Origin of the sequence: Streptomyces shaanxiensis (genome assembly GCF_039537145.1) — a bacterium.
GTDB lineage: Bacteria > Actinomycetota > Actinomycetes > Streptomycetales > Streptomycetaceae > Streptomyces > Streptomyces shaanxiensis.
Map to the genome: position 1 here is coordinate 108,982 of NZ_BAAAZY010000028.1, position 56,928 is coordinate 165,909.

A 56,928-nucleotide genomic window follows, 5' to 3' on the forward strand; every position below is an offset into this window, starting at 1 on the left:
CCCGTGAGGGCCGTTTCGACCATCTGCTCATCGAGTCGTCCGGCATCTCCGAACCCATGCCGGTCGCGGCCACCTTCGCCTTCGCCCGCGACGACGGCGCCACGCTCGGCGACCTCGCCCTTCTGGACACCATGGTCACGGTCGTCGACGCCGCCAACTTCCTGTCCGAGCTGGACAGCGGCGAGGAACTCGTCGAGCGCGGCCTCGACCAGTACGAGGAAGACGAGCGCACCGTCAGCGATCTCCTCGTCGACCAGGTCGAGTTCGCGGACGTCATCGTGCTGAACAAGCTGGACCTGGTGGACGAGGCGACGGCGGACCGGCTGCGGGCGGCACTGCGCCGGCTCAACCCCTCCGCGCGGATCGTCGACACCGTACGCGGACAACTGCCGCTCCAAGAGGTCCTCGGCACGCGGCTGTTCGACCTGGAGCGCGCCCAGCAGGCCCCGGGCTGGGTACGTGAGCTCAACGGCGACCACGTGCCGGAGACCGAGGAATACGGGATCTCCTCCACGGTGTTCCGCTCCGCGGCGCCCTTCCACCCCGGGCGGTTGTGGACGTTCGTCACGGAGGAGCTCGACAGCGGCGCGTACGGCAAGGTGCTGCGCTCCAAGGGGTTCTTCACCCTCGCCAGCCGCCCGCGCGTGACGGGCCTGTGGTCGCAGGCCGGCTCCGTCGCCCGCTTCGAGCCCAGCGCCGCGCGGGACACCGACGCCCCGTACGCGCAGGAGCTGGTCTTCATCGGTACGCACCTGGACGCGGCGGCCCTGGAGGCCGCCCTGGCCGACTGCCTGATGGCGGACGGCGAGGACGTCCCGTCCGACGGCCCGCACTCCGACCCGTTCCCCGCCTGGGACACGTACGGCGTCGACGACACCTGCGAGCACGAGCACACGGCCGAGCTCCAGGGGGCCGCTCACTGACTCTCCCCCGGTCCCCGGCCGCTGCCTATCCTGGTGGGGGGCCGGTCCTGCTCGCAGAGCGCGAGAAGGGAGCCGCGGGTGACCGAGCGGACGATCGACAGGGCGACCGCGGACACCTTGCGGCGGGCCAGGGACGCCGCCGCCCGTGAGGCGTGGGCCGAGGCGTACGGGCTGCTGGGCGGCCTGGATCCCGGCTGGCTCACCCCCGACGACTGCGCCGCGTACGCCGACGCCGCATGGTGGACGAGCCGTGTCGATGAGTCGATCGTCCAGCGGATGCGGGCCTACTCCGGGTATGCGGCGCAGGGCGCGGCCCGACAGGCAGGGCACATGGCCTGGCTGCTCTGCTACGAGCACCAGCTCGCGGGACGCACCGCCCTGGCCGCCGGCTGGCTGCGCCGGGCGCGGCGGCATCTGCGGGGCGAGCCGGAGTGCGTCGAGCAGTGCTACCTCGCCTGGATGGATGCCGAGGACGCTCAGGCGCGCGGCGCGTTCGACGAGGCCATGGCCGCGGCCCGGCGCATGGCGGGGATCGCGCGGCGCTGTGGCAGCCCGGATCTGCTGGCCATGAGCGCGCAGGCGCAGGCGGGTGTCCTGGTGTCCCGAGGCCGGATCCGGGACGGACTCGATCTGCTGGATGACGCCATGTGCTCGGCCATGGCAGGTGAGCTCAGCTCCTTCTTCACCGGCTGGACCTACTGCCTGGGCCTCCAGCAGGCCATGGCGTGCGTCGATCTCGAACGCGCCGCCGAATGGACTGACGCGGCCATGCGGTGGTGCGCGTCCATGCCGGACGAGAACAACTACCGCGGACTGTGCCGGGTGCACCGGGTCGAGGTGCTGGAGCTGCGCGGCAACTGGACCGAGGCGCTCACCGAGGCCGAGCGGACCTGCGCGGAACTGCTGCCGTACGAGCGGCGGATGGCCGCCGAGGCGGTCTATCTGATCGGCCAGATCCTGCGGCGGCGCGGAGAGCTCGCCGCGGCGGAGGAGTCGTACGACCGCACCCACGAACTCGGCCGAGACCCGCAGCCCGGTCTCGCCCTGCTGAGGCTGTCCCAGGGCAAGGCCGACGCGTCTGCGACAGCCCTGCGGCTCGCCCTCGCGAGCGGGTCCGACGAGCCGCAGCGCGGCGGCCTGGAACGGTGCAGGCTGCTCGCGGCCCAGGTGGAGGTCTCGCTGGCGCTGGGCCGGACGGCCGAGGCCCGCGCGGCGGCCGAGGAGCTTCGGTCCCTGGCCGGTGACTGGCAGCGGCGGTGCGGTTCGGAGGCGACCCTGCTGCACGCGAGCGCCTCGGCGGCCTGCGGGGCGGTGGCCTTCGCCGCCCGGGACCTGGACCGCGCGCTGCTCCTGCTGCGCCGGGCGCTGACGCTCTGGCTGGAGCTTCGGGTGCCGTACGAGGCGGCCCAGGTGCGGATGACGCTGGCCGCGGCCGACCGGGCCGCCGGGGACGGCGAGGGGGCCCGGATGGAGCTGCGGGCCGCGGAGCAGGCCTTCCGGCAGCTCGGTGCCGTGCCCGACGCGCGCCGGGCCGCGGCCCTGCTCGCCGATGTGCGCCGGCGGCAGCCGAGCGGGCTCACCGAGCGGGAGATCCAGGTGCTGCGGCTGGTCGCGGCGGGCCGCACCAACCGGGCCGTCGCCGCCGAGCTGGTGATCAGCGAGCACACCGTCGCCCGGCACCTCAACAACATCTTCGCCAAGCTCGACGTGTCCTCGCGGGCGGCGGCGACGGCGTACGCGTACCGGCACGGACTGGTGTGACGCGCCCATGGGCCGTTCTGCCCATGCCCGGGCGGCCGGTATGGGCGATTCCGGCGATGAGCGCGCGCCCACTCCGCGCGTACACCGGAGGTGTCCCTTCCCGATCAGGAGTGGAGAGCAGGTGGTGGTGATGACCACCTACACGCCCACCTTCGACCACCAGCTGCTGGACCGGCTGCGCGGATCGTTGCGCGGTGAGACCGTCGAGCCCGGCGACCCCGACTACGACGAGGCCCGCAAGGTCTACAACGCGATGCACGACAGGCGGCCCGCGATCATCGTGCGGGCGGTCGACGCGGGCGATGTCATAGCCACGGTGGACTTCGCCCGCGAGCAGGGTCTGCCCCTCGCCGTGCGCGGCGGCAGCCACAGCGTCCCCGGCTATGGGACGTGCGACGGCGGTGCCGTCCTCGACCTCGGCCTGATGCGCGGCATCCGGGTCGACCCGCAGAGCCGTACGGCATGGGTGGAGGGCGGCTGCACCTGGGCGGACGTCAACCACGCCACGCACGCCTTCGGCCTGGCCACCACCGGAGGGATGGTCTCCACCACCGGCGTCGGTGGCCTCACCACGGGCGGCGGCATGGGGTACCTGGCCCGCCGCTGCGGTCTGGCCTGCGACAACCTGACCTCGGTGGACCTGGTGACGGCCGACGGGTCCTTCGTGACCTGCACCGACGAGCAGAACAGCGACCTGATGTGGGCGGTGCGCGGGGGCGGCGGGAACTTCGGGGTCGTCACGTCCTTCGCCTACCGGCTGCACCCCATCGCGGACATCCTCGGCGGCCCGACCTTCTTCCCGCTCGACGGCGACGTGATCCGCCGGTACCGGGAGTTGGTCGCCGAGGGCGACGAAAGGCTCGGCGCCACCTTCGTCGTAGGCCTCGGGCCGCCCGTGCCGTTCCTGCCCGAGCGCTGGCACGGGCGGCCGCTGTGCGGCCTGATCGCCTGCTGGACCGGGCCGCAGGACGAGGACGACCGGATCCGGGACCGGGTCGCCGCACTCGGCCCGGTCCTGGGCCGGCACCTGGAGCGCATGCCCTACCCGGTGATCAACACCCTGTTCGACGACCTGGTGCCGGCCGGGCTGTTCCACTACTGGAAGGGCGCCTTCACCCAGGGCCTGCCGGACGGCGCCGTCGACGCCTTCGTGAAGCACGGCGCCACCACGCCCTCGATCCAGAGCGTGACCGTCGTCTTCCCCATCGACGGGGCCTGCCATCGCGTCGGCCCGGAGGAGACCGCCTTCTCCTACCGGGACGCCGACTACTCGATCGCGCTCAGCCCGACCCTCGCCACCCGGGAGGACTGCGAGGCGCAGAAGGACTGGGTGCGTGCCTTCCACCGAGCGCTGGAACCGCACTCCATGGGAGGCGCCTACGTGAACTTCATGGACGGCGACGACCAGCATCGCGTACAGGCCAACTACCGCGGCAACCACACTCGTCTGACCGCCTTGAAGCGGCGCTACGACCCGGGCAACCTGTTCCGCCTCAACCACAACATCGCACCGTGAGGCAGGCGACGACGCCGTCGAGGAATCCTGCGGGCGCCGCGGTGTTGAACCCTGCATGAGCTCCGTCATCGCCCAGACCCGCTTCTCCGTCCTGGACCGCTCCCGCACCCGCGAGGGCCACTCGAACGCGGAGGCGCTGCGCGACACCGTACGGCTGGCGCGGGAGATCGAGGCGCTCGGCTACCACCGCCTCTGGGTCTCGGAGCACCACGGCGTACCCGGAGTCGCCGGTTCCGCCCCGACCGTGCTGGCCGCCGCCGTAGCGTCAGCGACCCGCACGATCCGCGTCGGGACCGGCGGGGTGATGCTGCCCAACCACCAACCGCTGGTCGTGGCCGAGCAGTTCGGGGTGCTGGAGTCCCTCTTCCCCGGCCGTATCGACATGGGGATCGGGCGCTCCGTCGGCTTCACGGACGGCGTGCGCAAGGCGCTCGGCCGGGACAAGGGGGACGCGCAGGACTTCGCGGCGCAGATCCAGGAGCTGCTCGGCTGGTTCCGGGGCACGTCGACGACGGGGGTGCACGCGCGGCCCGCCGAGGGCCTGACGGTGCCGCCGTTCGTGCTGGCCATGGGCGAGGGCGCGGACATCGCGGCCCGGGCGGGGCTGCCGATGGTCATCGGTGACCTCAGGAACCGGGAGAAGATGCAGCGCGGGATCGACCACTATCGCGAGCACTTCCGGCCCTCGCCCTGGGCGAGTGAGCCGTACGTCATGATCTCCGGCACGATCGCGGTGGCCGCCACGCCCGACCAGGCCCGGCGGCTGCTCGTGCCGGAAGCCTGGTCGATGGCCTACTCGCGCACGCACGGCACCTTCCCGCCGCTGCCGCCCGCCGAGCGCGTGGAGTCGCTCACGATGACCGACAAGGAGCGCGGCTTCTACGAGGGCGGCCTCACCGGACACATCGCGGGCACGGACGAGCAGGTCGCGCACGAGCTGGAGACCGTGCTGAAGGAGACGGGGGCGCAGGAGGTGCTGGTCACGACCAGTACGTACGACCGTGCGGCCCTGCTGGACTCCTACCGCAGGCTCGCCCGGATCATCGACGCGTGATCCGGGCGAGCGGCCGGACGGCGGGTCAGTCCGTGTCGCGCGGGTCGAACGACTTGGTGTCGATCGTCAGCGGCTTCGGGAACGCGCCGGCCACCGACTCCCAGCCCGTGAACTTGAAGTTGGTGCCCTCGCGGTCCCCGTCGGCGGGCGCGGCCTCGCCGTCGTGGGTGACCAGCAGCCCCTTGGGGAAGGACCGGCCCAGCGGGACGTTGACCACGGCCGTGCCGTCGGAGTGCTGCACCCCGTCGGTGGCGGCGCTGTCGGTGACGGCGAAGGAACCGAGGTAGGCGCCTCGGCCCTGGCGCTCGTACACGGCGAAGGTGTTGTCGCCCTGGCTGGAGGCGAGCAGATAGCCCTTGCCGTCGGCGGCGTGGTAGATCGCGGCGCCCTCGGCGTCGGCGCTCAGGTGCTCACCGCCGAAGCCGGGGTCGTGGGCGGTGTCGAGGACGCACTCCTCTTCCTCCGTGTCATACGTCCACGGAGTGCCGTACTCCCGCACCCGGTCGAACAGCCGGGGCCGGCCGAACTCCTCGTCGTCGAGGTCCACCCGCCACAGCCCGACGTCCTCCTGGGCCGCGTACAGGACGTGCTCCTCCTGGTCGACGACCATGCCCTCGACCTGCGCGTGGTCACCGGGGTCGGCGCACGGAGTCCAGCTGCTGTTGTTCGGCAGGGTGAAGGAGCCGGGCAGGTCGAGGGTGTCCTCGGTCCGGTAGCCGACACGGCCGTTCCGGTCCTGAAGCTGCAGGAGCCGTACGCGGGTCTCCGAGCGGCGCGAGACCACCGCGTACGCGTTGTCGTCGTCGCTGAAGGCGGCCAGGCCGTAGGCGGTGCGCTGGTCGTCGACCTCCGACTCGCTCGCGGAGAAGACCGGCGCGGCGTCGGACGCCGTCACGTCCTTCAGCGGGGGCCGGCCCGCCGCCACGGCGGCCGGGTCGATCGCGTAGGCCCGGACCCGGTCCCGGCCGCGGTCGCTGACCAGGGCCAAGTCGGTCTTCCTGCCGCCCAGTTCGAAGCCGTAGACGACGTCGACGTTGTTGAAGCGGCCCGGCGCGGCCTCCTCTCCCGGCGCGGCGGGCGCGGCTATGTGCTGGAGCCGCTTGCCGTCGAGGCCGTAGACGTCGAGGCCGGCCTCCTTGAGGGTCGCGATCACCAGGCTGCGGCCCGGGTCGCGCGGATCGACCCAGACGGCGGGGTCGTCGGCGTCGGCGTTGCCGCCCGCCTCGTCGTCGTACACGGCGGGCGTCTCCACGCGGGCGGAGACGGAGACCGGCTGCGGGGCGGAGGCGCCCGTGACCATCAGCAACGCGGCGGTGAGAGTGCTCAGAGCGGAAGCGCTCACGCATACTCCTCGGTAGGAAGAGAGACTGGCGAGACGCTATGGGCGAGCGGTGTGGGTGAACCGACGTCGTCGTGAACATCAGGTGGCTCCTACGGCCCGCGCGTCCCGTTCGCATAGAATCGCGGGGTTTGCCCACCACCCCGACGCGTACCTCCCGGAGCTCCTACCCCATGCACTCCCCGCACGACCCGTACGTCCGCGTCCGCGGCGCCCGCGAGCACAACCTCCAGGGCGTGGACGTCGACATCCCGCGCGACGTGCTCACCGTGTTCACGGGGGTGTCCGGGTCCGGGAAGTCGTCGCTCGCCTTCGGCACGATCTACGCCGAGGCGCAGCGCCGCTACTTCGAGTCGGTCGCGCCGTACGCGCGCAGGCTGATCCACCAGGTCGGCGCGCCGAAGGTCGGCGAGATCACCGGGCTCCCGCCCGCCGTGTCCCTCCAGCAGCGGCGCTCGGCGCCGACGTCCCGCTCCTCCGTCGGCACGGTCACCAACCTCTCCAACTCCCTGCGGATGCTGTACTCCCGCGCCGGCGACTACCCGCCCGGCGCCGAGCGGCTCGACTCGGACGCCTTCTCGCCGAACACGGCGGCCGGGGCCTGCCCGGAGTGCCACGGGCTCGGCCAGGTGCACCGTACGAGCGAGGAGTTGCTGGTCCCCGATCCCGCGCTGTCGATCCGGGAGGGCGCGATCGCGGCGTGGCCCGGAGCCTGGCAGGGCAAGAACCTGCGGGACATCCTCGACGCGCTCGGGTACGACGTCGACCGGCCCTGGCGTGACCTGCCGGCCGAGGAGCGGGAGTGGATCCTGTTCACCGATGAGCAGCCGGTCGTCACCGTCCACCCGGTGCGCGACGCCGCCCGCATCCAACGGCCGTACCAGGGCACGTACATGAGCGCCCATCGGTACGTCATGAAGACCTTCTCCGACTCCAAGAGCCCGACGCTGAGGGCCAAGGCGGAGCGGTTCCTCGCCTCCGCGCCCTGCCCGGCGTGCGGCGGCAGCAGGCTGCGCCCCGAGTCGCTGGCGGTGACCTTCGCCGGCCGGACGATCGCCGAGCTGGCCGCGCTGCCGCTCACGGAGCTGGCGGGCATGCTGGACGGCGAAGCCTCGTCGGAGACGGCCCGGGTGCTCACCGAGGACCTCCGGTCCCGTATCGCGCCCGTCGTCGAGCTCGGCCTCGGCTATCTCAGCCTCGACCGGGCCACCCCCACGCTCTCGGCGGGCGAACTGCAGCGCCTGCGGCTCGCGACCCAGCTCAGGTCCGGTCTGTTCGGTGTCGTGTACGTCCTCGACGAGCCGTCCGCGGGGCTGCACCCGGCGGACACCGAGGCGCTGCTGACGGTGCTGGCGCGGCTGAAGGCGGCCGGGAACACGGTCTTCGTCGTCGAGCACCATCTCGACGTCATGCGCGGCGCCGACTGGCTGGTGGACGTGGGACCGCGTGCGGGCGAGCACGGCGGGCGGGTGCTGCACAGCGGGCCGGTGGCGGAACTGGCCGCCGTCGCGGACTCGGCGACGGCCCGCTTCCTGTTCGACGACACGCCTGCCGTCGTACGACAAGTACGCGCCGCGCACGCCCAGTTGAAGGTCGGCCCGGTCACCCGCCACAACCTGCGCGGGGTCACCGCCGAGTTTCCCCTCGGCGTGTTCACCGCCGTCACCGGGGTCTCGGGGTCGGGCAAGTCCACGCTCATCGGCGAGATCACCGAGGAGCTGACGGGAGTGGGGCGCCTGGTCTCGGTCGACCAGAAACCGATCGGCCGCACCCCGCGCTCCAATCTCGCCACCTACACCGGCCTCTTCGACGTCGTGCGCAAGGTGTTCGCGGCCACCGACGAGGCGCGGGCGTGTGGTTACGGCGTCGGGCGGTTCTCCTTCAACGTCGCGGGCGGGCGGTGCGAGACCTGCCAGGGCGAGGGGTTCGTCAGCGTCGAGCTGCTGTTCCTGCCGAGCACGTACGCGCCGTGCCCGGACTGCGGCGGGGCGCGCTACAACCCTCAGACGCTGCGCGTGGCCCACCGGGGGCGGAACATCGCGCAGGTGCTGGACCTCACGGTGGAGGCGGCGGCGGAGTTCTTCGCGGACACTCCCTCCGTGGCCCGCAGTCTCGGCACGCTGCTCGACGTGGGCCTCGGCTATCTGCGGCTCGGGCAGCCCGCCACCGAGCTGTCCGGCGGTGAGGCCCAGCGCATCAAGCTGGCGAGCGAGTTGCAGCGCGCCCGTCGCGGCCACACGCTCTACCTCCTCGACGAGCCGACGACCGGACTCCACCCGGCCGACGTCGAGGTGCTGATGCGCCAACTGCACGGGCTCGTCGACGCCGGGCACACGGTCATCGTCGTCGAGCACGACATGTCCGTCGTCGCGGGCGCGGACTGGGTGATCGACCTGGGGCCGGGCGGCGGTGACGCGGGCGGGCGGATCGTGGCGGCGGGTCCTCCGGTGGAGGTGGCTCGGGCGGAGGGGAGCGCCACGGCGCGGTATCTGGCCCGCGCCCTGCCGTAACGGCCCTTGGAAGCAAGGCACTTGAGGGTCGTAGACTGATCCCGTGCGTTGATCCTCCGCGCGGCGGCGCGTGCCGTCGCGGCCATGTGGGCGCCCGGATCCTCCGTGGCCGCCCCGGCACGCCTACCCGTCGCCGACCCACCGGAGATCACGCATGACCGCGCAGCAGTCCCTCACCTACGACGCGTTCGTCGAGCTCGCCACGGCCGACCCCGCCGTCGTCGGCCTCGTCCTCAAGGGCTCGCGTGCCCACGACGGCATGGCCACCGAGCACTCCGACCACGACCTGTACGTCATCCTCGCGGACGGCGCGACGACGGATCTTCGTCGCTTCGCCGGTCACCGCTCATCGCGGCTCGATCTGGTGATCGTCTCCCTCGCCGAGTTCCGGGCCGCCGGAATGCCGGGGCACGAGCGCTACGCCCTCGCCCGGGCGCGGATCGTCCTGGACCGGCCGGGCGGAGGGATCGCGGAGATCCTCGCCGCCAAGGCGCGGCTCGGCGACGACGAGGCGTTCCGGGTCGCGGACGGATGGCTGGACGCGTACGCCAACTCCGTTTACCGCTCGGTGAAGAACGACCGTGACGGCGAGCCGCTCGCCGCCCGGCTCGACGCCACCGACAGCATGGGCCACCTCCTGGAGCTGCTCTTCGCCCTGGACCGGCGCCCTCGCCCGTACAACAAGTACCTACGCTGGGAGCTTGCCCGCCACCCGCTCCCCGGCTGGGACGGCGACGCCCTGCTGGGAGCCGTGGACCGCGTCTCCGCGAGCGGCGACGTGGCGGTCCAGCGGCGGCTGTTCGCCCGCGTGGAGGCCGCGGCCCGCCGGCAGGGTCACGGGGCGGTGCTGGACGCCTGGGGCGAGGATCTCCGGCTGATGCGCCCCCAGTAGGACGGACACCTCGGCCGCCCGGGCCAGGGAGCGGCGGTCGGGGCGGCTGTCCGGGGCGATCGGCTCGCACACCTCGGCCTCGGCGACCAGTTCGCGTGACCTCGTCACCCGCCACACCGAGGTGAGCAGCGAGTCGTCGCCGACGAAGGCGGCCGCCGTGCCGGGGGCGCCTGCGGCCGTGCGGTAGCGCAGACGCACCGGCTGCACGGGCACGTCCGCGTCGAGGGCGGCCTGGAACGCGGCCCGGCGGAAGCGGCCCTGGGCGCGTCCGCACCAGGTGCTGCCCTCGGGGAAGACGGCGACCGCCTCGCCGGCCCGCAGCGCCCCGGCGATCCGGGACACGGTGTCGGGCAGTGCGCGGATGCGGTCCCGGTCGATGAACAGGGCACCGCTGCGGGCGGTCAGCCGGCCCGCCACCGGCCAGTTGCGGATCTCCGACTTGGCGAGCATCCGGGCCGGGCGCACGGCGGCGAGCAGCGGGATGTCCAGCCAGGAGACATGGTTGGCGACGAGCAGCAGCCCGCCCTCGGGCGGGGCGGCGCCCTCGATCCTCACCCGGACGCCCGCGGCCCGCACCACCCAGCGGCTCCAGCGTCGTATCAGTCCCGCGGGTATCAGCCCGCCGAGCAACGTGGCGAGGACTCCGGCGACCAGCAGGAGCAGGACCGCCACGAGCCGCAGGGCGGCCAGGGGGACGGCTCTGGCCGGTCCCGTCACGTCCACGCACGTCCGTGGGGTGCAGGGTGCGCTGGGTCGCCAGAGCGACGCCACCTCGACGGCGTGGGCACGCGCCGGCGGTGCGCCGACCGGACCGGCGGTGGGAGCGGTCGCCGTGGGGACACCCACGGCACCGAGGGAGGAGGTGCTCATGGCCGCCCCGTCCGTCACGCCGGGACGAGGGAGAGGAAGTGCCGCAGATAGCGCGCGTTGATCCGGCGCATCGACAGCAGCACGTACATGTCGGCGACGCCGAACTCCGGGTCGTGCGCGGGCTCTCCGCACACCCAGGCACCGAGGCGGACGTAGCCGCGCAGCAGGGCGGGCAGCTCGACGCGTGTGGCGGGGACGGGGGCGGTCGGCTGCCAGGCGCGCAGCGGCCGTACCCGGTACTCCTCCGGGGCCAGGTGCTTGGCCTGCACCCGGTCCCAGGTCGCGGCCGCTAGCGTGCCGCCGTCGGCGAGCGGGATGGAGCAGCAGCCGGCCAGCCACTCGTGGCCGTGGTCGACCATGTAGCGGGCGATGCCGGCCCAGATGAGGCTGATGACGGCGCCGTCGCGGTGGTCGGGGTGGACGCAGGAGCGGCCGACCTCGACCAGGTTCGGGCGCAGCGAGTCGATGCGGGTGAGGTCGAACTCGCCCTCCGAGTACAGTCGGCCCGCGACCGCGGCCCGCTCCGGCGGGAGCAGCCGGTAGGTGCCGACGACCTGGCCGGAGACCTCCTCGCGGACGAGCAGGTGGTCGCAGTACGCGTCGAAGGCGTCGATGTCGTGACCCGGCTGCGGGGTGGTCAGCAGGGCTCCCATCTCGCCGGCGAAGACGTCGTGCCGCAGTCGCTGGGCGGCACGCACGTCCTCCTCGTTGCGGGCGAGGCCGACGGTGTAGCGGGTGGGTGCCGTGGGCTGCGGGGGACGGTCGACGGTCAGTACGCCGGTCATGGCTTACTCCTGGTCACGGGCCGGGGACGGCGAGCGGCGGGAAGTTGCGAGCGGTGCGTGGTGCCGCCCCTGTTCTTCCTATGCCGGTTGGCGTACGCGTGACCTGTGTCAGGAGAGCGGATGTGCGGATGTTGAACGGCGTGAACTCGTACTGGTCGTCCACATTCCGGTGCCCGACCGGTCAGCCGAGCGGTCCGGTGCTGTTCACCTGACGAGCGCCGAAACGCGAGACGGGGCCGGGGAGCACCACTCCCGGCCCCGTCCGTCCGCGCTGGTCGGCGAACGTCTGTTGTGCGGCTCGAACTACCGCTTCACCTTCCGAGTGGCCCGCAGCCACTCCTTGTTCATGCTGGTGATGGACATGAGCGGAATGCCCTTGGGGCATGCGGTGGCGCACTCCCCGGTGAGCGTGCACCCGCCGAAGCCCTCCTCGTCCATCTGCGCGACCATGTCCAGGACCCGCGTCTCGCGCTCGGGCGCCCCCTGCGGCAGCACGTTCAGGTGGTTGATCTTGGCGGAAGTGAACAGCATCGCCGCCCCGTTGGGACAGGCCGCCACGCACGCGCCGCAGCCGATGCACTCGGCGTGCTCGAAGGCGAAGTCGGCGTCCGGCTTCGGCACCGGCGTGGCATGCGCCTCGGGAGCCGCCCCCGTCGGCGCGGTGATGTACCCACCTGCCTGGATGATCCGGTCGAAGGCCGCCCGGTCCACGACCAGGTCCTTGATCACCGGGAACGCCGACGCCCGCCACGGCTCGATGTCGATCGTGTCGCCGTCCTCGAAGGACCGCATGTGCAACTGGCAGGTGGTCGTCCGCTCGGGCCCGTGGGCGTCGCCGTTGATCACGAGCGAGCACGCGCCGCAGATGCCCTCACGGCAGTCGTGGTCGAAGGCGACCGGGTCCTCGCCCTTGAGGATGAGCTCCTCGTTGAGGGTGTCGAGCATCTCCAGGAAGGACATGTCGGAGGAGATCCCGTCCACCTCGTACGTGGACATGGCGCCTTCGGCGTCGGCGTTCTTCTGCCGCCAGACGCGCAGGGTGAGCTTCATGCGTAGCTCCGCTGGGTGGGGTGGACGTACTCGAAGACCAGGTCTTCCTTGTGCAGGGTCGGAGCCTCGCCGGTGGCGGTGAACTCCCAGGCGGCCGCGTACGCGAACTCGTCGTCCTTGCGGGCCGCTTCACCGTCCGGCGTCTGCGACTCCTCGCGGAAGTGGCCGCCGCAGGACTCGTCGCGGTGCAGCGCGTCGAGGCACATGAGCTCGGCGAGCTCCAGGTAGTCGACGACGCGGTTGGCCTTCTCCAGGGACTGGTTGAACTCCTCGCCGGTGCCCGGGACCTTGATCCGCCGCCAGAACTCCGCGCGGATCTGCGGGATGCGCTCCAGGGCCTTGCGCAGCCCGGCGTCGGTGCGGGCCATGCCGCAGAACTCCCACATCAGCTCGCCGACCTCGCGGTGGAAGGAGTCCGGCGTTCGGTCGCCGTCCACGGCCAGCAGCAGGTTGAGCCGGTCCTGGGTCTCCGCCAGCACCTCCTGGACGACCGGGTGCTCGTCGGTGACCCGCTCGTGGTGCGGGTTGCGGGCGAGGTAGTCGTTGATGGTGGCCGGCAGCACGAAGTAGCCGTCGGCCAGGCCCTGCATCAGGGCCGAGGCACCGAGCCGGTTCGCCCCGTGGTCGGAGAAGTTGGCCTCGCCGATCGCGAACAGACCGGGGATGGTGGTCTGCAGGTCGTAGTCGACCCACAGGCCGCCCATCGTGTAGTGCACCGCCGGGTAGATCCGCATCGGCACCTCGTACGGATCCTCGTCGGTGATCCGCTGGTACATGTCGAAGAGGTTGCCGTACTTGGCCTCGACGGCCCCCCGGCCCATCCGCTTGATGGCGTCGGCGAAGTCCAGGTACACGCCCTGTCCGCCGGGGCCCACTCCCCTGCCCTCGTCGCAGACGTTCTTCGCGGCGCGGGAGGCGATGTCACGGGGCACGAGGTTGCCGAAGGACGGGTAGATGCGCTCCAGGTAGTAGTCGCGCTCGTCCTCGGGGATCTTGTTCGCCGGGCGATCGTCGCCCTTGGCCTTCGGCACCCAGATCCGGCCGTCGTTGCGCAGCGACTCACTCATCAGCGTCAGCTTGGACTGGTGGTCGCCGGTGCGCGGGATGCAGGTGGGGTGGATCTGCGTGAAGCAGGGGTTGGCGAAGTAGGCGCCGCGCCGGTGGGCCCGCCAGACGGCGGTGGCGTTGGAGTTCATGGCGTTCGTCGACAGGTAGAAGACGTTGCCGTAGCCGCCGCTGGCGAGTACGACGGCGTCCGCGAAGTACGTGTCGATCCGGCCGGTGATCAGGTCTCGGGCCACGATGCCGCGTGCCCGTCCGTCGACGACGATCAGGTCGAGCATCTCGGTACGCGGATGCATCTCGATGTTGCCCGCGGCGATCTGCCTGCTGAGGGCCTGATACGCGCCGAGCAGCAGCTGCTGGCCCGTCTGGCCGCGGGCGTAGAAGGTCCGCGACACCTGTACGCCACCGAAGGAGCGGGTGTCGAGCAGCCCGCCGTACTCACGGGCGAAGGGGACGCCCTGCGCCACGCACTGGTCGATGATCTCGACGGAGATCTGCGCGAGCCGGTGCACGTTGGACTCCCGTGCCCGGAAGTCGCCGCCCTTGACCGTGTCGTAGAACAGCCGGTGGATGGAGTCGCCGTCGTTGCGGTAGTTCTTCGCGGCGTTGATGCCGCCCTGCGCGGCGATCGAGTGGGCGCGGCGCGGGGAGTCCTGGTAGCAGAACTGGACGACGTGGTAGCCCTGTTCGGCGAGGGTGGCGCCCGCGGAGCCGCCGGCCAGTCCCGTGCCCACCACGATCACCGTGTGCTTGCGCCGGTTGGCGGGGTTGACCAGCTTGGCCTCGAAGCGGCGCTTGTCCCAGCGCTCGGCCACGGGGCCGGAGGGGGCCTTGGGGTCGACGACCGGTTCGCCGGTCGCGTAGTCGGTGTAGGTCATCTTCAGCTCACCACTCCGGTCATGACGCCCACGGGTACGGCGATGAAGCCGGCCGTGAGCAGCAGCGCGAGGACGTTGGCGCAGGTCTTCAGGGCGCGGTCGCGGGTGCGGCTGCCGGCGCCGAGGGTCTGGGCGGCGCTCCAGAAGCCGTGCCGGATGTGCAGGCCGAGCGCGAGCATCGCGACGATGTAGATGACGTTGCCGTACCAGGTGGAGAAGGTGTCCACGACGTTCTGGTACGGCCGGCCCTCCTGGAAGCCGCCGGAGTGCACGGTGCCGGTCGTCAGGTCGAGGATGTGCCAGACGATGAACAGGCCGAGGATGATCCCGCCCCAGCGCATGGTGCGCGTGGCGTAGGAGGCCCGCGGCTTCTTGTGCACGTACTTGCTGGGACGCGCCTTGATGTCGCGGCGGCTGAGCTGGTACGCCGAGGTGGCGTGGGCGACGACGGCGGCGACCAGTACGACGCGGACGAGCCAGAGCGTCCACTCGTAGTGCATGAACGGCTCGCCGACGGTGCGCAGCCAGTGCGCGTAGTGGTTGAACTCGCCCGCCCCGAAGAAGATCTTCAGGTTTCCGATCATGTGGACGACCAGGTACAGCAGCATGATCAGCCCGCTGACCGCCATCACGGTCTTCTTGCCGACGGTGGAGTCCCACACCGTGCGTGCCATGGACGGCCGTCGATCCGTCCGCGTTGCCAGAGCCATGGGACATGACGCTAGGGCCGAACGGCCCCATCGGTCCAAGACATGGTCCGGCTCGTTTCGATAGCCGGACCCTATGATGACTGGATGCAGTTCCAGCAGCTCCAGTACTTCGTGGCGGTCGCCGAGACCCGGCACTTCACCCGGGCCGCCGACCTGGTACATGTCGCGCAGCCCTCGCTGTCGCAGCAGATCAAGGCGCTGGAGCGGGAGTTGGGCGCGGACCTGTTCCTGCGGGCACGCGGCAACATCACGCTGACGGACGCCGGGGAGGCCCTGCTCCCGCTGGCCCGGCGCATCCTGGCCGACGCGGACACCGCGCGGCACGAGGTGCAGGAGCTGGTGCAGCTGCGCCGGGGCCGGGTCCGGCTGGGCGCGACGCCGAGCCTGTGCACGGGCCTGCTCCCGGATGTGCTGCGCGCCTTCCACGACCGCTATCCCGGCATCCAGCTGCTGATCGAGGAGGGCGGCTCGCACGACCTGGTGCGCGAGCTGGCGCGCGGCGCCCTCGATCTGGCCCTGGTCGTCCTGCCGCTACCGACCCCCTCCCCCGCCCTGACCACGGTGGAGCTGCTGCGCGAGGACCTGGTGGTCGTCTCCTCCCCGGAGGCGCCCCGGCCGGGCAACGGCCGGCGCACCGTGCGCGTCGCCGACCTGGAGGGCGAACGCCTGGTGATGTTCCGGCACGGCTACGACCTGCGCGAACTGACCGTCGCCGCGTGCCGCGCCGAGGGCTTCGAGCCGGACTTCGCGGTGGAGGGCGGGGAGATGGACGCGGTGCTGGGGTTCGTGCGGGCGGGGCTGGGCGTGGCCGTCGTACCGCGCATGGTGGCGGCGCGATCGGGTCGGGGGCTGCGGGTGACCCCGCTGGCCCGGCCCGGGCTGCACCGGACGATCGCGCTGGCCCACCGCAGCGACGTGGCTCCGCCGCGGGCCGCCCGGGAGTTGCAGCGGATGCTGCTGGAGCGCTGAGCGTCGGTCTACGGCGGGCGCGGTGAGCCTCAGCTCCGGGTACGGGGTGTGAGCAGATCCGGCATGCCGATGCGCTCGTAGAAGTCGGCGCGGACGCTGTCGGCGACGTCGCTCACCCGCTCCGAGCCGTCGTCGGCGGGGTCGATGGTGGTGCGGAAGGGGCGCTCGCCCTTCGGCGTGCCGACGATACGGACGATGGCGTCGGCGACCTCGCGGACGTCGGCGTCGGCCGGCGCCAGGGCGGCCAGAGCCTTGCCGACGTCGTCCATCAGTCCCGCGTAGAGGGTGTCGTACGCCTCCGCGGTGGCCGTGTCCTCCGGGTGCATCGCGTGGGCGAAGTGGTTGGTGCCCGAGGTGTAGGGACCGGGGACCACGAGGGCCGTGTCGATACCGAAGCGACTCAGCTCGACCGCGTAGCTCTTGGCCAGGTGGTCCATCGCGGCCTTGGCGCCGAAGTAGGGGCCGAGGTAGGGCGGGGTGCCGCCGAAGGTGCTGGACGAGCCCACCCACAGCAGCAGACCGTCGCGCCGCTCCCGCATCCGCGGCAGCACGGCCCGGTTGACCCGCTGTGTGGACAGCACGTTGGTGTCGTAGATCTCGGCGATCTGCTCGGGCGTGAACGCCTCGGTCGGACCGAGCACCATGTGCCCGGCGTTGTGCACGACGACGTCGATCCGCCCCGCCTCGGCCGTCACCGACGCGACCGCGGCATCGACGGACTCCTGGCTGGAGACGTCGAGTTCGACGGTGCGCAGCGCGACACCGTGCTGTTGGGCGTACGCATGGGCGTCGGCGACGGCCGGGGCGTTGCGGCCGGTGGTCTGCCGTATCCCGGCGTAGACGGTGTGTCCGGCGTCGGCGAGGGCGCGGGCGGTCAGGGCGCCGAAGCCGCTGGAGGCACCTGTGACGAGGGCGACGTAGGGCATGGAGGTCTCCTTGCGCGAAGGCGGACGGTGATCCGGCGGGTCAGGCGAAGGTGATGACGCTGCGGCCGTGCGCCGATCCGTCGGCCATCGCGTCGAGGACCGCCGGTGCCTGGTCCAGGGCGATCGGGGTGACCTCGGGCAGGATGCCGTGGGCCGCGGAGAAGGCGAGGGTGTCGCGCAGGTCGTGGGGTGAGCCGGAGGGCGACGCGGCCACGTGCAGGCGGTTGAGGATCATGGGCTGGGTGGGCAGCGTGAGCGGCTCGGAGCCGTAGCCGAGGAGCAGGAGGGTGCCGTCGGGGGCGATACCGCCCAGGGTGGCGGTGGCCGCGGCGGTGGAAGGGGCGGCGTTGAGCACCAGGTCGGCGCCGCCGTCCCAGGCCCTGAGTGCCTCGGCGGGGTCGGACTCGTCGGTGGCGACGAACAGTTCGGCGCCCAGGGTCTTGGCCTGGTCCTCGCCGCGCCTGGAGCGGCCCACCACGGCGACGCGGGCGCCCATGGCGACGGCGTAGCGCACGGCCAGCGCACCGACTCCGCCCAGGCCCACGACGGCGACCCGGGACCCGGGCTGCGCGCCGCCCTGCCGCAGGCCGTTGAAGGCGGTCAGGCCCGCGCACATCAGCGGAGCCGCGGCCACCGGATCGAGGCCGTCCGGCAGCGGCGTGACGAAGTCGGCCTTGAGCAGGGCGTACTCGGCGTAGCCGCCGTCCGCCACGATGCCGGTGATCCGCTTGCGGGGGCACAGGATCTGGTCGCCGCGCACGCAGTAGTCGCAGTGCCCGCAGGAGTCGTACAGGAACTGGGCGCCCACCACGGTGCCGACCTCGGGCCAGGTCACGCCCTCGCCGACGGCGGTCACGACTCCGGTGATCTCGTGCCCGGGGACGACGGGGTAGCGGGCGAAGGGGTAGTGGCCGCGCAGCAGGTTCAGGTCGGAGAAGCAGACGCCGCAGGCGGTCACCTTGACCAGGACCTCACCGGCTGCGGGCTGGGGGACGTCGAGGGTGTCGAGGACGAGGGGGAGGTTCGCGCCGGTGGCGACGGCAGCACGCATCGCGGGCTCCAGGGGGTTGGGGAGGCACTCGGGAATTTCCGGTACCTCCGAGTCTTGGGGGGCCTGCACGGCCCGTCCAATGCCTCTTCCCGCGCGATTGATGCCGACTCGGCATGAGCGCAGGTCTACGTCGTCCCTCTCACCCGCACGGCCGCACGTACCGCCTCGACGAAGCCCGTGACGAGCGGCGAGCGGCGCGCGCCGTTCCAGGCGAGGGCCACCTGGCCCGGCGGTACGTCGGCGACCGGGACGTAGGCGATGTCGGACCGGGGGAACGCGGCCGCGACGGAGTTCGGTACGAACGCGATCCCGCGCCCGCCCCGGACGTAGCCCAGCAGTTCCTCCATGTCGTGGAAGGCGGGGCCGTGGCCGGGCCGGGTGCCGTCGGGGCGCGGGTCGGCGTTCCAGACGGCCGACCAGGCCTCGGCCGCGTCGGCGTACTCCAGGACCGGATCGTCGGCCAGGGCGGCGAGGGCGACCTTGGCGTCGCGTGCTCGCGGGTGATCGACGGGCAGGACGGCGGTGAGGTGCTCGGGGTACAGGGGGAGCAGATCCACCCCGTCGGCCTCGACGGGCGGCCGTACGAACCCGACGTCGACGCCGCCGTCCAGCAGCACCCGCGCCTGGCTCCACCAGCGCAGCCGGACCAGCTCGATGGACACGTGGGGATGCTGCCCGGAGAACGCGTTCAGCGCGAGGCTGACGTCCGTGCCGAGCATGAACCCGACGACCAGCGCGTCATCCCCGGCGCTGATGCGCCGGGCCCGCTCCTGGGCGGCCTCCGAAGCGGCGAGCAGCGCCTTGGCGTCGCGCAGGAACTGTTCGCCGGCCGGTGTGAGCGCGACGTCACGCGTGCTGCGGGTGAACAGCTCGACCCGCAGGTCGTGCTCCAACTGCCGCACCTGTCTGGACAGCGCGGGCTGGGTGACGTGCAGGGCGAGGGCCGCCTGGCCGAAGTGCCTGCGCTCGGCCACGGCCACGAAGTAGCGCAGCTTGCGCAGATCCAGATCGATCGGCCCGTCAGGCATGGCTTCACGCTATACGACCGTGCGGAGGCCGTACCTGAGCGAGGACCGGCCGTACGGGAGGGGAAAGGAGCGCCCCCGGTCCCGTACGGCCCGGGTGTTCAACCCGTCGCGTCCACCAGCGCCAGCTCGTGCAGCCGCTCCGGCGGGCCCGGGCGGGCGTAGTACCAGCCCTGAGCCGTGTCGCAGCCCAGGATCCGCAGCTGCTCGGCCTGGGCACCGGTCTCCACGCCCTCCACGGTCACCGCAAGGCTCAGGCTGTGGGCCAGGGAGACGATCCCCTCGACGATCTTGAGGTCGACGGGGTCGGCCGGGAACTGCTGCATGCTCTGGGTGAAGGAGCGGTCCAGCTTGAGGATGCTCACCGGCAGCCGGCGCAGGTTGGCGAGGTTGGAGTAGCCGGTGCCGAAGTCGTCCAGGGCGATGTCGACGCCCATCTCGGCGAGCCGGCGCAGGGGTTTGAGCAGGTCGTCGTCGGCGCCGATGAGGGCCGACTCGGTGACCTCCAGGCAGAGGGACTGCGGCTCGACGCCCGCGCGCTCCAGGATGTCCACCGTGTCCTGGACCAGCCCGGGATGGGTGAGCTGGCAGGGCGAGAGGTTGACGTTGATGCGGAGCGGGCCCGCATCGTCGTGACGTTCTCGCCACTCGCGCGCCTGCCGCACCGACTGCTCCAGCACCCAGCGGCCGAGCGGCACGATCAGCCCGGTGTGCTCGGCGAGCGGGATGAACCGGTCCGGGCCGAGGACGCCGTGCTGCGGGTGCAGCCAGCGCACCAGGGCCTCCGCGCCGCGCACACTGCCGTCGCCGAGGTGGACCAGCGGCTGGTACTCGATGAAGAACTCGCCCCGGTCCAGGGCCGTCGGCAGCGCGGTGGTCAGGCCGTGCCGGGTGATGGCGCGGGCGTCGGCCTCCTCGTCGGCGAGCTCGAAACGGTTGCCGCCCGCCGACTTGGCCCGGTACATGGTGATGTCGGCGCTGCGCAGCACCTCCGCCGGGCTGCGCTCCCCGGCCGGGCCCTCGACGATGCCGATGCTGCCACGCACGGTCAGTTCCCGGCCGTCGACGCTGATCGGGGCGATCAGCGCGTTCATGATGCGGGCGGCGAGTTCGTCGACCTCGTGCTCGGTGTCGGGGCCGGTGGTCAGCGCCACGAACTCGTCGCCGCCGAGCCGCGCGACCATCTCGCCGGGCGCGGTGGCACAGGCCTGCAGCCGGTCGGCGACCTCGACGAGCAGCCGGTCGCCGGCCGCGTGTCCCAGGCTGTCGTTGACGGTCTTGAAGCCGTCCAGGTCGAGGTAGCACAGGCCGAACCGCTGTCCTTCGCCGGCACCCAGCGCCTTCTCCAGGCGTTCGAAGAAGAACGTGCGGTTGGGCAGGCCCGTGAGGGCGTCGTGCGTGGCCTCGTAGCGCAGCCGCAGATTGAGCAGCCGCCGCTCGGTGGTGTCCTCCATCAGGGCCAGCTGGTACTGCGGGTTGCCGTCGGGGTCGCGCAGCAGGGAGACCGTGAGGTTGGTCCACAGGACCGTTCCGTCAGGTCGGTAGAACGCCTTCTCGACGTGGTAGTGCTCACGCTCGCCGCTTACGAGCTCGTCGTAGAGCTTCCAGGTCTGCGGCGCGTCCTCGGGGTGGGTCCACTCCATGACGTTCCGGCCGTGCATGGTCTGCTCGGAGACACCGAACATCCTCAGCAGCGCACCGTTGACCTGGAGGACGTTGCCCGACAGGTCGGCGATGCCGATGCCTATGGCCGCGCCCTCGAACACCGCGCGGAAGCGGGCCTCGGTGGCGTGCAGCGCCTGCGCCACGACGCCCTGCGCCTTGAGGGCGGCCGCGGAGATCGCCTCCTGCTCGGCCAGCGTCCGCTCGCGCAGCGCCTGGGCGAACCCGGCGGCCATGGCGTGCTGGAGCCGCGAGGAGCGCGCCCTCAGGTCCTCCTGGTCGCCGTCCGTCCCGCAGTAGAGCACGAGGTAGGCGTCGACGCAGTCCAGCGAGCGGCTGAGCGCCTCGGGGTCGGTGCAGTGCGCGGTGACGAGCGCGGCGCCGACCGCCCTGCCCTCGTTCGCGTCGAAGGTCCTGGCCCTGAGCGCGTCGCTCAACCGCCGGGCCAGCGGCAGCAGTTGCTCCTCGAACTCCGGCCGGGTCGACGACGTCGAGGTCACCGGGAAGACCGCCCGGCTCCAGATCGTCGCGAACCGGCGCAGTCTGTCCTCCGGCCCGTCCGGCCCCGCGCTCACGCCGTACGTCCCACGCCGGCGAAACCGGAGAAGGCATACGGATCCTCGTCCTCCGGTGCGGTGTCCGGCCGCCAGTGCGGCATCGGCACCAGTCCGGGTTCCACCATGTCGTACCCCTCGAAGAACCGCGCGATCCCGTCGCGCGAACGCATGATCAGCGGGTTGCGAATGTCCTTGTACACGTCGACCGTGCCCTTGGCCCGCTCCTCGGGCAGCGGGATTCCCTCGTACGAGGCATGGCTGAGCACCAGCATGCTGCCGGGCGCGAGCGCGTCGCGCAGCTCGGCCACCGCCTCGTACGGGTCGTCCTCGTCCTCCACGAAGTGCAGTATGGCAACGAGCAGCAGCGCCACTGGCCGGTTCAGGTCGATGAGGCCCTCGACCTGCGAACTGGCCAGGATCTCCTTCGGCTTGCGCAGGTCCGCGGCGACGACGTCCGCGCCGTCGTTGCCCTCCAGGACTGCCTGACTGTGCGCGACGGCGACCGGGTCGTGGTCGACGTACACCACACGCGCGTCGGGGCTGGCGGCCTGGGCCACCTCGTGGACGTTGCCGAACGTCGGGATGCCGGAGCCGATGTCCAGGAACTGTGTGATGCCCTCGTCGACCGCGAAGCGCACGGCACGGCGCATGAACGCCCGGTTGGCCTGCATGATCTTGGGGAGCCCCGGCATGAACTCCATGGCCTTGCGGGCCGCTTCCCGGTCGACCTCGAAGTTGTGCGAACCGCCCAGGTAGTAGTCGTAGATCCGCGAGACACTGGGCACCGAGATGTCGATGCCCCGTGGGGCCCAGGCGGGACGCTCCATCTATCTCTCCAAGGCTTAGGCGATCCGGTGTTCGAGCAGAGGCTACTGATCGCCCGCCAAAGGAGCGAGCGGAAACGGAAATTGACCATCCGTTCCCGGTCACTGCCAGCGGCACGTGCCGAATTGATGCCCCACGCGCCCTCCGTCAAAAGCATCCGAAGCATTCCACAGAGTTCCGAACCATGGTGAAAGAGGCCGAAGAATACCGGTGAATGACGGCAAACCGGTCCGCCCCCTGCGCGTGGAGCTGCAGGGGGCGGACCGGTGGGTCGGGCGCGCCGTCCGTTCGTCCGGCACTCTCGCTGTCTTCGTCCCTCCCTTCCGTGGTGCGTACTCGGCTGGGTGAGGCGATCAACCCTGGGGAGGTGTGATCTCTACTTCTCCGACGCGCCGACCGGCTTGCCGTCGGGGCGAATGGCGAACCAAGTGCCGCCGACGCCCTGACCGTTGGTGTCTCCGGGCTTCTTGTCGCCCGCGAAGGTGTAGATCGGTACGCAGTCGATGGTCTGCTGCTTGATGCCGTCGGGCCGATCGAAGACGACGTAGCCCTGGCCCCTGGGACCGGACCCCTTCAGGTCGATGCCCTCGGTGTCCTCGGCGTCGACCGGCGCGATGACCGGCCACTTCTCCAGGCACTCGCCGGTGCACGCCGTCTTCATCGGCCAGGGCGAGTCCTTCATGAAGCGGTAGACCGTGTGGCCGTTCTTGTCGATGACGATCTCGCCCAGCTTGGGGTCCTTACGCGTGGACAGACCGGGCAGATCGGCGGCCTCGGCGCCGCCTCCTTGCGCCTTCTTGCCGGTGGGGGCGAGCGCGTACCAAGTTCCGCCCACACCCTGACCGTTGACATCGCCGGCCTGGGTGTCCTTCGCGAAGCGGTAGGCCGGCCAGCCGTCGACCGTCAGCTGCTTGGTGCCGTCGGAGCGGGTGACCGAGCCGAGCACCGCGTCGTCGATACCGGCGCCGGCCGTTACGTCGTCCGCGGGGACCGGCGGCCACTTGGTCGCGCAGTCGCCGTCGCAGTTCGACTTGGGCGGCTCGGCGACGTCCTTGTCGAAGCGGTAGAGCGTCAGTCCGGCACTGTCGGTCAGCACCTCGCCGAGTTCCTCGTTGGTGGAGACGGACAGCTCACCGGCGGAGGCGGTCGGCGTGGCGGCGCCCTCCTGGCCGGCCGCGCCGGCGTCGTACCCGGATCCGTTCCCAAGGCCGGTACCGGCGCTTCCGTAATCACCCGCCGCGGCCGTGGCACCCACGTTCTGGCTGCTCGCCGGCGGGGCGGTTTCCGAGCCGCATGCCGTCGTCAGCGCCAGCACTGCCACGGCGCTCACCACGAGCGAGGCGCTCCGCCACGAGGTCTTCATCGTCAACTCCCCATAATCACAAGGGTGTTGCAGCGCCCTGCTGCGCCGCCGCACGACATTGGGTACGCATGGGAGCCACGTTCGTGTTCAACCGAGGCACAAATTTCTTTCCGAGAGCTGTGACACCGCCCGCCTCGCGGCTGTGAGACCAGCCGCTTCGCCTGGGACCCCACCCACCCCTCCCGTCGCACGCGTGTGCGCTTCGACGGTCACTCATGCGCCCTCCGGGCAAACCTTTCGAGGGCCATACGTCGCCCGTTCGAGGCAATCCGGCCGGGCTCCGGCACGTGGGAACGTGCACGGGACTCAGGATCTTCGTCGTGCATGGACTCGAACCGACCCAATCCACGCTCACCACAAGGGTGTTGACGGTGGTGGCGCTGACCTGGCTCCTGGTGGCGGCACCGGCCGGTGTGGCCGTGGCCGACGTCTGCGCCTACGCCGACACCGGCCCCGACGGCGCGCAGGCGGTGGCGGTCGTCGGAACCCTCACCTGGCCGACGCCCACGCAGTGCCCGGTGCCGTCGCCGACTCCCACCCCGACACCGACACCGACGCCCACGCCCACGCCGACGCCGACGCCGGAGCCCACCCCCACGCCACCGCCGAAGACCACACCCACCCCGAAGCCCGAGCCCCCGCCGCCACGGCCGCCACCAACGCCCCCGGCTCCCCAGCCCGCCCCACCTCGCCCGAGGCCGGTCCCCACGCCGACGCCCACACCCACCCCGACGCCGAAACCGACACCGAAGCCGTCGGCGAAGCCCACCCCGAGCCCGCCCGTCACCCCCGTGCACTACCCGCCCTACCGCGCCACCCCGCACCGGCGGGCGGCCCACGACGCCCCGTCGCCCCTCACCTTCGTCCTGCTCATCGCGGCGCCCGCGATCGCAGCCGTCGCCGCGCTGCGTCCGCGCTGAACCTGGAGGCTTCCCTTGCCGGAATGGCTTGTTCTCACCCTCGCGATGCTGGCCGCCTGCGCCGTCGTGGTCATCGTGACTTTCCTACGGCACCGCACGGCCCCCGAGGACGAGGATCCCTCCGAGACCCCGGACGTCATCGAGTACATGACGATGTGGATCGGTGTGGTGTACGCCATTGTCCTGGGCCTTGCCATCGCCGGCGTGTGGGAGGGCCGCAGCGCCGCCCAGGACCACGTCCAGGCGGAGGCCGTGGCGCTGCACGAGGTCTCGGAACGGGTCCGGGTCTATCCCGCCGACATCCGTGACCGTATTCGTGCCGACGTCAACACCTATGTCGGACACGTCGTCACCACCGAGTGGAAGACGATGGCCGACGACGGCCGGGTCACCGACCGCGGTGCCGAGCTCTTCCAGCGCATCCGTGAGGACGTCACCGACTACAAGCCGAGGACGGACTTCGAGGCGCAGGCCTACCAGCCGCTCCTCGACCAGGTGACAGCCGCCGACCAGGCGCGCAACGCTCGCGCGAACTCGACCGGGGAGACCATGCCGGGCGTGGTGTGGTTCGGGCTCATCGCCGGGGGCCTCGTCACCATCGGGATGATCTTCGCCCTGCAGATCCGGCGCACGCCCCGCGAGCTGATCCTCGCCGGGCTGTTCTCCGCACTGATCGCCTTCCTGCTCTTCCTCATCTGGGACTTCGACGCGCCGTACAGCCGTGGCGTCACGGCATCGGCGGAACCGTTCCTGGAACTCTTCCCACAGGCCAAGGGCTGACGCGCCCTCACCGGACCGGCACCCGGCGCCCCCATTTGACGGGCCCCACCCGACGCACCGCCCGGGGGACGTGGCGAAGGCGGCGACGGCACCGCACGCGTTGCCGCCACGCCGCTCCTGTCCCCCGTTCGCGGCACCTCCGCCCCCTGAACGGCCCACACACCTGCCCCATTCGCACGACAGCGATCGCGCCCGTGTGCGCGCCTTCCTAGCGTTCCGATCATCGAGGTGCACGTCCGACGCGAGCGGGCAAGGGTCCGCGGCTGCTCCTCGGGGACCCGGAGGGAACACCATGCGCGCGATACGCGTCGCTTCGGCCGCACTGCTGGGCGTCAGCGCCCTCCTCCTGACCGCACCCGCCGCCCAGGCCCGCGGCGACACCGAGGGATTCCGGGTCGCCGTGCTGCCCTCCACCGTCGCCCCCGGTGGACGGGTCACGCTGCACGCGACCGGCTGCGAGCAGAGCGTCAGCGTGTCGTCGGGGGTCTTCGACACCGTCATCATTCCCCGAGGGCGGACATCGGCCAGGGTCGTGATGGACCGGGACGCCGAACCGGGGGCCCGGTACGAGGTGTCGTTCCACTGCGGCACCTTCTGGCAGGACGTGGACCTCACCATCGTCGGCGGCCGGGAGGTCGCTCCCCCGCACTGGCACAAGGGCGTTGCGGCGGGTGAGGGCGGCAGCCTGGCCGACCTGAACCTGAAGGAGATCGGCATGGGCGCCGCGCTGATCGCGGCCTCGCTCGGAACGGCGCACCACCTCTCGCGGCGCCGCGGCGACGAGGACGGCACCTGACACCAGCGACCGCACACAAAGGACTTCGCCCCGGCCCCCTCGTGGGGGATCCGGGGCGAAGCCCTGAGGAACGTGCGAGCTGTCTCCGCCGGGCAACGGTCAGATCCGCTTCTCCGCCCGCCGCCGCATCCAGAACACCCCGCCACCGATGACGGCCACGGCAATGAGCCCACCTCCGATGGCCATGTCGGTCGGCGTCGCGCCCGTGGCGCTGCTGCCGCCGAGACCGCCTCGGACTCCGCCGATGACGGTGAACGCGTTCGGGTGGGTCAGGGGCCTGCCTGCGTTGGTGCAGCGCACGGTGATGCTGTGCGCGCCCGGCCTCGCGCGGTTGTCGATCGTCGCGGTGCCCTTGGCCGTGCTGCCGCCCACGGGGGTCAGCGACGTGGGCCGGAACGCGTCCGAGGTCGCGGTGCCACCCTGCGGGCAGCCGTCGACGGTGATGGTCAACTGCCCGCCGCGCGCGATGACGCTGGGCAGGGCGACGATGTTGCTCGGTCCGATGGGCATACCGTCCCGGGCCGCGGCCACCGGGGCGGCGAGGCCGAGAGCGGCGACCGCGGTGGCAGCGGCCGCCAGGGCACTAGTAGTACGCATGTGATCCTCCGCGGAAGACACCCCGGGAACCGTCCCCGGTCGAATCGGCGAGAAAGCGTCTCCCAGAAAGACCCTCAGATGCCGTGCCCGAGGCCGCATTTCGGCGATGGTCCGTCCTGGTGAGAGGACACGCCGACGGACAAGCCCACAATCGGAATTGCCGCAGGTCACGGACCGTCAGAATTTTCCGGTCGGCGGCAACTCGGATGGCGCACCGAATACAGCGGGGCCACCCGTTCGGTATCCACCCCGTCGCCGGTTCTCTGCGTGGGACTTAGCGTTTTCGTATGCGCGATGGACGGGGCGACGGGCGCGTCGAGAGGGGAAGTCGAATGTACGGGTCCGAGGTGGCCGAAGAGGAGGAGCGGCGCAAGAAGCACGCTCCTTGGGGCGTGATAGCGCTTGTTCTGCTGACCGGTCTCGCGCTCATTCGCAACGGGTCCGGGGAGTTCGAGGTGGGCCCGCCGCAGCCCGCGTCGGCGGCGGCCGCGGACAGCCAGGTGTCCGGCGGCGTCTTCGCCGGTGTGGCGCAGCCGCTCCCGTACGCCCTGCCGGACCGGGTCAGCATCCCCTCGATCCAGGTCGACGCGCCGGTGATCCCGGTCGGCCTGGACGTGGACGGCTGGGTCGGCGCCCCGCCGCCGGAGGACCCGAACCTGGGGGGCTGGTTCACCGGCTCGGTGTCTCCCGGGGAGAAGGGCACCGCGGTGGTCGTCGGCCATGTCGACAACACCCAGGGTCCGGCCGTGTTCTACAGTCTCGGCGCGCTCAAGCGCGGGAGTCGCGTCGAAGTCTCCCGCCAGGACGGGAAGACGGCCGTCTTCGAGGTGTACGGCGTCGAGGTGTTCGAGAAGAACAACTTCCCCGGCGACCGGGTCTACGCCTCGAAAGGGAGCGCCGAATTGCGGGTCATCACCTGCGGTGGCGGTTTCTCGAAGCAGAACGGCTATGACGGGAACGTCGTCGCTTTCGCCAGTCTGGTCGGGGTCCGCTGAGCGTTCCTCGCCGGGCCGGCGAAATCCGTCCCGGCTTCTTCCGGTCCCGTCAGGTGTACTTCCGTTCCGGTCAGGTGTACTTCCGTTCCGGTCAGATGTACTTCCGTTCGGGGACGGTGACGAAATACCCGGAGTCCAGCAGCTGCGGCAGATAGGCGCGCAGGGCCAGGACGCTCTGGGTGCGGTCGCCCCCGGCGTCGTGCGAGAGCACCACGACGCCGGGGGCGGCGCCGTCCTCGACCCGGTCGACGATCGTGCGGGTGCCGGGCGTGGTCCAGTCGAGGGTGTCGACGGTCCAGGCCAGCGGTTCCATGCCCAGGTCGGCGCCGAGTTGGAAGGTGGCGCGGTTCCAGGCGCCGTAGGGCGCGCGGAACCAGGCGGGGCGTTCGCCGTACGTCTCCTCGACGATGTCGCAGGTGCGCTCCATCTCGGCGCGGATCCGGCGGTGGCTCAGGCGGGTGAGCAGCGGGTGGGACCAGGTGTGGTTGCCGACGACGTGGCCCTCGTCGGCCATGCGCGCCAGGAGGTCCCCGTTCTCGGCGACCATTTCGCCGCACACGAAGAACATGGCGCGTACGTCGTACTCGCGCAGTGTGTCCAGGATGTACGGGGTGTAGCGGGCGTCGGGTCCGTCGTCGAAGGTCAGCACCATGGTGCGGCCGCGTCCGGACACGCGCAGGAACGGCTCGCGTCGGATGAGGGTCCGGCGGGGCGCCGCGCGGGGCGGGCCGTATCCCGTGAGGGGCTGGAGCCGGTGGGCGGAGGGCTTGAGCGCGCGATGCGCGTGTGGGCCCGCGGCCGGGGCGGCGGGCCGGATCGGCTCCTCGCCCGCGACCGACGCGAACCATCCGGCGGTGCCGGCGGCTCCGACGGCGGCGGCACCGGCGAGCAGCGCGCGGCGTCGCGTGAGCGAACGTGCGAGCGACTGATCCTTCGTCATGAATCATCAGTCGCCCGGTGAGGGACCGACCCACCACGTCGGCACCGGTACGGCGGCATCAAAACGCCCGACCGGCTCAGCAACGGCGCCTATGACGCCCGGTCAGCGGCGGCGGACCAGCGGGAACGGCAGGGTCTCGCGGATCGTCAGGCCGGTGAGGAACATGACCAGCCGGTCGACGCCGATACCGAGGCCGCCGGTGGGCGGCATGGCGTACTCCAGGGCGTCGAGGAACTCCTCGTCGAGTTCCATCGCCTCGGGGTCCCCGCCGGCGGCGAGCAGGGACTGTGCGGTGAGGCGGCGGCGTTGTTCGACGGGGTCGGTGAGCTCGGAGTAGGCGGTGCCGAGTTCGGTGCCGAAGGCGACGAGGTCCCAGCGCTCGGCGAGCCGCGGGTCCACCCGGTGCTGGCGGGTGAGCGGGGAGACGTCGGTCGGGAAGTCCTTGTAGAAGGTGGGCAGCTGGGTCTTCTCCTCGACGAGCCGCTCGTACATCTCCAGGACGACGTCACCGTGGCCGTCGTCGGCCGTGTAGGGCACGCCCACGCGGTCGCAGTGCCGGTGCAGCCTGAGCAGTTCGGTGTCGGGGTCGATCTCCTCCCCCAGCACCTCGGAGATCGCGCCATACACCGTCTTGACCGGCCACTGCCCGGAGATGTCGTACTCCTTGCCGTCCTTGCGGGCGATCGGCGAGCCGAAGGCGGCGGTCGCGGAGCCCTGGATGAGCTCACGGACGAGGTCGAGCATCACGTCGTAGTCGGCGTACGCCTGGTAGGCCTCCAGCATGGTGAACTCGGGGTTGTGCTTGTAGTCGACGCCCTCGTTGCGGAAGGTGCGGCCCATCTCGAAGACCTTCTCCATACCGCCGACGCACAGTCGCTTGAGATACAGCTCGGGGGCGATGCGCAGGTAGAGGTCGAGGTCGTAGGCGTTGATGTGGGTGGTGAAGGGGCGGGCGTTGGCGCCGCCGTGGATCTGTTGCAGCACCGGCGTCTCGACCTCGAGGTAGCCGCGCTGCAACAGGCCCTGGCGCAGGGCCTGGACAGCGACGGAGCGGGCGCGGACGACGTCGCGGGCGGCGGGGCTGGAGACCAGGTCGAGGTAGCGCATGCGGACCTTGGTCTCGGGGTCGGCGAGGCCGCGGCGTTTGTCGGGCAGGGGGCGCAGGCACTTGCCGATGAGCTGCCAGGAGGTGACGAAGACGGTCGGCTCGCCCTTGTCGCTGACGCCGGCCGGGCCGGTGGCGCTGACGAGGTCGCCGATGTCGGTGTCGGCGGTGAAGCGGTCGAGGGCGTCGCCGGAGTCCCCCCGGGTGAGGGCGAGTTGGTGGTCGCCGGACCAGTCGCGCAGGACGGCGAAGACGATGCCGCCGAAGTCGCGCACGAGCATGATCCGGCCGGCGACGGTGACCTGCTCGCCCGCGCGGACATCGGCGAGGGCGTGGGTGCGGGCCGGGATGCCCACCGGGTAGGGGTCCAGGCCGCCCGCGCGGAGCCGGTCGAGGGTGTGGTGCCGGATGCGGACCTGCTCGGGCAGGCCCGCATCCGGCCCGGTCGCCCCGGCCTCGTCCCCTCCATCGAGGCCGAGCGCGGCCAGCGAGGGAAGTCCTTCGGTGGTCGCCGGACGCGGTCCGTCCCTCGGGTGCCCCTTTCTGCGGAGTTTGCGCAGCGACGGTACGGAGACGAACCCCTCGGCGATGCCGGAGGCGAGGCCGATGCGGGCGAGGGAGGCGGCCTCGCCGTAGCAGAGGAAGCGCGGGAACCACTGGGGGCGGTACTTGGCGTTGGAGCGGTAGAGGGCCTCCAGCTGCCACCACTTGGAGAAGAACAGCAGCAGGCGCCGCCACAGCCGCAGCACCGGTCCGGCGCCGATGCGGGCGCCCTCCTCGAAGACCGAGCGGAACACGGCGAAGTTCAGCGAGATCCGGCGGATGCCCATCTTCGGCGCCGCCGCGCACACGTCGGCGACCATGAACTCCATGACGCCGTTGGGGGCGCCCCGGTCACGGCGCATCAGGTCCAGGGAGATGCCCTCCCTGCCCCAGGGCACGAAGGACAGCACGGCGAGCAGCTCGCCGTCCTCGCCGAGGGCCTCCACGAGGAGACAATCACCGTCGGCCGGGTCGCCGAGGCGGTCCAGGGCCATGGAGAAGCCGCGCTCGGTCTCGGTGTCGCGCCAGGCGTCGGCCTTGCCGGTCACCTCCTCCATCTCCGCCTCGCTGAGGGCGGAGTGGCGGCGGATGCGGCAGTGGGCGCCGGTGCGCCGGACGCGGTGCACGGCCTGCCGGGTGACCCGCATGTCACGGCCGTCGAGGTCGAAGTCCGGTACGTACAGGATCGCCTCGTCGCCGAGTTGGAGGGCGCCGAGTCCGGCGCGCGCGTAGGCCCGGGCACCGTCCTCGGAGGCGCCCATCGCGGCGGGCACCCAGGCGTAGCGGCGGGCCAGGTCCAGCCAGACGGCGATGGCGTGCGGCCAGGCCTCCCGGTCGCCCACCGGGTCCCCGCTGGCGAGGCACACGCCGGCCTCGACGCGGTAGGTGACGGCGGCCTTGCCGCTGGGTGAGAAGACGACGGCCTTGTCGCGCCGGGTGGCGAAGTAGCCGAGGGAGTCCTGGTCGCCGTACGCCTTGAGGAGGGCGCGGATGCGGGCCTCCTCGTCGTCGTGCAGGGCGGCCTCCATGCGCTGCGAGCGGAACAGGGTCGCGGCGGCGTTCAGGAGGGCGAGGGCGCCGAACAGGCCGAGCAGGAAGTACAGGGGGCGCGGTGGCCGCCCGTCGTAGGTGGTGCCGGAGACGAGGCCGCCGCAGACCCGGTCGGCGGCCCACGCCAGCCGCTGGCCGCGCGGCAGCGTGCCGGGGAACAGCTCGACGAGCCCCCAGCCGACGAGGATCCCCACGGCGAGGCCGACGACGAGGACGCCGAGGGCCCGGCGCAGGGCGGCGCGGCGGGAGGCGGCGTAGAACTCCTTGCGGGCGACGATGAGCAGGGCCAGGGCGAGGCCGCACACGACGAGGGAGGGGACGTTGTCGGAGTAGTCGCCGAACGCCGTGCCGAGGGCGTCGGTCAGGACCAGCAGGCCCAGATAGACGACGACCAGCCACCAGGCGACCTTCTTGCGGGCCGCGGTCGCGGCGGCGAGCAGGAAGAGGAAGACGGCGTAGGCGAGGTTGGCGCTGACCGGGACGATGAGCTGGTCGAGGACGCGTACGACCGGACGGAGCGCGGTGCGCAGCGGCGGGATGAGGGCCAGCAGGACGCACAGCAGTCCGAGGGCGCCGAAGAAGGTCGCGTATCCCTCCGGCACCCTGCTGAGAAAGCCGTTCCCGGGCGGCCGTGTCCGGCCCGTGGTGTCCTTCGCCGGGGCGGCCTCCACGGTGGCACTCATGCTCCGACTGTAGGAAGGCTGCGGCCTCCTCGCCCGTCGAGAGCTCTCCGCGTTCCCTGTGAGTGCCCTGCCCGGCGGCGGGACCTGCGGCTTCCGATAGCCTCCGTGCCGTGACGGATCAGCACTCGCACCGGTTCGAGCGGGGCACGGACGGGCCCAAGGTCATCGTGGTCGGGGTGGACGGCTCCGACTCCTCGTTCCGCGCGGCGGCCTACGCCGCGGGCCTGGCCCGACGGCAGCACGCCCTGCTCGCCGTCGTGTACGTGCAGCCGGTGATGGCGGCGGGCGCGGCACTGGGGGTGCCCGTCGCGGAGACGACGGACGAGATCGCCGAGGGCCTGATCGCGGAGATCCGGGACGCGACCGAGCGGGTCAAGGGGATATTCGACATCCGCTGGGAGTTCCACACCTTCCGCGGCGACCCCTACAACGGACTGGTGAAGGCGGCGGACGACCTGAAGGCCGACGCCGTGGTGGTGGGTGCCTCCGAGCAGGCCGGGCACCGGATCGTCGGCTCCGTCGCGGTGCGGCTGGTCAAGGCGGGGCGGTGGCCGGTGACGGTCGTGCCGTAGAGGAGTAGAGGCGTAGTGGCGTAGATCTGGGTGATGGCTTCTCATCCCTTCGACGTCGACGCCTTCCTCCAGCGGCCGCTGACCGCGCGCATCGCGACGAACGGGCCGACGGTTCGCCCGGTCTGGTTCCTCTGGGAGGACGGGGCCTTCTGGATCCTGACCGGGCCGTGGGCGCGGCTCCTCCGGCGGGTCCGGGACGACCCGGCCGTGGCTCTCGTGGTCGACGAGTGCGATCCGGCCACGGGTCTGGTGCGCCAGGTGATCGCGCGGGGCCGGCGGAGGTCGCCCCGTTCGACGTCCCTCGGGGCCGGCGCAAGCTCGCCCGCTACCTGGGGCCGGACGAGGGCTGTTGGGACCCGAGGTTCGTGCACTATCTGCACGACGACCCGGCCGAGCGCGGAACGGTGTGGCTGCGTCTGGAGCCGGCGTCGCTCAGCGTGCGGGACCTGAGTTACGCGGTCGCACGCTGAGCCGGCCGGCGTCAGAGGGTCCGCAGGAAGTCGAGCAGAATGCCGTTGAATTCCTCGGGCGCCTCCAGGTTCGGGTAGTGCCCGACACCGTCGACGGTGACCGAGCGGCCGCCCGGCACCGTGCGGGCGACGCGTTCCGCCATCGCGACGCTGTCGGGCCAGTTCAGTGCGCCGTGGACGGCGAGGACCGGGACGTCGATCTGCGGCAGCCGGGACCAGGTGTCGGCGACGGGCACCTTCCAGTCCGTCTCACCCGGCGTGTGCTTGGCGAGCGTGTGCGCGCACGCCTCCCGCAGCCGTCGCTGGACTTCGGGAGCGACCTCGTCCGGCGTCCGGTGCGGTCCCGCCACGCCCCTCGCGAAGCGGTCGAGCCATCCTTCGGCGTCTCCGCTGCCCAGCAGCCGGGCCGACTCGGCCACGTGTTCCAGGGTTCCCGGGTCCTTGAACTCGAACTCGCTGGTCCCGGCCCCGCTGACGACGACCGCGCGGACCAGTTCGGGGTACTCCAGCGCCGTGTCGGTCGCCACGGCCGCGCCCATGCACAGGCCGACCAGGACCGCGGGGCCGGTGTCCAGGTGGCGCAGCAGCCCGGCGAGGTCGTCCGCCCAGCGGAACGGTCGGCTCGCGTTTGCGGAGAAGCCATGGCCGCGCACGTCGGGCGCGATCACCCGGTGGTGAGCGGCGAGGGCCTGTATCTGGTCGCCGAAGACTCGGTGGTCGGCGAACCCGGAGTGGAGCAGCACCACGGGGTCGCCGGTGCCCTCGTCGCGGTAGGCCAGGTCCCCGTCGGCAGATGCGAAGAAATTCAGTTCAGCAGCTGTCATGACAACCAAGGTGTCATCTTCGGTGCAGTTTGGCAACCGAGGTGTCATGATGGCCCGGTGAACGACTCCGACAAGCCCCTCTCCCCCGACGATCTCGGCCACCGGATCAGTGAGGTGTTCGACCTGATCGGCGCGCTCTACCGACGCGGCCTGCGCAAGCTCGAACAGGGCGAGGAGGCCGAAGGGGTGTCCGTCGGCGTGCGCTCCGTTCTGGTGGTGCTGCACCGGTACGGGCCCATGACGGTGCCTCAGATGGGCCGGGTCATGACGCTGAGCCGGCAGTTCGTCCAGCGCATGGTCAACGAGGCGGCGGCCGAGGGCTGGGTCGAGGCCACCCCCAATCCCGCGCACCAGCGGTCCTCGCTGATCCGGATCACGGACGAGGGCGAGGCCGTCATCACCGCGATCCTCGCGCGCGAGCACGCCCTGAACCGGCAGGTCGGCGGCGAGCTGACCGACGCCGAACTCCGGGCGTGCACGCGCGTGCTGAAGCAGATGCTGAAGACCTTCGACCACGGCACGGACGCGGACTGACCGCCCGGCGCTACTCCCCCATCACCAGCCCGTCGTCCCCGGCCCCCCGGCTCAGGACCACGTCCCGGATCCGGTCCCGCACACCGCGCAACTCGGCGCCCTGGGCCAGCGCCCGGTTGAGGTTGACCACCCGGCCGGCGTCGATGTCGAACAACTGCGGGATGAACTCCGCCTTCTCCACCTCCCAGCGCCGGCCGGACCCCTCGGGCGGAGCGAAGGTGAAGCGGGCGAGGGTGGACTGGTTGCCGCGCGGGTCCTGGACGCCCTGCTCGTTGTACATCGCGCCCGCGACCTGGTCGCCCATGCCGTAGACCACCCAGGTGCCGTTGACCTTCTCGTAGGCCTGCGGGACATGGGCGTGGGTGCCGAGGATCAGATCGATGTCGGGCCGGTCGTCGTCACCCGCGGCCGTGAGCTCACGGGCGAGGGTCACCTGTGCGTTGTCGGGCTCGTCCTTCCATTCGGTCCCCCAGTGCAGCGATACGACGACCACGTCGGCACCCCCTTTGCGGGCGGCCCGGGCGTCGGCCTGGATCTTGGCCTTGTCGATCATGTTGACGGCCCAGGGCTGCCCCGGTGGCAGCGGGAAGCCGTTGACGCCGTACGTGTACGAAAGGTGCGCGACCTTGGCCGAGCCCGCGCGCAGCACCGTCACGGAGCGCGCCTCGCCCTCGCTGCGCGCCGTTCCCGCGTGCCGTACGCGCGCCTGGTCCAGGGCGTTGAGGGTGCGCAGGATGCCGGCGGCGCCGTCGTCGAGACTGTGGCTGGAGGCGGTCGAGCAGGCGTCGTAGCCGGTGGCGGCGACGCCGCGGGCCACCTCCGGCGGAGATTTGAAGGTGGGGTATCCGGTGTACTCGCCCCCCTCGCCGTAGACGGTCTCCATATGACACAGCGCCAGATCGGCGCGGGAGACCAGGGGCTGGACACCGGCCAGCATCGGGCGGAAGTCGTAGCCGGACCCGCCCGCGTCGAAACGCGCACGGTCGATGACCGAGGTGTGCGGAAGGATGCCGCCGGAGGCGACGAGCGTGAAGCTGCGGGGGTCGGCGGAGGCGCCCGGTTGCCCCGCCTTGCGGTTGTCGGCCTGGCATGCGGCGCCCGCGGCGAGGACGGCCGTCAGGGCCAGGGCCACAAGTCGACTGCGTGCAATCATCAACTCACCCCGAGTGGTCGTATTACCCATCAATACGTATGAATCCGGACCCGACCGCAAACAATCCGGCCGCTTCCGTTAGCCCGTCCGGCCTGTCCCCGGTAGGCGGAAGGGACCGTTCGTCGTACCGTTCGCCGACGCGATCGACCGTCCGCCGCAGATCCGTGCGTGTGCCCTGTCCCACAGTGGCCGCCTGCGATGCCATACGGCCATGACGGCCGGAACCACCCTGACGAACGGGACGACGACCGCCGAGCACGAGCTCGCCGCGCTGCAGCGCGAGCACGGCCGGCCCCTCTTCGCGCTGCTGCTCCGGCTCTGCGACGGCGACCGGCAGCGCGCCGAGGACCTCGTGCAGGAGACGCTGGTGCGCGCCTGGCAGCATCCCGAGGCGCTGCGCGCGGACGACTTCGAATCCGTACGGCCGTGGCTGCTGACCGTCGGGCGGCGGCTCGCGATCGACGCGCGGCGGGCCCGGCAGGCGCGGCCGCCGGAGGTCGGGGACGCGATCCTGGAGAACGCGCGGGTGATGTCCGACCACGCCGAGCGGGCCGCGGAAGTGCTCGACGTCCGCGAGGCTGTGAAGACACTCACTCCGGAGCACCGTGAAGTCCTGGTGCTCGTGTACTTCCAAGGGGCGAGTGTTGCGGAGGCCGCGGAAACTCTTGGAATTCCGCCCGGTACCGTGAAGTCCCGCGCTTACTATGCGCTGCGCGCCCTGCGCAGGGTGCTTCCGGGATACGCGGCCGACCTGCGGTGAAACCGACGGCTTAGTCAAACCTCCGTAAAGCGCCTTGCTGAGGACACCGGTTGAGTAATCGGCTGTCCTCATCCGTGTTCCGGATTGGGCCCCAGGGTCCAAGGCCCGGGTCGGGCGACGCACTCACCGGAGGAAGGCAGGAAGGGATGCTGCACAGAGGTCAGGAGAGCACGGACGGCACCGGCGGCGGTGAACTCACCGTCCCCATGGCGTGGTTGTACGCCGAGTACATCGCCGACGAGCTGCTGCGCACCGGCGATCTCATGCCGCCGACGTCCTTCGAGTTCCGCGCCGGGCGCGACGCCCTGGCGCTGACCATCTTCCTCTCCGACACCGACGGCGAGCTGTCCGGCATCCGGGTCGTCACCCAGCTGGAGACCTGGCTGTCGCTGACCGCGTACGACCAGCCGTGGCAGGACTGGGTGCGCGAGCGCATGGCGGGCCTCGCGGCCGAGGCGGTCGAGTCCGGCGGGCCCGCGCCCGACCTGGAGCTGGCCGAGGCGGCCTGGCGCTGGCTGCAGGAGACGGAGCTGCTCGCGCCCGATCTGAACGCGGTCCCGGGCGGTGGTGCGCTGGTCGGCGAGGACGAGGGGCCGAAGGTGTGGACGCCGGCGTGGCAGCTGGGGCTGCCGCTCGGGCACCTCGCCATCCACCTTTTTTAAGTTCTTTTCTCCACGGACCAATCCTCGGCACCGACCGCTCCGAATCCTTTGGTTGCGATTCTGTGGGCGGCTTGAGTGATTCGACTGCCTGGTGCGTACCAGTGGGCGCAAGGAGTAACACACCCCACACCCAACGGCACGAGGATTCGGCATGAGGTCCCTGGAGAGGCATCGCGACGTCGCCGCGTACGCGCTCGGCGTGCTGACCGAGGCGGAGGCATTCCGCTTCGAGGACCACCTCATGGAGTGCCCGCGCTGCGCGGCACACGTGACCGAGTTCGGGCCTGTGACCCGCCAGTTGCTGCTGTACCGGCGGTCCACCCCCCAGTTCGTGCACCCCATGGCCAAGCCCGGCCCGCAGATGCTGAACCGGCTGCTGGAGGCGGTGGCGGCCCGCCATCGCGCCCTGCGCCGGCGCACGCTGTACGCGGTGGCGGCCTCGGTCGTGATCGCCCTCGCCGGGCCCGCGGTCGCGTTGCTGGGGGGCGGCGACGAGCAGGCCGGCCAGGTCGTCCAGGCGACCGACGCGCGGTCGGGTGTGTGGGCGCAGGTCACGACCGAGAACGAGCTCTACGGCAGCCAGGTGGAGCTGAAGGTGAAGGACGGCGCGGGTCCGCGCGCCTGCCACCTGATCGCCATCGGCCGGGACGGCTCGGAGGAGACCGTGACCAGTTGGCACGCCGCCGACCATGACGCCCGTGAGAACACCATGACGGGGGCCTCGGCGATGCACTCGGACGAGATCGTGCGCTACGAGGTACGGACGGCGAGCGGCGAGCACCTGGTGACGCTCAAGCCCCAGTAGGCCGACACCCAACCGTCCGATCCCGGGCTACTTCAGCAGCCTCGACATCCTCCGGTCCGCCAGCGGCTTGCCGCCCGTCTGGCAGGTCGGGCAGTACTGGAGCGAGGAGTCGCTGAAGGAGACCTCGCGGACGGTGTCGCCGCACACCGGGCACGGTTCGCCGGTGCGGCCGTGGACGCGCAGGCCGCTCTTCTTCTCGGCCTTCAGCCGCCCGGCCGCCACCCCGCGCGAACGTTCGACCGCCTCGGTGAGGGTCGTCCGCAGGGCCTCGTACAGCCTCGCCGTCTCCTCGGGTGTCAGTGACGACGCCAGCTTGAAGGGGGACATCCGCGCCACGTGCAGGATCTCGTCGCTGTAGGCGTTGCCGACCCCGGCGATGAGGCTCTGGTCGCGCAGGGCGCCCTTGATCTGACGGCGCTCGTCCTTGAGCAGGGCCGCGAAACGCGTCTCGTCGAAGTCCTCGGCGAGCGGGTCCGGGCCCAGCCGGGCCACGCCGGGGACCTCCTGGGGGTCCTGGACGAGATAGACCGCGAGGCGCTTTTGTGTGCCGGCCTCCGTCAGGTCGAAGCCCGCGCCGGTCTCCAGGGCCACGCGCAGCGCGAGCGGGCCCTTGCCGGGGCGGGGCATGCCGCTCGGCAGCTGATCCTTCCAGTGCAGCCAGCCCGCGCGGGCCAGATGGGTCACCAGATGCGGGCCGTCCGCCGTGGCGAGGTCGAGGAACTTGCCGTAGCGGTGCACGGCGGTGACCTCGTGGCCCTCGACGGCGGTGACCGGCGGGTCGTACGTCTTGAGGACGCTGATCGCGACGGGCAGCACGCGGACGATCTCGTGGCCGACCAGGTTCTCGGTCAGGAAGTCCTTGAGCGCTTCGACCTCGGGGAGTTCCGGCATAGCTCCAGAGTGCCACCCGGCACCGACAGCGCCAGGCCTGTCCCCTCACACGCCGGGCCGCTCCGGCGCCACGAACTCGCACCACACCGCCTTGCCGCCGCCCCGTGCCTCCACGCCCCACACGTCCGTGAGCAGGTCGACCAGGAGCAGGCCGCGGCCGGAGACGCCGGACTCCCCGGCCTCCCGGCGGCGGGGCAGGGCGCTGGAGGAGTCCTCGACCTCGACGCGCAGCCGGCGCTCGGAGCCGGTGAGGACCCGCAGGGTCACGATGGCGGAGCCCTCGGTGTGCATCAGGGCGTTGGTGATCAGCTCGTCGGCGACCAGTTCGATCTCGTCGGCCCGGTCTTCGGCGCCCCAGGCGCGCACCGCGGCGCGGATCATGTGCCGGGCCGCGGTGAGGGCCTCGGGGTCGCCGGGGGCGACGTGCTGCTGGAGGCGGCCGCCGGACTGCGGGGCGTCCAGGACGCGGCGGCGGAGCAGGAGGAGAGCCACGTCGTCGTCGCCGCCGCGTTCCTCGGCCACGTCGATGAGGCGGTCCGCGAGGTCCCGTACGTCGTTCGGGCCGGTGGCGATGAGCGCGGTGAGGGTCTGCATGCCGTCGTCCAGGTCGGCGCCGGGCAGTTCCACCAGGCCGTCGGTGCACAGGAGCAGGGTGTGGTCGGAGTCCAGTTCGATCGTGCCGACCGGGTACTCGAGCTGTCCGAACTCCGCGGACAGGCCGAGCGGCAGGCCGCCCTCGACCTGGACGCGACGGCAGGCGCCGCCGGGCTCCCTGATCAGCGGGTCTATGTGGCCGGCCCGGACCACCTGCACGACTCCGGTGGACAGGTCGGCCTCCGCGTACAGGCAGGTCGCGAAGCGGTCGGTGTCCAGTTCGTGCAGGAACACGGAGGCGCGGGCCATCACGGTGGCCGGGGTGTGCCCTTCGGCGGCATAGGCGCGCAGGACGATGCGGAGCTGTCCCATCACGGCGGCGGCGTGCGTGTCGTGGCCCTGGACGTCGCCGATGACGGCGCCGACCCGGCCGCCCGGCAGCGGGATCAGGTCGTACCAGTCACCGCCGATGTCCCGGCCGAGGGAGCCCGCGGCACCGGCGGCCCGGTAGCGGACGGCGACGTCGGCGCCTGGGACGCTGGGGATGGTGCGCGGCAGCATCGCCTGCTGCAGGTCGGTGGCGAGGTCCTTCTCCTTCTCGTAGAACATGGCCCGCTGCAGGCTCTGCGCGATGCTGCTGCCGAGGGCGACGAGCACATTGCGGTCCTCGGTGGAGAAGCCGTCCCGGTCGCTGTAGAGCAGTCCGATGGCGCCGATCGGCCGGGCCTGGGCGATCAGCGGCAGATAGGCCGCGGCCGTGATGTTGAGGTCGGTGATGTGCGGCCAGAGGATCGGGTAGCTGTCCGCGAACTCCTGCGGCGACTCGATGAACCGCGGGCTGAGGGTCCGTACGACCTCGCTCATCGGGTACTGCTCGTCTATTCGGGTGACCAGGGTGCCGGGCACGAAGCTGCCGGCGGGGCCCTCGGCGACCAGCCGGATACGGCCGGCCTCGACCAGGCCCATGACCAGGCTGGTGGCGCCGAGGTTGCTCAGGCCGTGGGTGTCCTTGAGGACGTCGATGACGTCCTGGACGGTGCGGGCGTGCGCGAGGGCGGCCGTGGTGAGCTGGACGACGCTGGTCTGCCGGCGTCGGGCCTCGTCCTCGGCGGCCTGCTCGCGCCGCTCCTCGCTCTCGGCGAGTTCGTCGGTGGCGTCACGCACGATGCCGACGATGCGGCGCGGGCGGCCCGTCTCGTCCCGGCGGATGTAGCCCTGGGTGTGGGTCCAGCGCAGGGTGCCGTCGCGGCAGCGGATGCGGAAGTAGGCGCCGTAGTTCTCGCTGCCGTCCTTCATGGCCTTGGAGACCATGCCGTCCAGCCGGTAGCCCTCCGGCGGGGGCACGCGGATCGCCAGGGTGGCGGGGTTTCCGTCGTATTCGTCCAGGCGCAGATCGAAGACCTCGTGGGCCTGGGCGTCCATGTGGAACACGCCGGTGTCCAGGTCCCAGTCGAAGGTGCCCATGCGGTTGAGCGCCAGAATCGGGTCCGGGTGGGCGGGCCAGTCGTCCGGGAGGGACAGGGCGCTCGCTCCCCGATCAACCATGGGGCCACCTTGCCAGGGTTTGCCGGAATCTTCGACTGGGGCGACAGAACTGGTTCCGCTGGATGCGCGGGATCCGTCCACGCGCGTCGGTCAGCCGTCGAAGACGTCGGTGGGGCTGCCGAAGACGCTGTCGGTGGTGCGCGGCTCGTCGGGGATCAGCCCGCCGCCGTCGGGCCGGTCGGGGGACTCCGGGACGGCTTCGGGGCCGGTCTGCTCAGAGGACTCCGAGGCGGCCGGGGAGTCCGGGGTGGCCGGGGAGTCGGGGGAATCCGGCGCGTCCGGCGACTTCGGGGACGGCTTCGGTTCGGTCCCGGTTTCGGGGGCGCCGGGCTCCTCGGGTGACGCGGGTGTGCGGCCCGGATCGGTGGTCGGGTGCGAGGGTGTCGCGGTGGCCGTGGGGCAGTCGGCCGGGTCGGTGCCCCGCCCGTTCGAGGTGTCCGGCCTTTTCGGCGGGTCCGCCGTGTCCGACGCGATCTCGGTCAGCGTGTCTTCGGTGACGCCCGGGACGGCGGGGGCCGTCGGCGTCACGCAGTCGGTAGGCAAGCCCTCCGGGGAGGTGGATCCACCGGACGGCGACGTGCTGCCGTCCGTGGGGAACCCGCCGTCCTCGCCGGGCGAGTCGCCGTCGTGCGGATCCGGACGCGGGACCGCGGTCGGGCTCACCGGCTTCGGCCGCGGCAGGACATGGTCACGATCGTGCCCCCGATGGCCGACGGGCCGCTCGATCCAGGTGTTGTCGGCGATGTTGATGATCGTGATGTTGGTGATCACCTGGTTCGTCGGGGCCACCACGACCACCCGGTCCGGCCGGTAACCGGACCAGGAACGGCCACCGGTACCTGGATCGCCCGGACCGCCCGGCAGGGCGACGGCCGGGGCGAGCGGGTTGCCGCAGGCGCAGCGGACGCGGGGCACACCGTGGCCGTCGACCAGGACGGCGGTGCCGGCCTGCAGGACGGACTGGTAGCCGGTCCCGCGTCCGTCGCGGAACCCGTGGTTGGTGACCCGGGTGTCCGCGCGCAGCACGACCGAGGTCAGGCCCCGCAGATAGGCGGGTATCGAGGCCTGGGTGATGCCCGAGGCCGCCGCGAAGACGCGCCCCCTGACCTCGTCGGAGGTGAGGCGGTCGATCTGCCGCCGCACATCGCAGCTGCCGGTCCCCCGGGTGCCGCCGTAGAGGCCAGGCGTGCCGCCGGAAAGGTGCTGCGGTCCGGTCAGGCCGGACTGCGCCGGCTGCGGCGTTCGGGTGACCGGGGACGGGGCGGCCGGCGCGGTCGCCGTGGAGTCCGTGAAGGGATCCGGTCCCTTGGACGCCGCGGGTTCGAGGAGGACTTCCCGGTCGGCTTCGGTGGCCTTGTCCCCGCCGCTGCCGCAGCCGGCGACGAAGAGCACTGTTGAGAGGGCGCAGGTCGTGACGATGGCCCCGGTGGATGTCCGCACCACGCCCTCCCGCCTGTTCTCGGGCATTTCGGCACCATTGTCTGTTTCACTCACTCGGGTTACGCAAGCGGAGAGGTGATATACGGAGAGTCACATGCGTCTCCACACGCCTTGGGGCTCGGCGCGACAATGAGGAAGGGAGAGAACGGCCGTGGACTGGTTCATCGCACCGGACTACTGGACGAGCCGGCTGGTCTTCCAGCGGGCTCTGGCCGCCGTGTACCTCGTCGCGTTCCTCACGGCGGCCCTGCAGTTCCGGGCGCTGATGGGCGAGCGTGGCATGCTGCCCGTACCGCGCTTCGTCGAGCGGGTGCCCTTCCGGGCCGCCCCGAGCCTGTTCCACCTCCACTACTCGGACCGCTTCTTCGCGGCGTGTGCCTGGTCGGGATGCGCGGTGTCGGTGGCGCTGCTGGCCGGGCTGGACTCCGTGGTGCCGTTGTGGGGCGCCATGCTGCTGTGGCTGCTCCCGTGGGCGCTGTACCTGTCGATCGTGAACGTCGGCCAGACCTGGTACTCGTTCGGCTGGGAGTCCCTGTTGCTGGAGGTCGGCTTCCTCGCCGTCTTTCTGGGCAACGACGAGGTGGCGCCGCCGGTCGTGGTGCTGTTCCTGCTGCGCTGGATCCTGTTCCGCGTCGAGTTCGGCGCGGGCCTGATCAAGATGCGTGGCGACGCCTGCTGGCGGAAGCTGACCTGTCTGGACCACCATCACGAGACCCAGCCGATGCCGGGCCCGCTGAGCTGGTTCTTCCACCATCTGCCCAAGCCCCTGCACCGGGTCGAGGTGGCCGCCAACCACGTCACCCAACTGGCCGTGCCGGTCCTCCTCTTCACCCCTCACCCGATCGCGACGGCCGCCGCCTCGCTGATGATCCTCACCCAGCTGTGGCTGGTCCTGTCGGGCAATTTCTCCTGGCTGAACTGGATCACCATCGTGCTGGCCCTGTCGGCGGTCCGGTTCCCGAGCGATCCGCCGTCCGTACCCGCCGCACCGCTGTGGTTCGAGGTCGTCGTCCTCGCAGTCGCCGTGCTCCTCGTCGGCCTCAGCTACCACCCGGTCGCCAACATGATCTCCCGCCGCCAGGTCATGAACCGCTCCTTCGACCCGCTCCACCTGGTCAACACCTACGGCGCGTTCGGCACCGTCAGCAGGATCCGGTACGAGGTGGTGATCGAGGGCACCGCCGACGACGTACCGCGTGAGGAGTCGGACTGGCGGGAGTACGAGTTCAAGGGCAAGCCGGGCGATCCCCGGCACTGGCCGCGGCAGTTCGCGCCCTACCATCTCCGGCTGGACTGGCTGATGTGGTTCGCCGCGCTGTCGCCCGCGTACGCCGGGTCCTGGTTCGGCGCGCTGGTGGAACGGCTCCTGGAGAACGACCGCGACACACTGAAGCTGCTGCGCCGCTCGCCGTTCCCGCCGGACGCCCCGCCGCGCTACGTACGCGCCCGTCTCTTCCGCTATCGCTACACCACCTGGCGTGAGCTGCGGGAGACGGGCGCGTGTTGGGAGCGGACGTATGTGCGGGAGTATCTGCCGCCCACGCGGCTGGCGGGGGTGGCCCAAGGAACGTGAGGGTCACCGCCCCTCACAGGAAGGAGTCGTCATGGACCGGCAACCGGATCAGGTCAGGGTCGTCACTCCCCATGGCCGGGAGCCGGGGCCCCGTACTCCGGGGATGGACCGGCAGCAGGCCTTCGCCACCGAGGGAACATGGTCGGGATACGTCCGCACAGAGGCCGGGATGGTCTCCGGCTGGCATCACCACGGCGAGTGGGAATCGGTGATCTACGTCCTGACCGGCGCGCTGAAGATGGAGTTCGGCCCGGACGGCGCGGACACGGTGGAAGCCGGACCCGGTGACTTCGTCTACGTCCCCAAGGGCGCCGTTCACCGGGAGAGCAACCCCACGGCGGAGGCCGCCGACATCATCGTCGTGCGCGCCGGCGCCGGAGGAGAATCGACCTTCAACGTGGACGGGCCGGAACCTGGCTGAGCCCGCGGGGTCAAAGGCCGTAGACGCGGGCCGCCGTGCCTTCGAAGATCTGTGCCCGTTCGGAGTCGGAGAGCGCGGCGGCCAACTCGTCCGCGGTGGACACCACTTGGCGGTAGGAGGCCGCCAGCGTGCACACCGGCCAGTCCGAGCCGAACATCATCCGATCCGGCCCGAAGGCGTCCAGCACCACGTCGGCGTACGGACGCAGGTCGTCCACGGTCCAGGAGGTGAGGTCGGCCTCGGTGACCATGCCGGAGAATTTGCAGACGGTGTTGGAGAGGGCGGCCAGGGAACGGACGGCGGTCTCCCAGGGTTCCCGCTCGCCGGAGGCGATGGGCGGTTTGCCCAGGTGGTCCAGGACGAAGGTCAGGTCGGCGTGGTCGGCGGCCGCCTTGACGCAGGCCGGCAGCTGGTGCGGCAGCACGAGCAGGTCGTAGCCCAACCCCGCCTCGGCCACGGCGGTCAGTCCTCGCCGTACGTCCGCACGCAGCAGCCACTCCGGGTCGGGCTCGCCCTGGACCTGGTGGCGGATGCCCTTCAGGTACCGGCCCCCGGGCAGCTCCCGCAGCCGGGCCAGTTCCTCGGCGGCGTCCGGGCGGGTGAGGTCGGTCCAGCCGACGACGCCCGCGATCAGCTCGTGCTCGGCGGCGAGGGCCAGGAACTCCGGGGTCTCCTCGGGCACGGTGATGGTCTGGACGAGGACCGTGCGGTCGACTCCGGCCGCCCGTGCCTCAAGGGTCAGGTCGGCGACGCCGAAGTTCCGGCGGAGCGGCTGGAGGTCGGGGCCGGTGATCCAGTCCTGGTCGCGGACGGAGAGGTCCCACACATGGTGATGGGCGTCCACGAGGGTCACGGCAGCTCCCACACGACGGGCAGCCCGGCGTCCGCGCCCTCGCCGGAGTAGTCGTGCACCACGTCGAGCAGCTCGGCCATGCGGGCCTGCCAGACCACGTTCACCGGCAGTTTCTCCAGCTCGGCGAGGAGGCGGCGGTAGTCCTCGCACTCCAGGACGTGGAAGAGGTCGGTGCCGCTGCGCCAGATCGTCCAGGAGGTCGCTCCGGCGGCCCGGATGGCGTCCGTGAGCTCCTTCGGAACCTCCCGGTGGGCGGCCTCGTACTCGGCGACGCGGTCCGCGCGGACCTTGGTGTGCAGGGCGACTCTCATGACGGCTCCTCGGTGACCAGGAGTCCGGTGTCCCGCAGCTCCTGCCAGAAGGCGGCGGGGACCGGTGTGGCGAACTGATCGGCGCAGTCGTGGACTTCAGCGGCCGAGCGGGCGCCCACCAGGACGCTCGTCACCGCCGGGTGGGCCGTGCAGAAGGCCAGCGCGGCGGCACGCAGGGTGATGCCGTGCCGCCGGGCGATCTCCTTCATGCGCAGGGCCTTGTCGAGCAACTCACCGGGCGCCTCGGCGTAGTTGTACGTCGCGCCCGGCTTCGGGTCCGCGAGCAGACCCGAGTTGAAGGCTCCGCCGATCACCACGGAGACGCCTCGCTCCACGGCCGCGGGCAGCAGTTCCGTGAGCGCGCTCTGGTCGAGCAGCGTGTAGCGGCCCGCGCACAGCACCACGTCGACGTCCGTGTCGCGGACGAAGCGGGTCAGCATCTCCGCCTGGTTCATGCCGGCGCCGATCGCGCCGACCACGCCCTCCGAGCGGAGCTTCTCCAGGGCCGGGTAGCCCTCCCGGAAGGCCTGCTCGGCGTGGTCGTCGGGGTCGTGGAGGTAGACGATGTCGACGTGGTCGAGGCCGAGCCGCTCCAGGCCGGCCTCCAGGGTGCGGCGGATGCCGTCCGCGGTGAAGTCCCACACGCGGCGGTGCGTGGCGGGCACGGCGAAACCGTGTCCCAGGTCGTCGCCGCCCTCGGCCTGTGGCTCCAGACGGCGGCCCACCTTGGTCGAGACCGTGTACTCCTCGCGCGGGTGCTCGCGCAGGGCCGCGCCGAGGCGGCGTTCGGACAGGCCGAGGCCGTAGTGGGGTGCGGTGTCGTAGTAGCGGATGCCGCGCTGCCAGGCGGCGGACACCGCCTCGTGCGCCTGCTCGTCGGTGACCTCGGTGTAGAGGTTGGCGATGGCGGCGGCTCCGAACCCGAGCCCACGGGGGATGCTCACTGGCTCACCGGCCGCAGACGCAGTCCCTGCATGCCGCCGTCGACGGCGAGGGCGGTGCCGGTCGTGGCGCCGGAGAGCGGGCTCGCCAAGTAGGCGATGGCGCCCGCGACTTCGGCGGCCGAGACGAGTCGTCCGGTGGGCTGGCGGGCCTCCAGGGCGGCGCGCTCTGCGGCCGGGTCCGGGGCGGAGTCGAGGAGGCGGCCGACCCAGGGTGTGTCCACGGTCCCCGGGTTGACGCAGTTGACGCGGATGCCCTCGCGGACGTGGTCGGCGGCCATGGCGAGGGTGAGCGAGTACACGGCGCCCTTGGTCGCGCTGTACAGCGCCCGCTGCGGGAGGCCGGCGGTGGCGGCGATGGAGCAGGTGTTGACGATGGCAGCGTGCGACGACTCGCGCAGATGGGGCAGGGCGGCGCGGGCGACGCGCACCATGCCGACGACGTTGACGTCCATGACCCGGTGCCACTCGGCGTCGTCGTTGTCCTCTACGGTGCCCTGGGCACCGATGCCGGCGTTGTTGATCACGACGTCCAGTCCGCCGAGGTCGGCCACGGCGGCGGCCACCGCCGCACGGACGGAGGCGTCGTCGGTGACGTCGGCCCGGTGCCCGAGCAGCGGCTTCTCCACCGACGACGGATCCAGATCCAGTACGGCGACCAGGGCGCCGTGCTCGGCCAGCAGCTCGGCGGTGGCCCGGCCGATCCCGGAGGCGCCGCCGGTCACCAGAGCCTTGAGGCCTTCGAAGTCGCTCATGCCGCGTGCCCCTTCTTCTGCGTCTTCGTCTGCGTCGTCTTCTGCGTCTGGAGGTCGGCGGCCCAGAAGTCGCCGCCGGGGAAGGTGTACCGCGCGATCGACTCGGGCCGCATGGCGGCCGAGAAGCCCGGCGCGGTGGGTGCCGTGTAGTGACCTTCCCTGATCACCACCGGGTCGAGGAAGTGGTCGTGCAGATGGTCGACGTACTCGATGACGCGGTCCTCGGTGGTTCCGGTGACGGCGACGTAGTCGTACATCGACAGGTGCTGGACGAGCTCGCACAGTCCGACGCCGCCCGCGTGCGGGCAGACCGGGACGCCGAACTTGGCGGCGAGCAGCAGGATGGCGAGGTTCTCGTTGACGCCGCCGACGCGGGCCGCGTCGATCTGGAGGACGTCGAGGGCGCCGGCCTGGAGGAGCTGCTTGAAGACGACCCGGTTCTGCACGTGCTCGCCGGTGGCCACCCTGACCGGGGCGACGGCCTCGCGGACGGCCGCGTGGCCGAGGACGTCGTCGGGGCTGGTGGGCTCCTCGATCCAGTACGGGTCGAACTCGGCGAGGGCCTTGGTCCAGCGGATCGCCTCGGCCACGTCCCAGCGCTGGTTGGCGTCGATCGCCATGCGGATGTCCGGCCCGACAACCGAGCGGGCGACGCGGCAGCGCCGTACGTCGTCCTCCAGGTCGGCGCCGACCTTCAGCTTGATCTGCCGGAAGCCGTCGGCGACGGCCTCGGCGGCGAGCCGGGTGAGCTTGTCGTCGTCGTAGCCGAGCCAGCCCGCGGAGGTGGTGTAGGCGGGGTAGCCGCGCTCCAGGAGCCGGGCGACGCGCTCCTGCGAACCCTCCCGGCCCCGGCGCAGGATGGCCAGCGCCTCCTCGGGCGTGAGGGCGTCGGTGAGGTACCGGAAGTCGATCTGGCGGACGATCCACTCGGGGTCGGCATCGGCCAGCAGCTGCCACAGGGGCTTCTCGGCACGTTTGGCCGCCAGGTCCCACACGGCGTTCATGACGGCACCGATCGCCATGTGCATCACGCCCTTCTCGGGGCCGAGCCAGCGCAGCTGGCTGTCGCCGATCAGGTCGCGGTTGAGGGTCCCCGGGTCGGCGCACAGCTCGTCCACGGACCGGCCGACGACATGCCCGCGCAGCGCCTCGATCGCGGCGACCTGGACCTCGTTGCCCCGCCCGATGGTGAAGGTGAACCCGTGCCCCTCCAACCCGTCCGACGCGTCGGTGCGCAGCACGACGTACGCCGCCGAGTAGTCGGGGTCGGGGTTCATCGCGTCGGAGCCGTCGAGCTCGCGCGAGGTGGGGAAGCGGATGTCGTAGGTGTCGAGCGTGGTGACGCGGACGGGGGGGCCGGGGGTCGGGGACACTGAGGGCCTTTCGGTCGGTGGCGGGGAAGGCGTGCGGTCAGTCCTGGGCACGGCCCGTGGTGACGCGGGCGATCATGAGGGCCACCAGGATGATTCCGCCGTAGATGGCCTGGATCCAGAACGACGGGACCTGGGCGAGGGTGAGCAGGTTCTGGACGACGCCCAGAAGGAGTACGCCGGTCAGGGCGCCGAACATGGTGCCCTTGCCGCCGTCCAGGCTGATGCCGCCGATCACCGCGGCCGCGAACACGGTGAAGATCATGTTGTTGCCCTGGTTGGCGCTGATCGCCCCGACGTAGCCGGTCTGGATGATGCCGCCGACGGCCGCGAGGGTGCCCGCGACGACGAACACGCCGAGCATCACGCGTTCGACCCGGATTCCGGCCGCGCGGGCGGCGTCCGCGTTCCCGCCGATGGCGTACAGCGCTCGTCCGATGCGGTGGTACTTCAGCACGAACCCGGCGGTCGCGAAGGCCGCCGCCGCGAGCCACACCGACATCGGGATGCCGAGGAAGGTCGTGGTGGCGAGGGAGTAGAAGCTGTCGGGCATCCCGAACAGCGTCTTGCCCTTGGTCGCGCCGACCAGCAGACCGCGCAGGACGATCAGCATCGCGAGCGTCACGATGAAGGCGTTGAGCTTGAACTTCACTACGAGGATGCCGTTGAAGGCCCCGACGGCCGCGCCGGCCACGAGGATCGCCAGCAGGGCGAGGGCGGCGGGGAGTTCGGTGCCCCAGCCGGAGCTGGCGGCGGGCAGGACGAGGAGTGCGCCGATGGCGGGCGCGATACCGACGACCGACTCCAGGGACAGGTCGAACTTGCCGGTGATCAGGACCAGCGACTCGGCCAGCACGACCATCGCCAGCGCGGCGGAGGCCCCGAGGATCGAGATCAGGTTGCGCTCGGTGAGGAACGAGTCGTTCACGACCGCGCCGAGCACCATGAGGAGCAACAGGGCGGGTACCAGGGCGAGTTCGCGGGCACGGCGGAGCAGGACCGTCCTGGCGGCACGGGCGTCCGGCACCTTCACGGGCAGGGCAGGTGGGGCCTTGGTGTCAGCCATGGTCGTCCACTCCTTCGATGGAGGCGATCAGCTCGTGGTCGCGCCAGCCCGCCGGGTGCTCGGCGACGACATGGCCGTGGAACAGGACGAGGACTCGGTCGCAGCGGCGCAGGTCGTCGAGTTCGTCGGAGACGACCAGCACGGCGATGCCGTCCTCGCGGGCGCTGTCCACGCGCGCCAGCAGGGACTCCTTGGACTTCACGTCGACGCCCGCGGTGGGGTTGATCAGCACGAGCAGCCGGGGGTCGGAGGCCAGCGCGCGGGCCATGACGACTTTCTGCGCGTTGCCGCCGGACAGGTCGGAGACGGGCTGGTCGGGGCCCTCGGTGTGGATGTCGAGGCGTTCGATGAGGGCGGTGGCGAAGCCGCGCTTGCGTTCGGTGCCGACGAAGCCGAAGCGGCCGAGCCGTTCGAGCACGCTCATGGTGGCGTTGTCGCCGATGGTCATGCCGGCGACCAGGCCCTGTTCGTGCCGGTCGCGCGGCACACAGGCGACGCCCGCCTCGAGGGCGGCCCGCACCTCGCCGAACGGCAGCCGCTCACCGCCGAGTCGAGCGGTCCCGCCCGTCGGGGTGTGCAGCCCCGCGAGGGACTCGGCGAGCTCCACCTTGCCGCTGCCGCTGATGCCGGCGAGTCCGACGACCTCGCCGCGGCGCACGGTGAGGTCGATGTTCTGGTACGCCGGTGAGGTGAGCCCGCGGGCTTCGAGGAGGGCGGGGGCGTCGTGGTCGACGTCCCTGGGGTCGACGGCCTGCTCGGCGATGGCTTCGAGTGACTCCCCCGCCATGGCCTCCACCAGCGCCCGGCGCGGGAGTTCGGCGACCGGCGCGGTGGTGATCCAGCGGGCGTCGCGCAGGACCGTGACGGTCTGGCAGACCTCGTACACCTCCTGGAGGTGGTGCGAGATGAACAGGAAGGTGACGCCGGAGTCCTGCAGCGCCCGCATCCGTGTGAACAGCCGCTCGATCTCGCGGTTGTCGAGCTGGGCGGTCGGCTCGTCGAGGATGATGAAGCGGGCGCCGAAGCTCAACGCCCGTGCGATCTCCACCATTTGGCGGTCCTCGACCTTGAGGTCGGCGGTGCGCGCCTCGGGGTCGACGTGCACGTCCCAGGTGGCGAGGAGCTCGGCGGCCTCGGACCGCAGCTTGCGCCAGCTGATGAAGCCGCGCTGGAGCGGCTGTCGGTTGATGAAGAGGTTCTCGGCGACCGTCAGCTCCGGGACGACCGTGGGCTTCTGGTAGACGCAGGCCACCTTGCGGCGCCAGGCGTCACGGTCGGCCAGTGGCGGCGCGGGTTCGCCGTCGAAGCGGACGGCGCCCTCGTCGGCGGCCTGGAGTCCGGTGAGGATGTTGACCAGGGTCGACTTGCCGGCGCCGTTGCGGCCGACGAGGGCGTGGGACTCGCCGGGCAGGACGGTGAGCCTGCCGTCGGCGAGGGCGGTGGTGGGGCCGTAGCGCTTGACGATGTCCCGCGCTTCGACGAGCGGTGTGATCACGGCCGTATTCATTTGACCGTGTTGCCCCAGAGCTTGGGGTCGTCGACGTTGTCCTTGGTGACCAGCGGGGCGGGCAGCTGGTCCTCCAGGATGCCGCTGGGCAGCTTGACGATGGTCGAGTCGTGGTCGGTGGGGCCGGGCTTGAAGGTCTTCCCCTCCATCGCCGCCTTGATGTAGTACATGCCGTACTTGGCGTACAGGTCCGCGGGCTGGGAGACGGTCGCGTCGATCTCGCCCTTGCGGATGGCGTCGTACTCCTGCGGGATGCCGTCGTTGGAGACGATCGTGATGTGCCCGTCCTGCCCGGCCTTCTTCAGCATGCCCTTCGACTTCAGGGTCTGGAGGGTCGGCGCGAGGTAGACGCCGCCGGCCTGCATGTAGATGCCCTTGATGTCGGGGTTGGCGTTCAGGAGGGTGTCCAGCTTGGAGGCCGCGGTGTCGGACTCCCACTTGGCCGGTATCTCCAGGACCTTCAGCTTGGGGAAGTTCTTCTTCACGCAGGCCCGGAACGCCTCGGAGCGGTCACGGCCGTTGACCGAGGCCAGGTCGCCCATGATCTGCACGACCTTGCCGGAGGGGATCTGCTCGCCGAGGTACTGACAGGCCTTCTCGCCGTACGCGACGTTGTTGGCGCGCACCACCATCGCGACCTTGCCCTTGTCCGGCGCCACGTCGACCGCGACGACCGGCACGCCCTTGCGCTCGGCCTGGTCGAGGCCTGCCTCGATGGCCGCGCTGTCCAGCGGGGCGACGACCAGGCCCTTCACGCCCTGGTTGAGCTGGTTGTTGATGTCGGTGATCTGCTGGGAGGGGTCACTGTTGGAGTTGACCGTCTTGAGCGTGTCGACGCCTTCCGACTCGGCCATCTTCGGCACGTAGTCGTTGTACGACTGCCAGAACGGCGAGGTCAGCAGGGGCAGGATCACCCCGACCTGCCCGCTGCCGCCGCCTTCGGCGCCGGCGGCGCCGGTGTCCTTGGTGCTGCCGCACGCGGCGAGTACGAGCGAGGCGCCGGCGACCGCGCACACCGCCCTCACCATCCGTGACCTGTTCTGCTTCCGCGCTGTAGTGCCGGGCATCTGGCGGCTCCTCGTTGAGCGTGTTCGAGCACATGGTTCGAGCAGATGCCCGCATATTTATCAGACCACTTCGGCGAAACAACACCCTTCGGAGGCAGTTTTTCGCCGTATCCAGCCGTAGTGGTCGGACCAACCTGGTGATTACACTGCCGGTCACGAGGCGCCCGCAGGCACCTCGGGCGACGGGAGGAACGGCGTGGACGAGACAGCCCCCCAGAAGGGCACCGTCGAGACGGCCCCGCAGAAGGGCACCGTGACGCAGCGCGCCATCGAGGCGGTCAAGGCGATGATCGCGGAGGGCCGGCTGGAGCCCGGCCAGCGACTGCCGACCGAGCGCGATCTGGCGGCCCGGCTCGGCATCTCCCGCAGCTCGATGCGCGAGGCGATCCGCGCGCTCACGGTGCTGGGGGTGCTGGAGGCCCGGCACGGTTCGGGCATCTACGTCACCCAGCTGGAGGCCGGCGATCTGCTGGAGACGTTCGGCGTGGTGGCCGATCTCTCCCGGGGCCCTCGTCTGGTGGAACTGCTGGAGGTGCGGCGCATCCTGGAGTCGACGGCGACGGCCCTCGCGGCGGCGCGGATCACGCCGGACCAGCTCGCGGAGGTCGAGAAACACCTCACGGCGATGAACGCCACGGACGACCCCGAGGAGATCCTCGCCCACGACCTGGCCTTCCACCGCGAGATCGCGGCCGCCGCCGGCAACGAGACCATGGCCGCGATCCTGGAGGGCCTGTCTTCGCGCACGTTCCGCGCCCGCGTCTGGCGCGGCTACCAGGAGGAGGGCGCCTTCGCCCGCACCCGCCGCGAGCACGCCGCGATCCATCGCGCCCTGGTCGCCCACGATCCGGAGGCGGCACGGGCGGCGGCTGCCGCGCATGTGGGCGAGGTGGAGGAGTGGCTGCGGACGCAGCTCGGCGGCTGACCGGCGTCCGAACACGGACGGGCCGTTCCCCTCACCTCCCGTGCGAGGGGAACGGCCCGTCTCAGGACTGCGGCTCTCCGGTTTCCCGGCCGCTCTGCGGGTTCCCTGCCGCTCTACGGGTTCCCTACTGCTCTACGGGTTCCCTGCCGCTCTACGGCTTCACATCGAAGCCGTGCTCCTGTCCGAGCTTCTCCAGTGACGTCTGCCCCGGAATGCCGTTGGCGTCGTCACCCGTGTAACCGCAGCGGCGCTGCCACGCGGCGTACGCCTTGACGGTCGTCGTGCCGAAGTGGCCGTCGGCGTACTTCGATTCGAGGAGTCCCTCGGCGACGAGCGCCTTCTCCACGGTCTTCACGCCGGCGTACGACACGGGCGTGCCCGACTTGGCCGGGTCGTGCGCGGCCGCGGCAACCACCTTGGACACGTCGATGACCGGGCGCGGGCCGGGAACGGGCGTCGAACCACCGGGTCTCGGGGCGCCCTTCTTCACCCACGCGTACAGGTGCTCGCCCGGGCACGCCGTGGCGAGGCCGTCCCGGTGCCCCTTGATCTCGTTGCCGGCCCCGTGGCGGCGCAGCAGCTCGATGCCGTCGCGGATCGCGCTCAGCATCGCGTCCGTCGGCTTGGTGAGCCCCTTGTCGCCGACCAGGCCGACGATCGCGTAGTGGGCGCGGTTGAGAACCTTGTTGCCGTTCGCCCCGGTGCGCTTGCCAAGCCCCCGGCCTTCCAGGAGGTAACCGTGCGGGCAGGCGCCGTAGTTGTAGGCGATGTCCGAGTAGTTCTCCTCCTCGTTCGCCAGATGGGACTTCCTGATCGACTTCCACTCGGCGATGCAGAGGTCGTGGTCTTCGAGGAGTTTGGCGCTGACCGTCGTGCCTTCGTAGTGGACCTTGACGCCCTTGGTCGACGTCTGCGGGTCTGCGGCGGATGCGGGCCAGCCGAGCTGGGCGCGTGTGACGAGCTTCAAGTCTGCCTCCAGGAAGCGCTTTCGTAACGCCAATCCCGATGATTGTGAGGCCAGTTGCCCTCCGATTCACGACGACGCGCCGCCGTTGGCCGTCAGTGGCTCCGGGCCCGCCGCAGCCTCAGCGTCACCAGCTCGAAGGGCCTTAGGTGCAGGGCGACTTGACGGCCGTCGCGGGACGGCGTCTCGGGCAGCGGGCGCTCCAGCAGGTCCGTCGCCGTGACGTCCGCGACCTCGAAGTCCGCCGCCAGCGTGGCCCGTACCCGGCCGCCGTGGGCCTCGTGCAGGCGCACCACCACATCCCCGCTTCCGTCGTCGGCCAGCTTGACGGCCGTGATCACGACCGCGTCCCGGTCCACCGTCACCAGCGGCGCCACCTCCCGGGCACCGGTGATCCGCCGCTCCGGCAGATTGATCCGCCAGCCCTCACGCACCGCGTCCCCGATGCCCGCGCCCGGCACCAGAGCGTGCCGGAAGCGGTGGACGCCCTGGTCGGTCTCGGGGTCGGGGAAACGCGGGGCACGCAGGAGGGAGACCCGGACCGTGGTGGTCGTACCGCGGTCGCCGTCGGTGCGCACCGTGCGGGTCACGTCGTGGCCGTACGTGGAGTCGTTGACGACGGCGACGCCCCAGCCCGGCTCCTCCAGGTGCACGAAGCGGTGGTTGCAGGCCTCGAACTTGGCCGCCTCCCAGCTGGTGTTGGTGTGCGTGGGGCGGTGGAAGTGCCCGAACTGGGTCTCCGAGGCGTACCGTTCCGCGTGCACGTCGAGCGGGAAGGCGAGCTTCAGGAACTTCTCCGTCTCGTGCCAGTCGACCTCCGTGTCGATCAGCAGCCGCCGGTCCCCCGGCGCGAGCGACAGCCGTTGGGTGACGCGCGAGGTGCCGAAGGACCGGACGATCCGCACCGAGGTCTCGTCGTCACCGGGGGCGATCTCATCGACGTCGGTCAGGTCGGTGACCGTGTGGCGGTAGAACTCGTCGACGTCCCAGGCGTCCCACATGTTGGGGAAGTCGGGGTGCAGTTGGAGGATGTTCGCGGTCCGGTGCGGGGCGATCGTCTCGCGGTCGCCCTCGATGTCGTACGCCGACACGACCAGGCCCTGCCCGTCGATCTCGATACGCAGCAGGCCGTTGTCGAGGACGAAGCCGCCGCCCGGGCGTTCCGTGCGTGCCGTCCGGCCTTCGGTCACCGGGGTGCGCGCACCGCCCGCCGGTACGCCCTCGCGGGGGTGCGGGGCGGCGTTGAAGACGAGCTCGGTCCCGCCCTCGCCCGCCAGGGCGCGCTGGGCCGACTCGATGATCGCGGTCAGTTCACCGGCGAGGCGCTCGTACGTCGCGCGCGCCTCCCGGTGCACCCAGGCGATGGACGAGCCGGGCAGGATGTCGTGGAACTGGTGCAGCAGCACCGTCTTCCAGATGCGGTCCAACTCCTCGTAGGGATACGGGAAGCCGGTGCGTACGGATGCCGTCGCCGCCCACAGTTCCGCCTCGCGCAGGAGGTGTTCGCTGCGTCGGTTGCCCTGCTTGGTCTTCGCCTGGCTGGTGAGGGTGGCGCGGTGGAGTTCGAGGTAGAGCTCGCCCACCCAGACCGGCGCGTCGGGGTACTCGGCCTCGGCCTTCTGGAAGAACTCCTCCGGGGTCTCCCAGACGACGGTGGCGGAGCCTTCGAGGTCGCGCAGCCGGGCCGCCTTGGCGATCATCTCCCGGGTGGTGCCGCCGCCTCCGTCGCCCCAGCCGGTGGGCGCGAGGGAGTGCCGGGCGAGTCCCTTGTCCTTGAAGTTGCGGGCCGCGTGGGCGATCTCGCTGCCCTTCATGGAGCAGTTGTAGGTGTCGACGGGCGGGAAGTGCGTGAAGATCCTGGTGCCGTCGATGCCCTCCCACTGGAAGGTGTGGTGCGGGAACCGGTTGGTCTGGGACCAGGAGATCTTCTGCGTCAGCAGCCACTTGGAGCCCGCGGCCTTGATGATCTGGGGCAGACCGGCGGCGAAGCCGAAGGTGTCGGGCAGCCAAGCCTCGTCGTTCTCGATGCCGAACTCGTCGAGGAAGAACCGCTTGCCGTGCACGAACTGCCGTGCCATGGCCTCCGAGCCCGGCATGTTGGTGTCCGACTCCACCCACATCCCGCCGGCCGGCACGAACCGCCCTTCGGCCACCGCCTTCTTCACCCGCGCCCACACCTCGGGCCGGTGCTCCTTCACCCACGCCCACTGCTGGGCCTGCGACATGGCGAACACGAACTCGGGCTCGTCCTCGATGAGCGCTGTCATGTTGGCGGTCGTGCGGGCCACCTTGCGCACGGTCTCGCGCAGCGGCCACAGCCACGCCGAGTCGATGTGGGCGTGGCCGACGGCGCTGATGCGGTGGGCGGACGGGACGGCGGGCTCGGACAGCACCGTCTCCAGCCGTACCCGAGCCTGCGCCGCCGTGCCGTTCACGTCCTGCAGGTCGATCGCGTCCAGCGCCTTCTCCACCGCCCGCAGGAGCTCCCAGCGTCGCGCCGACTCCACCGGCAGCTCGGCCATCAGCTCGCCGAGCACCTCCAGGTCGAGCACGAGCTGCCACACCGTCTCGTCGAAGACGGCCAGGTCCATGCGCGTGAGCGTGTACTGAGGTGCGCTTCCGGCGGTCTCCTTGTCGCCCAACTGCGTGGGCAGGAAGGGGTGGTAGTCGAGGATGACGGGGTTGGAGGCGGCCTCGATGTGCAGCCGCACTTCCTCGCCGCCCTCCACGGGCGCGCCGACGCGCACCCACTGGTTGCGCGGGTTGAGGCCCTTCACCGGCGTGC

At 71.4% G+C, this 56,928-nt stretch carries 48 protein-coding genes and 2 pseudogenes (2 of these 50 cut by a window edge); 20 read left to right on the top strand and 30 right to left on the bottom strand.

What is annotated here, in order from left to right:
- The 4 genes from ABD932_RS38755 to ABD932_RS38770 all read left to right on the top strand — a co-directional run.
- Positions 1-923 carry the 3' portion of a GTP-binding protein gene (locus ABD932_RS38755; protein ID WP_345020482.1) on the top strand. The gene continues 271 nt to the left of window position 1, outside the view, so 923 of the gene's 1,194 nt are visible here — the last part of the coding sequence; its start codon lies beyond the left edge, outside the window; its stop codon occupies positions 921-923.
- Between the two features lie 78 nt (positions 924-1,001).
- A complete protein-coding gene (locus ABD932_RS38760) occupies positions 1,002-2,684 on the top strand; it encodes a helix-turn-helix transcriptional regulator (RefSeq protein ID WP_345020484.1) in 1,683 nt (560 codons plus the stop codon).
- A 130-nt stretch (positions 2,685-2,814) separates the two neighbouring features.
- Positions 2,815-4,200 (top strand): FAD-binding oxidoreductase, encoded by a 1,386-nt coding sequence (locus ABD932_RS38765; RefSeq protein WP_345020485.1) that lies wholly within the window; start codon positions 2,815-2,817, stop codon positions 4,198-4,200.
- Positions 4,201-4,255: 55 nt separating this feature from the next.
- Positions 4,256-5,254 carry an LLM class flavin-dependent oxidoreductase gene (locus ABD932_RS38770; protein ID WP_345020487.1) on the top strand — a complete coding sequence of 333 codons (999 nt, stop codon included), beginning with the start codon at positions 4,256-4,258 and terminating at the stop codon, positions 5,252-5,254.
- Positions 5,255-5,279: 25 nt separating this feature from the next.
- Here the strand turns inward: ABD932_RS38770 and ABD932_RS38775 are convergent, their stop codons facing one another.
- Positions 5,280-6,596, bottom strand: coding sequence for a phytase (locus tag ABD932_RS38775; RefSeq protein ID WP_345020489.1), 1,317 nt, complete (start codon positions 6,594-6,596; stop codon positions 5,280-5,282).
- 170 nt (positions 6,597-6,766) lie between these two features.
- On the opposite strand from ABD932_RS38775, the gene ABD932_RS38780 reads away from it, so the two are divergent.
- Positions 6,767-9,103, top strand: a complete 2,337-nt coding sequence (locus tag ABD932_RS38780; RefSeq protein ID WP_345020490.1) for an ATP-binding cassette domain-containing protein — start codon at positions 6,767-6,769, stop codon at positions 9,101-9,103.
- A gap of 154 nt (positions 9,104-9,257) precedes the next feature.
- The gene (locus ABD932_RS38785; RefSeq protein ID WP_345020492.1) at positions 9,258-9,995 is read left to right on the top strand and encodes a hypothetical protein; all 738 of its coding nucleotides are present in this window, start codon (positions 9,258-9,260) and stop codon (positions 9,993-9,995) included.
- A gap of 249 nt (positions 9,996-10,244) precedes the next feature.
- Here the strand turns inward: ABD932_RS38785 and ABD932_RS38790 are convergent.
- From ABD932_RS38790 to ABD932_RS38810, 5 genes and pseudogenes are all read right to left on the bottom strand, one after another.
- A pseudogene (locus ABD932_RS38790) lies at positions 10,245-10,865 on the bottom strand (lysophospholipid acyltransferase family protein); the annotation flags it as partial.
- Between the two features lie 14 nt (positions 10,866-10,879).
- Positions 10,880-11,650: a GNAT family N-acetyltransferase gene (locus ABD932_RS38795; protein WP_345020493.1), complete on the bottom strand. Its 771-nt coding sequence runs from the start codon at positions 11,648-11,650 to the stop codon at positions 10,880-10,882.
- A 303-nt stretch (positions 11,651-11,953) separates the two neighbouring features.
- Positions 11,954-12,700: a succinate dehydrogenase/fumarate reductase iron-sulfur subunit gene (locus ABD932_RS38800; protein ID WP_345020494.1), complete on the bottom strand. Its 747-nt coding sequence runs from the start codon at positions 12,698-12,700 to the stop codon at positions 11,954-11,956.
- The gene (locus tag ABD932_RS38805) at positions 12,697-14,643 is read right to left on the bottom strand and encodes a fumarate reductase/succinate dehydrogenase flavoprotein subunit (RefSeq protein ID WP_345020496.1); all 1,947 of its coding nucleotides are present in this window, start codon (positions 14,641-14,643) and stop codon (positions 12,697-12,699) included. Before ABD932_RS38805 ends, ABD932_RS38800 begins: the two co-directional genes overlap by 4 nt.
- A 2-nt stretch (positions 14,644-14,645) precedes the next feature.
- Positions 14,646-15,317, bottom strand: coding sequence for a succinate dehydrogenase (locus ABD932_RS38810; RefSeq protein WP_345020498.1), 672 nt, complete (start codon positions 15,315-15,317; stop codon positions 14,646-14,648).
- Between the two features lie 120 nt (positions 15,318-15,437).
- On the opposite strand from ABD932_RS38810, the gene ABD932_RS38815 reads away from it, so the two are divergent.
- Positions 15,438-16,322, top strand: a complete 885-nt coding sequence (locus tag ABD932_RS38815; protein ID WP_345020500.1) for a LysR family transcriptional regulator — start codon at positions 15,438-15,440, stop codon at positions 16,320-16,322.
- Between the two features lie 29 nt (positions 16,323-16,351).
- On the opposite strand, the gene ABD932_RS38820 is transcribed toward ABD932_RS38815, so the two are convergent.
- From ABD932_RS38820 to ABD932_RS38845, 6 genes are all read right to left on the bottom strand, one after another.
- Positions 16,352-17,248 (bottom strand): SDR family oxidoreductase, encoded by an 897-nt coding sequence (locus tag ABD932_RS38820; protein WP_345020502.1) that lies wholly within the window; start codon positions 17,246-17,248, stop codon positions 16,352-16,354.
- 40 nt (positions 17,249-17,288) lie between these two features.
- Positions 17,289-18,299, bottom strand: coding sequence for an alcohol dehydrogenase catalytic domain-containing protein (locus ABD932_RS38825; protein ID WP_345020503.1), 1,011 nt, complete (start codon positions 18,297-18,299; stop codon positions 17,289-17,291).
- A 125-nt stretch (positions 18,300-18,424) separates the two neighbouring features.
- Positions 18,425-19,327, bottom strand: a complete 903-nt coding sequence (locus ABD932_RS38830) for a LysR family transcriptional regulator (RefSeq protein WP_345020505.1) — start codon at positions 19,325-19,327, stop codon at positions 18,425-18,427.
- A gap of 98 nt (positions 19,328-19,425) precedes the next feature.
- The gene (locus ABD932_RS38835) at positions 19,426-21,561 is read right to left on the bottom strand and encodes a putative bifunctional diguanylate cyclase/phosphodiesterase (RefSeq protein WP_345020507.1); all 2,136 of its coding nucleotides are present in this window, start codon (positions 21,559-21,561) and stop codon (positions 19,426-19,428) included.
- Positions 21,558-22,370: an SAM-dependent methyltransferase gene (locus ABD932_RS38840; RefSeq protein WP_345020508.1), complete on the bottom strand. Its 813-nt coding sequence runs from the start codon at positions 22,368-22,370 to the stop codon at positions 21,558-21,560. Before ABD932_RS38840 ends, ABD932_RS38835 begins: the two co-directional genes overlap by 4 nt.
- Before the next feature lie 374 nt (positions 22,371-22,744).
- On the bottom strand, positions 22,745-23,731 hold the full coding sequence (locus tag ABD932_RS38845; protein WP_345020510.1) for an SCO0930 family lipoprotein: 987 nt from the start codon (positions 23,729-23,731) through the stop codon (positions 22,745-22,747).
- Positions 23,732-24,051: 320 nt separating this feature from the next.
- On the opposite strand from ABD932_RS38845, the gene ABD932_RS38850 reads away from it, so the two are divergent.
- The 3 genes from ABD932_RS38850 (at position 24,052) to ABD932_RS38860 (ending at position 26,227) form a co-directional block, all read left to right on the top strand.
- Positions 24,052-24,651, top strand: coding sequence for a hypothetical protein (locus tag ABD932_RS38850; protein WP_345020511.1), 600 nt, complete (start codon positions 24,052-24,054; stop codon positions 24,649-24,651).
- 15 nt (positions 24,652-24,666) lie between these two features.
- Positions 24,667-25,431 carry a bestrophin-like domain gene (locus tag ABD932_RS38855; protein ID WP_345020513.1) on the top strand — a complete coding sequence of 255 codons (765 nt, stop codon included), beginning with the start codon at positions 24,667-24,669 and terminating at the stop codon, positions 25,429-25,431.
- Between the two features lie 292 nt (positions 25,432-25,723).
- A complete protein-coding gene (locus ABD932_RS38860) occupies positions 25,724-26,227 on the top strand; it encodes a hypothetical protein (RefSeq protein ID WP_345020515.1) in 504 nt (167 codons plus the stop codon).
- Between the two features lie 99 nt (positions 26,228-26,326).
- On the opposite strand, the gene ABD932_RS38865 is transcribed toward ABD932_RS38860, so the two are convergent.
- The gene (locus ABD932_RS38865) at positions 26,327-26,824 is read right to left on the bottom strand and encodes a hypothetical protein (RefSeq protein ID WP_345020516.1); all 498 of its coding nucleotides are present in this window, start codon (positions 26,822-26,824) and stop codon (positions 26,327-26,329) included.
- A 332-nt stretch (positions 26,825-27,156) separates the two neighbouring features.
- Here ABD932_RS38865 and ABD932_RS38870 point away from each other — a divergent pair, with 332 nt between their 5' ends.
- On the top strand, positions 27,157-27,819 hold the full coding sequence (locus tag ABD932_RS38870; RefSeq protein ID WP_345020517.1) for a class F sortase: 663 nt from the start codon (positions 27,157-27,159) through the stop codon (positions 27,817-27,819).
- Between the two features lie 91 nt (positions 27,820-27,910).
- Here ABD932_RS38870 and ABD932_RS38875 read toward each other — a convergent pair whose 3' ends face one another.
- The gene (locus ABD932_RS38875; protein WP_345020518.1) at positions 27,911-28,759 is read right to left on the bottom strand and encodes a polysaccharide deacetylase family protein; all 849 of its coding nucleotides are present in this window, start codon (positions 28,757-28,759) and stop codon (positions 27,911-27,913) included.
- Between the two features lie 102 nt (positions 28,760-28,861).
- Positions 28,862-32,140: a bifunctional lysylphosphatidylglycerol synthetase/lysine--tRNA ligase LysX gene (gene lysX / locus ABD932_RS38880; RefSeq protein ID WP_345020519.1), complete on the bottom strand. Its 3,279-nt coding sequence runs from the start codon at positions 32,138-32,140 to the stop codon at positions 28,862-28,864.
- A gap of 110 nt (positions 32,141-32,250) precedes the next feature.
- Here lysX and ABD932_RS38885 point away from each other — a divergent pair, with 110 nt between their 5' ends.
- Together ABD932_RS38885 and ABD932_RS38890 are read left to right on the top strand one after the other, a co-directional pair.
- Complete coding sequence (locus ABD932_RS38885) at positions 32,251-32,712, top strand: universal stress protein (RefSeq protein ID WP_345020520.1); 462 nt, start codon at positions 32,251-32,253, stop codon at positions 32,710-32,712.
- A gap of 33 nt (positions 32,713-32,745) precedes the next feature.
- Positions 32,746-33,182 (top strand): annotated as a pseudogene (locus ABD932_RS38890) (pyridoxamine 5'-phosphate oxidase family protein).
- 11 nt (positions 33,183-33,193) lie between these two features.
- Here ABD932_RS38890 and ABD932_RS38895 read toward each other — a convergent pair.
- Positions 33,194-34,006: an alpha/beta fold hydrolase gene (locus tag ABD932_RS38895; RefSeq protein WP_345020521.1), complete on the bottom strand. Its 813-nt coding sequence runs from the start codon at positions 34,004-34,006 to the stop codon at positions 33,194-33,196.
- A 57-nt stretch (positions 34,007-34,063) separates the two neighbouring features.
- Here ABD932_RS38895 and ABD932_RS38900 point away from each other — a divergent pair, with 57 nt between their 5' ends.
- Positions 34,064-34,540, top strand: coding sequence for a MarR family winged helix-turn-helix transcriptional regulator (locus ABD932_RS38900; RefSeq protein WP_345020522.1), 477 nt, complete (start codon positions 34,064-34,066; stop codon positions 34,538-34,540).
- A gap of 10 nt (positions 34,541-34,550) precedes the next feature.
- On the opposite strand, the gene ABD932_RS38905 is transcribed toward ABD932_RS38900, so the two are convergent.
- A complete protein-coding gene (locus tag ABD932_RS38905; protein ID WP_345020523.1) occupies positions 34,551-35,693 on the bottom strand; it encodes a CapA family protein in 1,143 nt (380 codons plus the stop codon).
- 211 nt (positions 35,694-35,904) lie between these two features.
- Here ABD932_RS38905 and ABD932_RS38910 point away from each other — a divergent pair, with 211 nt between their 5' ends.
- The 3 genes from ABD932_RS38910 to ABD932_RS38920 all read left to right on the top strand — a co-directional run bounded on the left by ABD932_RS38910 (position 35,905) and on the right by ABD932_RS38920 (position 37,920).
- Positions 35,905-36,453, top strand: coding sequence for a sigma-70 family RNA polymerase sigma factor (locus tag ABD932_RS38910; protein ID WP_126388893.1), 549 nt, complete (start codon positions 35,905-35,907; stop codon positions 36,451-36,453).
- Positions 36,454-36,599: 146 nt separating this feature from the next.
- Positions 36,600-37,115, top strand: a complete 516-nt coding sequence (locus ABD932_RS38915) for a hypothetical protein (protein WP_093903596.1) — start codon at positions 36,600-36,602, stop codon at positions 37,113-37,115.
- A gap of 151 nt (positions 37,116-37,266) precedes the next feature.
- Positions 37,267-37,920: an anti-sigma factor family protein gene (locus ABD932_RS38920; RefSeq protein ID WP_345020527.1), complete on the top strand. Its 654-nt coding sequence runs from the start codon at positions 37,267-37,269 to the stop codon at positions 37,918-37,920.
- 27 nt (positions 37,921-37,947) lie between these two features.
- Here ABD932_RS38920 and ABD932_RS38925 read toward each other — a convergent pair whose 3' ends face one another.
- The 3 genes from ABD932_RS38925 to ABD932_RS38935 all read right to left on the bottom strand — a co-directional run bounded on the left by ABD932_RS38925 (position 37,948) and on the right by ABD932_RS38935 (position 42,417).
- Positions 37,948-38,811, bottom strand: coding sequence for an Fpg/Nei family DNA glycosylase (locus tag ABD932_RS38925; protein WP_345020529.1), 864 nt, complete (start codon positions 38,809-38,811; stop codon positions 37,948-37,950).
- 45 nt (positions 38,812-38,856) lie between these two features.
- Positions 38,857-40,950: a SpoIIE family protein phosphatase gene (locus ABD932_RS38930; RefSeq protein WP_345020531.1), complete on the bottom strand. Its 2,094-nt coding sequence runs from the start codon at positions 40,948-40,950 to the stop codon at positions 38,857-38,859.
- A 90-nt stretch (positions 40,951-41,040) separates the two neighbouring features.
- Entirely contained in the window at positions 41,041-42,417 is a 1,377-nt protein-coding gene (locus ABD932_RS38935) for a DUF6777 domain-containing protein (RefSeq protein ID WP_345020533.1), read from the bottom strand.
- Positions 42,418-42,541: 124 nt separating this feature from the next.
- On the opposite strand from ABD932_RS38935, the gene ABD932_RS38940 reads away from it, so the two are divergent.
- Entirely contained in the window at positions 42,542-43,963 is a 1,422-nt protein-coding gene (locus tag ABD932_RS38940; RefSeq protein ID WP_345020535.1) for a lipase maturation factor family protein, read from the top strand.
- Positions 43,964-43,994: 31 nt separating this feature from the next.
- Positions 43,995-44,384 (top strand): cupin domain-containing protein, encoded by a 390-nt coding sequence (locus ABD932_RS38945; protein WP_345020536.1) that lies wholly within the window; start codon positions 43,995-43,997, stop codon positions 44,382-44,384.
- 10 nt (positions 44,385-44,394) lie between these two features.
- Here the strand turns inward: ABD932_RS38945 and ABD932_RS38950 are convergent, their stop codons facing one another.
- From ABD932_RS38950 to ABD932_RS38985, 8 genes are read right to left on the bottom strand one after another with little or no spacing between them, the layout of a single operon-like run.
- Positions 44,395-45,237: an amidohydrolase family protein gene (locus ABD932_RS38950; RefSeq protein ID WP_345020538.1), complete on the bottom strand. Its 843-nt coding sequence runs from the start codon at positions 45,235-45,237 to the stop codon at positions 44,395-44,397.
- On the bottom strand, positions 45,234-45,548 hold the full coding sequence (locus ABD932_RS38955) for an L-rhamnose mutarotase (protein ID WP_345020540.1): 315 nt from the start codon (positions 45,546-45,548) through the stop codon (positions 45,234-45,236). Before ABD932_RS38955 ends, ABD932_RS38950 begins: the two co-directional genes overlap by 4 nt.
- The gene (locus ABD932_RS38960; protein WP_345020542.1) at positions 45,545-46,492 is read right to left on the bottom strand and encodes an aldo/keto reductase; all 948 of its coding nucleotides are present in this window, start codon (positions 46,490-46,492) and stop codon (positions 45,545-45,547) included. The genes ABD932_RS38955 and ABD932_RS38960 overlap by 4 nt, the downstream gene beginning before the upstream one ends.
- Complete coding sequence (locus tag ABD932_RS38965) at positions 46,489-47,244, bottom strand: SDR family NAD(P)-dependent oxidoreductase (protein ID WP_345020544.1); 756 nt, start codon at positions 47,242-47,244, stop codon at positions 46,489-46,491. The genes ABD932_RS38960 and ABD932_RS38965 overlap by 4 nt, the downstream gene beginning before the upstream one ends.
- Entirely contained in the window at positions 47,241-48,617 is a 1,377-nt protein-coding gene (locus tag ABD932_RS38970; protein WP_345020546.1) for an L-fuconate dehydratase, read from the bottom strand. Before ABD932_RS38970 ends, ABD932_RS38965 begins: the two co-directional genes overlap by 4 nt.
- A 37-nt stretch (positions 48,618-48,654) precedes the next feature.
- Positions 48,655-49,680: an ABC transporter permease gene (locus ABD932_RS38975; RefSeq protein WP_345020547.1), complete on the bottom strand. Its 1,026-nt coding sequence runs from the start codon at positions 49,678-49,680 to the stop codon at positions 48,655-48,657.
- The gene (locus ABD932_RS38980; protein WP_345020549.1) at positions 49,673-51,187 is read right to left on the bottom strand and encodes a sugar ABC transporter ATP-binding protein; all 1,515 of its coding nucleotides are present in this window, start codon (positions 51,185-51,187) and stop codon (positions 49,673-49,675) included. Before ABD932_RS38980 ends, ABD932_RS38975 begins: the two co-directional genes overlap by 8 nt.
- Complete coding sequence (locus ABD932_RS38985; RefSeq protein WP_345020551.1) at positions 51,184-52,254, bottom strand: sugar ABC transporter substrate-binding protein; 1,071 nt, start codon at positions 52,252-52,254, stop codon at positions 51,184-51,186. Before ABD932_RS38985 ends, ABD932_RS38980 begins: the two co-directional genes overlap by 4 nt.
- Before the next feature lie 196 nt (positions 52,255-52,450).
- Here ABD932_RS38985 and ABD932_RS38990 point away from each other — a divergent pair, with 196 nt between their 5' ends.
- Positions 52,451-53,179: a FadR/GntR family transcriptional regulator gene (locus ABD932_RS38990; RefSeq protein WP_345020553.1), complete on the top strand. Its 729-nt coding sequence runs from the start codon at positions 52,451-52,453 to the stop codon at positions 53,177-53,179.
- Positions 53,180-53,330: 151 nt separating this feature from the next.
- On the opposite strand, the gene ABD932_RS38995 is transcribed toward ABD932_RS38990, so the two are convergent.
- On the bottom strand, positions 53,331-54,146 hold the full coding sequence (locus tag ABD932_RS38995; protein ID WP_345020556.1) for an N-acetylmuramoyl-L-alanine amidase: 816 nt from the start codon (positions 54,144-54,146) through the stop codon (positions 53,331-53,333).
- A gap of 92 nt (positions 54,147-54,238) precedes the next feature.
- Positions 54,239-56,928, bottom strand: partial view of an alpha-mannosidase gene (locus tag ABD932_RS39000; RefSeq protein WP_345020558.1) — the 3' portion only. It continues 334 nt past the right edge of the window; 2,690 of the gene's 3,024 nt are visible here — the last part of the coding sequence; its start codon lies beyond the right edge, outside the window; it ends in the stop codon at positions 54,239-54,241.

Coding starts and splice junctions, on each gene's coding strand:
- ABD932_RS38765 (WP_345020485.1), top strand. CDS start 2,815: ATGACCACCTACACGCCCACCTTCGACCACCAGCTGCTGGACCGGCTG.
- ABD932_RS38770 (WP_345020487.1), top strand. CDS start 4,256: ATGAGCTCCGTCATCGCCCAGACCCGCTTCTCCGTCCTGGACCGCTCC.
- ABD932_RS38780 (WP_345020490.1), top strand. CDS start 6,767: ATGCACTCCCCGCACGACCCGTACGTCCGCGTCCGCGGCGCCCGCGAG.
- ABD932_RS38785 (WP_345020492.1), top strand. CDS start 9,258: ATGACCGCGCAGCAGTCCCTCACCTACGACGCGTTCGTCGAGCTCGCC.
- ABD932_RS38795 (WP_345020493.1), bottom strand. CDS start 11,650: ATGACCGGCGTACTGACCGTCGACCGTCCCCCGCAGCCCACGGCACCC.
- ABD932_RS38800 (WP_345020494.1), bottom strand. CDS start 12,700: ATGAAGCTCACCCTGCGCGTCTGGCGGCAGAAGAACGCCGACGCCGAA.
- ABD932_RS38805 (WP_345020496.1), bottom strand. CDS start 14,643: ATGACCTACACCGACTACGCGACCGGCGAACCGGTCGTCGACCCCAAG.
- ABD932_RS38810 (WP_345020498.1), bottom strand. CDS start 15,317: ATGGCACGCACGGTGTGGGACTCCACCGTCGGCAAGAAGACCGTGATG.
- ABD932_RS38815 (WP_345020500.1), top strand. CDS start 15,438: ATGCAGTTCCAGCAGCTCCAGTACTTCGTGGCGGTCGCCGAGACCCGG.
- ABD932_RS38820 (WP_345020502.1), bottom strand. CDS start 17,248: ATGCCCTACGTCGCCCTCGTCACAGGTGCCTCCAGCGGCTTCGGCGCC.
- ABD932_RS38825 (WP_345020503.1), bottom strand. CDS start 18,299: ATGCGTGCTGCCGTCGCCACCGGCGCGAACCTCCCCCTCGTCCTCGAC.
- ABD932_RS38830 (WP_345020505.1), bottom strand. CDS start 19,327: ATGCCTGACGGGCCGATCGATCTGGATCTGCGCAAGCTGCGCTACTTC.
- ABD932_RS38840 (WP_345020508.1), bottom strand. CDS start 22,370: ATGGAGCGTCCCGCCTGGGCCCCACGGGGCATCGACATCTCGGTGCCC.
- ABD932_RS38845 (WP_345020510.1), bottom strand. CDS start 23,731: ATGAAGACCTCGTGGCGGAGCGCCTCGCTCGTGGTGAGCGCCGTGGCA.
- ABD932_RS38860 (WP_345020515.1), top strand. CDS start 25,724: ATGCGCGCGATACGCGTCGCTTCGGCCGCACTGCTGGGCGTCAGCGCC.
- ABD932_RS38865 (WP_345020516.1), bottom strand. CDS start 26,824: ATGCGTACTACTAGTGCCCTGGCGGCCGCTGCCACCGCGGTCGCCGCT.
- ABD932_RS38870 (WP_345020517.1), top strand. CDS start 27,157: ATGTACGGGTCCGAGGTGGCCGAAGAGGAGGAGCGGCGCAAGAAGCAC.
- ABD932_RS38875 (WP_345020518.1), bottom strand. CDS start 28,759: ATGACGAAGGATCAGTCGCTCGCACGTTCGCTCACGCGACGCCGCGCG.
- lysX (WP_345020519.1), bottom strand. CDS start 32,140: ATGAGTGCCACCGTGGAGGCCGCCCCGGCGAAGGACACCACGGGCCGG.
- ABD932_RS38895 (WP_345020521.1), bottom strand. CDS start 34,006: ATGACAGCTGCTGAACTGAATTTCTTCGCATCTGCCGACGGGGACCTG.
- ABD932_RS38905 (WP_345020523.1), bottom strand. CDS start 35,693: ATGATTGCACGCAGTCGACTTGTGGCCCTGGCCCTGACGGCCGTCCTC.
- ABD932_RS38910 (WP_126388893.1), top strand. CDS start 35,905: ATGACGGCCGGAACCACCCTGACGAACGGGACGACGACCGCCGAGCAC.
- ABD932_RS38915 (WP_093903596.1), top strand. CDS start 36,600: ATGCTGCACAGAGGTCAGGAGAGCACGGACGGCACCGGCGGCGGTGAA.
- ABD932_RS38920 (WP_345020527.1), top strand. CDS start 37,267: ATGAGGTCCCTGGAGAGGCATCGCGACGTCGCCGCGTACGCGCTCGGC.
- ABD932_RS38925 (WP_345020529.1), bottom strand. CDS start 38,811: ATGCCGGAACTCCCCGAGGTCGAAGCGCTCAAGGACTTCCTGACCGAG.
- ABD932_RS38930 (WP_345020531.1), bottom strand. CDS start 40,950: ATGGTTGATCGGGGAGCGAGCGCCCTGTCCCTCCCGGACGACTGGCCC.
- ABD932_RS38935 (WP_345020533.1), bottom strand. CDS start 42,417: ATGCCCGAGAACAGGCGGGAGGGCGTGGTGCGGACATCCACCGGGGCC.
- ABD932_RS38945 (WP_345020536.1), top strand. CDS start 43,995: ATGGACCGGCAACCGGATCAGGTCAGGGTCGTCACTCCCCATGGCCGG.
- ABD932_RS38955 (WP_345020540.1), bottom strand. CDS start 45,548: ATGAGAGTCGCCCTGCACACCAAGGTCCGCGCGGACCGCGTCGCCGAG.
- ABD932_RS38965 (WP_345020544.1), bottom strand. CDS start 47,244: ATGAGCGACTTCGAAGGCCTCAAGGCTCTGGTGACCGGCGGCGCCTCC.
- ABD932_RS38975 (WP_345020547.1), bottom strand. CDS start 49,680: ATGGCTGACACCAAGGCCCCACCTGCCCTGCCCGTGAAGGTGCCGGAC.
- ABD932_RS38980 (WP_345020549.1), bottom strand. CDS start 51,187: ATGAATACGGCCGTGATCACACCGCTCGTCGAAGCGCGGGACATCGTC.
- ABD932_RS38985 (WP_345020551.1), bottom strand. CDS start 52,254: ATGCCCGGCACTACAGCGCGGAAGCAGAACAGGTCACGGATGGTGAGG.